38 protein-coding genes and 1 pseudogene are annotated in these 46,663 nt (G+C 70.1%); 20 read left to right on the plus strand and 19 right to left on the minus strand.

What is annotated here, in order from left to right; genetic code table 11:
* Positions 1-174 precede the first annotated feature (174 nt).
* On the minus strand, positions 175-1,794 hold the full coding sequence (locus E4P42_RS22415; protein ID WP_135128315.1) for an ABC-F family ATP-binding cassette domain-containing protein: 1,620 nt from the start codon (positions 1,792-1,794) through the stop codon (positions 175-177).
* 161 nt (positions 1,795-1,955) lie between these two features.
* The gene (gene dapE / locus E4P42_RS22420; RefSeq protein WP_135128316.1) at positions 1,956-3,023 is read right to left on the minus strand and encodes a succinyl-diaminopimelate desuccinylase; all 1,068 of its coding nucleotides are present in this window, start codon (positions 3,021-3,023) and stop codon (positions 1,956-1,958) included.
* Between dapE and dapD the strand changes: the two genes are divergently transcribed.
* Positions 3,022-4,002 carry a 2,3,4,5-tetrahydropyridine-2,6-dicarboxylate N-succinyltransferase gene (gene dapD, locus E4P42_RS22425; protein WP_167759578.1) on the plus strand — a complete coding sequence of 327 codons (981 nt, stop codon included), beginning with the start codon at positions 3,022-3,024 and terminating at the stop codon, positions 4,000-4,002. The two genes, dapE and dapD, sit on opposite strands and share 2 nt — an antisense overlap.
* A 3-nt stretch (positions 4,003-4,005) precedes the next feature.
* Here dapD and E4P42_RS22430 read toward each other — a convergent pair whose 3' ends face one another.
* Together E4P42_RS22430 and E4P42_RS22435 are read right to left on the minus strand one after the other, a co-directional pair.
* Positions 4,006-4,350 (minus strand): VOC family protein, encoded by a 345-nt coding sequence (locus E4P42_RS22430; RefSeq protein ID WP_135128318.1) that lies wholly within the window; start codon positions 4,348-4,350, stop codon positions 4,006-4,008.
* Positions 4,341-5,747, minus strand: a complete 1,407-nt coding sequence (locus E4P42_RS22435) for an acyl-CoA synthetase (protein WP_135128319.1) — start codon at positions 5,745-5,747, stop codon at positions 4,341-4,343. The genes E4P42_RS22430 and E4P42_RS22435 overlap by 10 nt, the downstream gene beginning before the upstream one ends.
* A 93-nt stretch (positions 5,748-5,840) precedes the next feature.
* On the opposite strand from E4P42_RS22435, the gene E4P42_RS22440 reads away from it, so the two are divergent.
* From E4P42_RS22440 to E4P42_RS22455, 4 genes are all read left to right on the plus strand, one after another.
* Positions 5,841-6,335: an NUDIX domain-containing protein gene (locus E4P42_RS22440; protein ID WP_371287068.1), complete on the plus strand. Its 495-nt coding sequence runs from the start codon at positions 5,841-5,843 to the stop codon at positions 6,333-6,335.
* Between the two features lie 45 nt (positions 6,336-6,380).
* Entirely contained in the window at positions 6,381-7,910 is a 1,530-nt protein-coding gene (locus E4P42_RS22445) for an HNH endonuclease signature motif containing protein (RefSeq protein WP_135128321.1), read from the plus strand.
* 39 nt (positions 7,911-7,949) lie between these two features.
* Positions 7,950-8,342, plus strand: coding sequence for a nuclear transport factor 2 family protein (locus tag E4P42_RS22450; RefSeq protein WP_135128322.1), 393 nt, complete (start codon positions 7,950-7,952; stop codon positions 8,340-8,342).
* A 114-nt stretch (positions 8,343-8,456) separates the two neighbouring features.
* Positions 8,457-8,969 carry a hypothetical protein gene (locus tag E4P42_RS22455; RefSeq protein WP_135128323.1) on the plus strand — a complete coding sequence of 171 codons (513 nt, stop codon included), beginning with the start codon at positions 8,457-8,459 and terminating at the stop codon, positions 8,967-8,969.
* A gap of 137 nt (positions 8,970-9,106) precedes the next feature.
* Here E4P42_RS22455 and E4P42_RS22460 read toward each other — a convergent pair whose 3' ends face one another.
* Entirely contained in the window at positions 9,107-10,066 is a 960-nt protein-coding gene (locus E4P42_RS22460) for a proline dehydrogenase family protein (protein ID WP_135128324.1), read from the minus strand.
* 1 nt (position 10,067) lies between these two features.
* On the minus strand, positions 10,068-11,696 hold the full coding sequence (gene pruA / locus E4P42_RS22465; protein WP_135128325.1) for an L-glutamate gamma-semialdehyde dehydrogenase: 1,629 nt from the start codon (positions 11,694-11,696) through the stop codon (positions 10,068-10,070).
* 84 nt (positions 11,697-11,780) lie between these two features.
* Between pruA and E4P42_RS22470 the strand changes: the two genes are divergently transcribed.
* On the plus strand, positions 11,781-13,460 hold the full coding sequence (locus E4P42_RS22470) for a CdaR family transcriptional regulator (protein WP_135128326.1): 1,680 nt from the start codon (positions 11,781-11,783) through the stop codon (positions 13,458-13,460).
* Here the strand turns inward: E4P42_RS22470 and E4P42_RS22475 are convergent.
* Entirely contained in the window at positions 13,361-15,133 is a 1,773-nt protein-coding gene (locus tag E4P42_RS22475; RefSeq protein ID WP_135128327.1) for an acyl-CoA dehydrogenase family protein, read from the minus strand. The genes E4P42_RS22470 and E4P42_RS22475 overlap by 100 nt on opposite strands.
* Before the next feature lie 31 nt (positions 15,134-15,164).
* Positions 15,165-16,304, minus strand: coding sequence for a multidrug effflux MFS transporter (locus tag E4P42_RS22480; protein WP_135128346.1), 1,140 nt, complete (start codon positions 16,302-16,304; stop codon positions 15,165-15,167).
* Positions 16,305-16,442: 138 nt separating this feature from the next.
* Between E4P42_RS22480 and E4P42_RS22485 the strand changes: the two genes are divergently transcribed.
* The gene (locus E4P42_RS22485; RefSeq protein WP_135128328.1) at positions 16,443-16,895 is read left to right on the plus strand and encodes a MarR family winged helix-turn-helix transcriptional regulator; all 453 of its coding nucleotides are present in this window, start codon (positions 16,443-16,445) and stop codon (positions 16,893-16,895) included.
* Here E4P42_RS22485 and dapC read toward each other — a convergent pair.
* The 3 genes from dapC to E4P42_RS22500 all read right to left on the minus strand — a co-directional run bounded on the left by dapC (position 16,892) and on the right by E4P42_RS22500 (position 19,176).
* Entirely contained in the window at positions 16,892-17,980 is a 1,089-nt protein-coding gene (dapC, locus tag E4P42_RS22490; RefSeq protein ID WP_167759580.1) for a succinyldiaminopimelate transaminase, read from the minus strand. The two genes, E4P42_RS22485 and dapC, sit on opposite strands and share 4 nt — an antisense overlap.
* 31 nt (positions 17,981-18,011) lie before the next feature.
* Positions 18,012-18,335 (minus strand): ferredoxin, encoded by a 324-nt coding sequence (gene fdxA / locus E4P42_RS22495; RefSeq protein ID WP_135128329.1) that lies wholly within the window; start codon positions 18,333-18,335, stop codon positions 18,012-18,014.
* 292 nt (positions 18,336-18,627) lie between these two features.
* Positions 18,628-19,176, minus strand: a complete 549-nt coding sequence (locus E4P42_RS22500) for a YceI family protein (RefSeq protein WP_135128330.1) — start codon at positions 19,174-19,176, stop codon at positions 18,628-18,630.
* A 166-nt stretch (positions 19,177-19,342) separates the two neighbouring features.
* On the opposite strand from E4P42_RS22500, the gene E4P42_RS22505 reads away from it, so the two are divergent.
* Positions 19,343-19,930, plus strand: coding sequence for an excalibur calcium-binding domain-containing protein (locus tag E4P42_RS22505; protein ID WP_135128331.1), 588 nt, complete (start codon positions 19,343-19,345; stop codon positions 19,928-19,930).
* A 105-nt stretch (positions 19,931-20,035) separates the two neighbouring features.
* Here E4P42_RS22505 and E4P42_RS22510 read toward each other — a convergent pair whose 3' ends face one another.
* The gene (locus E4P42_RS22510) at positions 20,036-22,615 is read right to left on the minus strand and encodes a bifunctional FO biosynthesis protein CofGH (protein WP_135128332.1); all 2,580 of its coding nucleotides are present in this window, start codon (positions 22,613-22,615) and stop codon (positions 20,036-20,038) included.
* A 192-nt stretch (positions 22,616-22,807) separates the two neighbouring features.
* Here E4P42_RS22510 and E4P42_RS22515 point away from each other — a divergent pair, with 192 nt between their 5' ends.
* The gene (locus E4P42_RS22515) at positions 22,808-23,803 is read left to right on the plus strand and encodes a hypothetical protein (RefSeq protein ID WP_135128333.1); all 996 of its coding nucleotides are present in this window, start codon (positions 22,808-22,810) and stop codon (positions 23,801-23,803) included.
* Here the strand turns inward: E4P42_RS22515 and E4P42_RS22520 are convergent, their stop codons facing one another.
* Together E4P42_RS22520 and mshB are read right to left on the minus strand one after the other, a co-directional pair.
* On the minus strand, positions 23,804-24,244 hold the full coding sequence (locus tag E4P42_RS22520) for a hypothetical protein (protein ID WP_135128334.1): 441 nt from the start codon (positions 24,242-24,244) through the stop codon (positions 23,804-23,806).
* Positions 24,245-24,356: 112 nt separating this feature from the next.
* Positions 24,357-25,214, minus strand: coding sequence for an N-acetyl-1-D-myo-inositol-2-amino-2-deoxy-alpha-D-glucopyranoside deacetylase (gene mshB / locus E4P42_RS22525; protein WP_135128335.1), 858 nt, complete (start codon positions 25,212-25,214; stop codon positions 24,357-24,359).
* Positions 25,215-26,050: 836 nt separating this feature from the next.
* Between mshB and E4P42_RS22530 the strand changes: the two genes are divergently transcribed.
* Both E4P42_RS22530 and E4P42_RS22535 read left to right on the plus strand, forming a co-directional pair.
* Positions 26,051-27,607 carry a hypothetical protein gene (locus E4P42_RS22530; protein WP_135128336.1) on the plus strand — a complete coding sequence of 519 codons (1,557 nt, stop codon included), beginning with the start codon at positions 26,051-26,053 and terminating at the stop codon, positions 27,605-27,607.
* Positions 27,608-27,798: 191 nt separating this feature from the next.
* Positions 27,799-28,389 (plus strand): hypothetical protein, encoded by a 591-nt coding sequence (locus tag E4P42_RS22535; RefSeq protein ID WP_371287067.1) that lies wholly within the window; start codon positions 27,799-27,801, stop codon positions 28,387-28,389.
* A 73-nt stretch (positions 28,390-28,462) separates the two neighbouring features.
* Here the strand turns inward: E4P42_RS22535 and E4P42_RS27630 are convergent, their stop codons facing one another.
* A complete protein-coding gene (locus E4P42_RS27630; protein WP_305801111.1) occupies positions 28,463-29,875 on the minus strand; it encodes a hypothetical protein in 1,413 nt (470 codons plus the stop codon).
* A 566-nt stretch (positions 29,876-30,441) separates the two neighbouring features.
* Between E4P42_RS27630 and E4P42_RS22545 the strand changes: the two genes are divergently transcribed.
* From E4P42_RS22545 to E4P42_RS22560, 4 genes are all read left to right on the plus strand, one after another.
* A complete protein-coding gene (locus tag E4P42_RS22545; RefSeq protein WP_135128337.1) occupies positions 30,442-31,647 on the plus strand; it encodes a hypothetical protein in 1,206 nt (401 codons plus the stop codon).
* A gap of 50 nt (positions 31,648-31,697) precedes the next feature.
* Positions 31,698-32,015, plus strand: a complete 318-nt coding sequence (locus E4P42_RS22550) for a hypothetical protein (RefSeq protein ID WP_209305850.1) — start codon at positions 31,698-31,700, stop codon at positions 32,013-32,015.
* Between the two features lie 1,171 nt (positions 32,016-33,186).
* Complete coding sequence (locus E4P42_RS22555; protein ID WP_245234173.1) at positions 33,187-37,161, plus strand: hypothetical protein; 3,975 nt, start codon at positions 33,187-33,189, stop codon at positions 37,159-37,161.
* 559 nt (positions 37,162-37,720) lie between these two features.
* Positions 37,721-39,052 carry a hypothetical protein gene (locus E4P42_RS22560; RefSeq protein WP_135128339.1) on the plus strand — a complete coding sequence of 444 codons (1,332 nt, stop codon included), beginning with the start codon at positions 37,721-37,723 and terminating at the stop codon, positions 39,050-39,052.
* 55 nt (positions 39,053-39,107) lie between these two features.
* Here the strand turns inward: E4P42_RS22560 and E4P42_RS22565 are convergent, their stop codons facing one another.
* Together E4P42_RS22565 and typA are read right to left on the minus strand one after the other, a co-directional pair.
* Positions 39,108-40,946: an ABC transporter family substrate-binding protein gene (locus E4P42_RS22565; RefSeq protein WP_135128350.1), complete on the minus strand. Its 1,839-nt coding sequence runs from the start codon at positions 40,944-40,946 to the stop codon at positions 39,108-39,110.
* Between the two features lie 86 nt (positions 40,947-41,032).
* The gene (gene typA / locus E4P42_RS22570) at positions 41,033-42,934 is read right to left on the minus strand and encodes a translational GTPase TypA (RefSeq protein ID WP_135128340.1); all 1,902 of its coding nucleotides are present in this window, start codon (positions 42,932-42,934) and stop codon (positions 41,033-41,035) included.
* 127 nt (positions 42,935-43,061) lie between these two features.
* Between typA and E4P42_RS27085 the strand changes: the two genes are divergently transcribed.
* Positions 43,062-43,229 (plus strand): hypothetical protein, encoded by a 168-nt coding sequence (locus E4P42_RS27085; RefSeq protein ID WP_167759579.1) that lies wholly within the window; start codon positions 43,062-43,064, stop codon positions 43,227-43,229.
* A gap of 89 nt (positions 43,230-43,318) precedes the next feature.
* Entirely contained in the window at positions 43,319-43,591 is a 273-nt protein-coding gene (locus E4P42_RS22575; protein WP_135128341.1) for a hypothetical protein, read from the plus strand.
* 7 nt (positions 43,592-43,598) lie between these two features.
* Here E4P42_RS22575 and E4P42_RS22580 read toward each other — a convergent pair whose 3' ends face one another.
* Entirely contained in the window at positions 43,599-44,021 is a 423-nt protein-coding gene (locus tag E4P42_RS22580; RefSeq protein WP_135128342.1) for a (deoxy)nucleoside triphosphate pyrophosphohydrolase, read from the minus strand.
* A 28-nt stretch (positions 44,022-44,049) separates the two neighbouring features.
* On the opposite strand from E4P42_RS22580, the gene E4P42_RS22585 reads away from it, so the two are divergent.
* A complete protein-coding gene (locus tag E4P42_RS22585) occupies positions 44,050-44,334 on the plus strand; it encodes a 4a-hydroxytetrahydrobiopterin dehydratase (RefSeq protein ID WP_135128343.1) in 285 nt (94 codons plus the stop codon).
* On the opposite strand, the gene E4P42_RS22590 is transcribed toward E4P42_RS22585, so the two are convergent.
* A complete protein-coding gene (locus E4P42_RS22590; RefSeq protein ID WP_135128344.1) occupies positions 44,279-45,586 on the minus strand; it encodes a mannosyltransferase in 1,308 nt (435 codons plus the stop codon). The genes E4P42_RS22585 and E4P42_RS22590 overlap by 56 nt on opposite strands.
* Before the next feature lie 102 nt (positions 45,587-45,688).
* On the opposite strand from E4P42_RS22590, the gene E4P42_RS22595 reads away from it, so the two are divergent.
* Positions 45,689-46,135, plus strand: coding sequence for a hypothetical protein (locus E4P42_RS22595; RefSeq protein WP_371287069.1), 447 nt, complete (start codon positions 45,689-45,691; stop codon positions 46,133-46,135).
* A 48-nt stretch (positions 46,136-46,183) separates the two neighbouring features.
* A pseudogene (locus tag E4P42_RS22600) lies at positions 46,184-46,663 on the plus strand (hypothetical protein); the annotation flags it as partial.

Genomic DNA, 46,663 nt, shown 5'->3' on the forward strand with positions numbered 1-46,663 from the left:
CGCCTCGGGTCCGGAACCCGAGCGGCCCGAGCAGCCGCCGTCCGCGCCGGCGGACGAGAAGTCCCGCGAGGATCAGGCGGCGCCCGGCAGCGACGCCGGGCCGGGCGCGGTTCCGGACGACGTCGTGGGCGAGCCGGCCGCACCGGCGCCCGCGCCGACGCGTCCGCAGTACATCTAGACCTCGGTCAACTCCCCCGCCGCCAACCGCAACCGGCGGTCCACGCCGATCTGGGCCAGGAACCGTGCGTCGTGGCTCACCACGACGAACGCGCCGCGGTACGCGTTCAGCGCCGCCTCGAGTTGCGCCACGCTGATCAGATCGAGGTTGTTGGTCGGCTCGTCGAGCAGCAGGAGCTGCGGTGCCGGTTCGGCGTAGAGCACGCACGCCAGCGTCGCCCGCAAGCGCTCACCGCCGGACAGCGCCGACACCGGCAGGCCGATCCGGTCGCCCCGGAACAGGAACTGCGACAACAGGTGCCGACGCCGGGTCACGGTCATCTCCGGCGCGAACGCCTGCAGATTCTCGGCCACCGAGGCGGCGTCCGCGAGCAGGTCGAGGCGCTGGGAGATGTAGGCGATGCGGCCGGCCGCGCGCTGCGGCTCGGGACCGTCGGACGCCACCTCTCCGGCGATGAGCCGCAGCAGCGTCGACTTACCCGCACCGTTGGGCCCGGTCAGCGCAATGCGTTCCGGCCCGCGAATCGACAGGTCGATCCCGTTGTCACCGAACAGCTCTCGGCCGCCACGTGACACCCGGACACCGGTCGCCGCGAACACGGTGCGCCCGGCGGGCACGGTGGTGTCGGGCAGGTCCAGCACGATCGCGTCGTCGTCACGTAGCGACCGCTCGGCATCGTCCACCCGGGCCCGCGCCTCCTCCACCCGCCGGCCGTGGACGTCGTCGGCTTTCCCCGCCGACTCCTGCGCCCGGCGCTTCATCGCACCCGCGACGATCTTCGGCAGCCCGGCGTCCTTGAGGTTGCGTGCGGCGGTGCTCTGCCGCTTGGCCGCCCGTTCCCGGGCCTGCTGCATCTGGCGTTTCTCGCGCCTGAGGTGCTGTTCGGCGCTGCGCAACTCGCCCTCGGCGGCCTGCTGGGCCTGGGCCACCGCCTCCTCGTAGGCGGTGAAATTCCCGCCGTAGGCGACGATCTCACCGCGGTGCAGCTCGGCGATCCGGTCCATCCGGTCCAGCAGCACCCGGTCGTGGCTGACGACCAGCAGGGTGCCGGTGAAGTCGTCGAGCGCGGTGTAGAGCGCGGCGCGGGCGTCGGCGTCGAGGTTGTTGGTCGGCTCGTCGAGCAGCAGCACGTCGGGCCGGGCGAGCAGCTGGGCGGCCAGCCCGAGTGAGATCACCTCACCGCCGGACAGGCTGGCGAGCGGACGGTCGAGTGCGACGTGGCCGAGCCCGAGCCGGTCGAGTTGGGCGCGGGTGCGCTCCTCGATGTCCCAGTCGTCCCCGATCGCGGCGAAGACGGCGTCGCTCGCGTCGCCGGCGGCCAGCGCGTTGAGCGCGGCGATCACCGGCGCGACGCCGAGCACCTCGGCGACCACGAGATCGCCGGCCAGCGGCAGCGTTTGCGGCAGGTAGCCGAGCGCGCCCTCGACCGTGACGGATCCGGCGGTCGGCGTCAGCTCGCCGGCGATCAGCTTGAGCAGGGTCGACTTGCCGGCGCCGTTGGGCGCCACCAGACCGGTGCGACCGACGCCCAGCGTGAAGGACAGGTCACCGAACAGGACGGTGTCGTCCGGCCAGGCGAACGACAACGAGGTGCAGACAATGGAGGCATCAGGCATGGCGGGATCTCCCGAGAGGCTGCGGGCGCAGAGCGCCGCAGAAAAGGGCAGGGACGAGTGTGCGAGCGGCTCCGGGATCACCCGGAGATCTCGTCGTCTCCCCACATGTCTTCAGCCCACCTCGATCGATTGACGTGCGCTGCCCATGTTAGTGAGGGCCGTCAAGCGGTTAAATATCCGCGCAGCATCCGCGTCACCGCGGTGATCTGCCCGACGTCCACGCGTTCGTCGACCTTGTGGGCAAGGTTGGGATCGCCGGGTCCGTAGTTCACCGCCGGGATACCCAGCGCGGCGAAGCGGGCGACGTCGGTCCAGCCGTACTTCGCGCGCACCTGCCCACCGGCCGCCTCCACCAAGGCGGCGGCGGCCGGCTTACTGAGCCCCGGCAGCGCGCCTGCGGCCGCGTCGGTCTGCTCGATCGTGACGTCGATGCCCTCGAACACCTCGTGCACATGCTCGAGCGCCTGGACGACGGTGCGGTCGGGCGCGAAGCGGAAGTTCACCGTCACCGAGGCGGCGTCGGGGATGACATTGCCCGCAATGCCGCCGTCGATGCGCACCGCCGACAGTCCTTCGCGATAGGTGCAGCCGTCGATGTCCACGCTGCGCGCCCGATAGGTGGTTAGCCGGTCCAGCACAGCGCCCAGCTTGTGAATGGCGTTGTCGCCCAACCACGACCGTGCGGAGTGCGCCCGGGTACCCGTCGCGCTGACCACCACGCGCAGCGTGCCCTGGCAGCCGGCTTCGATGTAGCCGCCGGACGGTTCGCCGAGAATCGCCACGTCGGCGCTCAGCCAGTCGGGCAGCTCGCGTTCGATGCGGCCCAGCCCGTTGGCGCTGGCCTCGATCTCCTCGCAGTCGTACATCACCAGCGTGATGTCGTGCGCCGGGTTCTCGACGGTGGCGGCGAGGTGCAGGAATACGGCGTCGCCGGATTTCATGTCCGAGGTGCCGCAGCCGTGCAGGACGTCTCCCTCGCGCCGGCTGGGGACGTTGTCGGCGGCCGGCACGGTGTCGATGTGCCCGGCCAGCAGCACCCGCGACGGCAGGCCGCGGTCGGTGCGGGCGAGCACGGCGTCGCCGTGGCGGACGACCTCGAAGCCGGTGGTCTGCTCACGCAGCGCGGCCTCGATCTCGTCGGCGATGCGCTGCTCGTGGCGGGACTCGCTGGGGATGTCGACCAGCGCTGCGGTCAGCTCCACGGGGTCACCGCGCAAGTTCAGGCCCATGGCCTCAACGGTAATCTCTACGACCGTGACTTCTGCCGCTGGAATCGGCCTGGCGACCATCGCCGCCGACGGAACCGTTCTCGACACGTGGTACCCCGCGCCCGAGACCGACGTCGATTTGATCAGTGACGACGAGATCGGCACGGTGCGCCTGTCGGCGGCCGAGGTGGCCGAACTCGGCGAGCTGACCGGCCGCGACGAGGACCGCGACGTCGACGTGGTGGCGGTGCGCACCGTGCTCAAGTCCCTGGAGGACAAGCCGGCCGACGCATACGACGCCTACCTGCGGCTGCACCTGCTCTCCCACCGGTTGATCCCGCCGCACGGCGCCAACATGGACGGCATCTTCGGCGTGCTGGCCAACGTCGTGTGGACCAACTACGGTCCGTGCCCGGTCGACGGTTTCGAGAGTGTGCGGTTGCGGCTGCGCCGGCGCGGTCCGGTGACGGTGTTCGGCATCGACAAGTTCCCGCGCATGGTCGACTACGTCGCGCCGAGCGGGGTGCGCATCGCCGACGCCGACCGGGTGCGCCTCGGCGCGCACCTGGCGTCGGGCACCACGGTGATGCACGAGGGATTCGTCAACTTCAACGCGGGCACGCTCGGCTCGTCGATGGTGGAGGGCCGCATCTCGGCGGGCGTGGTCGTCGGCGACGGCTCCGACGTCGGGGGCGGTGCGTCGATCATGGGCACCCTGTCCGGGGGCGGCAAAGAGGTGATCTCGGTCGGGAAGCGCTGCCTGCTCGGCGCCAACGCCGGGGTCGGCATCTCGCTGGGCGATGACTGCGTCGTCGAGGCCGGTCTGTACGTGACCGCGGGCACCAAGGTGCAGACCGCCGACGGGCAGACCGTCAAGGCCCGCGAGCTCTCCGGCGCCAACAACCTGCTGTTCCGGCGCAATTCGGTGTCCGGGGCGGTCGAGGTGGTCAAGCGCGACGGCACCGGCATCACGCTCAACGAGGCGCTGCACGCCAACTGACGCCTATTCGGGCGCCAGCACGCAGAATTCGTTGCCTTCGGGGTCGGCCAGCACCACCCAGGTCTGCTCGCCCTGACCGATGTCGACGTGCCGGGCACCCAGCGCGATCAGCCGGTCGACCTCGGCCTGTTGATCGTCCGGGGTGAGATCGACGTGCAGGCGGTTCTTGACCGTCTTGGCCTCGGGCACCGCGAGGAAAAGCCAGTTCGGTCCGCCGCCGGGTTGACGCAGTATCACGTCGCCGTCGTCGGTGAACTCCCGTGACCAGCCGAGCGCCTCGGCCCACCAGCTGCCCAGGGCGTGGGTGTCTGCGGCGTCGATGCACAGATCGGTGAACCTCAACGCCATTGCGCCAGCTCCTTCTTCAGGACCTTGCCCATCGCGTTGCGGGGCAGACTGTCGACCAGGCGCACTTCGCGGGGCCGCTTGTGCACCGAAAGCTGCTCGGCGACATAGTCGATGAGGGTCTCCGGCGCGGCGTCGCCGACGACGTACGCGACGATCCGCTGACCGAGGTCGTCGTCGGGCAGCCCCACCACGGCGGCCTCGCTGACACCGGCGTGGCCGAGCAGCACGGTCTCGATCTCGCCTGCGCCGACCCGGAATCCGCCGGTCTTGATCAGGTCGACGGACTCCCGCCCGACGATGCGGTGCATGCCGTCGCCGTCGATCACGGCGACGTCGCCGGTGCGGTACCAGCCGTCGGCGTCCAGCGCCGCGGCGGTGGCGTCGGGCCGGTTCAGATAGCCGTCGAACAGCATGGGACCGCGCAACTCCAGCCGGCCGATGGTGTCGCCGTCGTGCGGGACCGGCGCTCCCTCCTCGTCCACCAGCCGGGTGTGTACGCCGGCCAGCGGTAGGCCGACCCAGCCGGGACGGCGTTCCCCGTCCGCGCGGGTGCTCAGCGTGATGAGCGATTCGGTGCTGCCGTACCGTTCGATGGGCTGATGACCGGTCAACTCGGCGAGGCGGTCGAACACCGGAACGGGAAGCGGCGCACTGCCGGACACCAGCAGCCGGGCCGTCGACAGCGCGCGGGCGGCGTCGACGTCGGCGGCGATTCGTGACCACACCGTCGGCACCCCGAAGTACAGCGTGCCGTTCGCGGCGGCGTAGGCCTGCGGCTGGGGTCTGCCGGTGTGCACGAAACGGTTCCCGATGCGCAGTGATCCGAGCAGGCCGAGCACCAGACCGTGCACGTGATAGAGCGGCAGACCGTGCACCAGAACGTCTTCGGGCGTCCACTGCCACGCGTCGGCGAGTGCGTCGAGGTCGGCGGCGATGGCCCGCCGACTGAGCACAACGCCCTTGGGCAGCCCGGTGGTGCCGGACGTGTAGATGATCAGTGCCGGGGCGTCGGCGGGCGGTTCGGCGTAGCGGTGCCAGGAGCGGGCGTGCAGGCGCACCGGGATGTGCGGCAGGCCGTCATCGTCGGCCGGCCGGTCACCGAGCCAGGCCTGCGCGCCCGAATCGGTGAGCATGTGCCGGCGCTCGGTGACGCCGACGTCGGCGGGCACCGGCACGACCGGCACCCCGGCGATGAGGCAGCCGGTGATCGCCAGCACGGTGGCCGCGGTGGGCGTGGCCAGGACCGCGACCCGGTGGGCGCCCGCGACGCGTTCGGCCACCGAGGTGGCCGCCCCGACGAGGTCGCTGCGGCTCAGCGCGGTGCCGTCGATCGTCACGGCGTCGGAGAGGTCGGCGCCGCCGGCGACCGCGGCGGGGTTCAGCGATGCCAGCAACACGCCAGCGAGGCTACTCGCCGCGGTCTCCGCGATACTGGGCCTGTGGCCACGATTGAGCGGGTCTCCTCCCGGGAGGTCTACCGCAACAACTGGATGACGCTGCGCGAGGACGACATCCGCCGACCGGACGGTTCCGACGGCATCTACGCCGTCGTCGACAAGCCGACGTATGCGCTGGTGATCGCCTGCGCGGACGACCGCGTGCAGCTCGTCGAGCAGTTCCGATACCCGCTGGGGCTGCGGCGGTGGGAGTTCCCGCAGGGCACCGCGCCGGACCGGGCCGATCTGGAACCCGCGGAGCTGGCCGCCCGCGAACTGCGCGAGGAGACCGGGCTGCGCGCGGACACGATGACGCGGCTGGGCCTGCTCGACGTCGCGCCGGGAATGAGCAGCCAGCGCGGGTGGGTGTTCCTGGCCACCGGACTGACCGAGGGCCCGCACGACCGGGAGCACGAGGAGCAGGACATGCACAGCGCGTGGTTCGCGCGCGACGAGGTGGAACGCATGATCCGCGACGGTGACATCACCGATGCGCAGACCATCGCGGCGTACGGGCTGCTGCTGCTGTGGGAGCGTTCCCGCCGCTGAACTGGGGTTATCGGGTTGTCGGGGGGTGGATTTAAGATCGAAAGTATGTTCGGTCAGGGTCCTCTCGACTTGGGGTTCGAGCGGCGCTGCCCGGCGGTGACGCCGGAATCGGCGGCCCTGGTCGAGCAGATCGCCGCCGCCGCGCGGCGCGAGAATCGTGAGGCCGCGGCCCGGTTGACCGCGATCGCCGACCTGTTCGCCCTGCGCTCCGCCACCGCCGGGCCCGACGCCGAAGCGCATGTGGTGGACACGGTGAGCGCGGTGGCCGCCGAAGTCGCCGCCGCGTTGAACATCACCCACCTGGCCGCCTCGGCGCAGGCCGGGTTGGCCAAAGACCTGCGCGACCGCCTGCCGCTGGTGGCCGCGGTGTTCGCCGCCGGCGACATCATCGAGCGCGTGGTCGAGACGCTGGTGCATCGCACCGGGTTGGTGGTCGATCTGGGGGTGTTGGCCCGCATCGACGCCCAACTCGCCGCCGCGGCGGCCCGGTTGCCGGGGATGTCGTATCGGGCGCTACTCACCTACGTCGACCGGATCGTGGGCCGCCTGGATCCCGATGGGGTGCGGCGCCGCAAGAGTTACGCCGACAAACGCGAGGTGTGGGTCAGCGACCAGCTCGGCGGGATGAGCCTGTTCGGCGGCATGGTCGCCTCACCCACCGCCCATGCCTGGCTCGATCGGCTCACCGCGCTGGCGGGCACGGTGTGCGACCGCGATCCCCGCACCCTCGAGCAGCGCCGCGCTGATGCGATGGCGGCGATGACCCTCGGCGCCGATCGGATGGCCTGCCACTGCGGGCAACCTGCTTGCCCCGCCCGCGAGGCCACCGCCGCACCGGTGGTGCTGCACCTCATCACCGACACCATCGCCAGCACCGGCGGCGGTGGTGGTGACACCGCTGCCCCGCCTGCCGATCCGGCGGCGGGGATGGGGGTGCTGGTGGGGGCCGACGGGTTGTTGCCGCCGGAGGTGGTGGCCGACCTCGCCGCCCACGCCACCATCCGCCCGGTCGTGTTCCCCGACGACGCGCCGCCGGAAACCGGCTACACACCCAGTACCGCGCTGGCGGAGTATGTCCGCTGCCGCGACCTGACCTGCCGCTTCCCGGGCTGCGAGCAGCCCGCCGTGAGCGCCGATATCGACCACACCATCCCGCACGCCGCCGGGGGGCCCACCCAGGCCGCCAACCTGAAATGCCTGTGCCGGGCCCATCACCTGCTCAAAACGTTCGGCGGCTGGACCGACCAACAACTCCCCGACGGCACCGTCATCTGGACCTCTCCGGCCGGGGACACCTACCTCACCACCCCCGGCTCAGCCCTCATCTTCCCCACCCTGTGCGCGCCCACCGCCCCCGCGACCCGCCGTGCCTCAGCGGACAAGCGTGATCCCGGTGCTGACCGCATGGCCAAAGCACCGCAACGCCGCCGCACCCGCGCCGAACACCGCGCCGCGGCCATCGCCGCCGAACGCGCCCACAACCACCAGGCCCGCATCCAGCGCCGGCAACGCATCCACCCCTACTTCCAACCCACCCCGCCAGCCGATCCGGGCGACGACCCACCACCCTTCTGAGGCGATGACTTTCACCGCCGCGGGCGGTCTATATGGGACATGGACGACGACACAGCAATCCGTGACCTCATCACCGGCTGGGCGGCCGCCATCCGCACCGGCAACCTCGAATCCGTGGTGGCCGACCACGACAGCGACATCGTCATGTTCGACGTTCCGCCGCCCTATGACGGCGTGCGCGGCATGGCGGCCTACCGTGCATGCTGGCCGCCCTTCTTTGAGTTCCAGCGCAGTGGCGGCAGTTTCGACAATCTCGAACTGGACGTGACCGCGGGCGAAGACGTGGCCTTCGCGTGGGCTCTGCTGCGCTGCGCCACCGCCGAGGACGCCGCAGCCAACCCCGACAACAAGCTGCGCCTCACCATCGGGCTGCGCAAGGTCGACGGCCGCTGGGTCGTCACGCACGAGCACCACTCGTTCTGCCTGCCCTGACCCCGGGGGAACAGCACTCAATAACAAGATCGACAATTTCCCGTAACGACTTCCGGTTGGCCTGAAAATGGCTGTTACGCTGGCGCTTCCGGCCCGAGGAGTGCGAGGAAGGCGATGGCTACCCGACGTGCGTCAGTAGCGCTGTTGACCGCGGCCGTCGTGTTGGTCGCCATGGCCGGCGCGTCGGCCACCGCGAGCGCCGAGGCCACCGGCCAGATCTGGACGGGCCGGTTCTCGTTGGTGAGCTACGCCTCGCAGAAGGCCGGAACCAGCATCGCCGCCCGCCAACCCGAGGCGGACTTCACCGGTCAATACGTGTTCAGCACCGACTGCTCGAGCGGTGTCTGCATCGCCACGGTCGTCAGCGGTCCGCGGCCCACGAACCCGACGATCCCCCAGCCCTTGCGATACACCTGGGACGGCGCCCGCTGGGTGCAGTCCTACGACTGGCAGTGGGACTGCTTCCTGGGCGACGGCAAACCCAAGGAGTGGGCGCAGGCCCGCAGCTTCAGCTACTACGTCCCCCAACGCGACGGCTCACTGCAGGGCAGCTGGCGCACCGAGATCTACGGCGGCGCCTGCGCCGGTAACGTCACCATGGCCGTCGCCGCGGTCCCCGTCTGGTGACATAGGCGCCTGCGGCCTGACCGGACCCGTCGCGTTCCCCCGAACCCAGGACGACTCCACCCAGACCCGGCGCCGATCTTGATTCTGGCAGACACCCGGCCGAGAAATTGACTTTCCGGCCAATTCGTTAGGTCGGCTCAGCGTTGCGCGAGCGCACGCAGGAAGAACGTCACGTTGGCGGGCCGCTCGGCCAGCCGCCGGACGAAGTAGCCGTACCACTGGGTGCCGAACGGGATGTAGACCCGCATGCCGTGGCCGGCGTCGGCCAGGCGCTGCTGTTCGGCGTCGCGGATCCCGTAGAGCATCTGGTACTCCAGGTCGCCGGCGCGGCGCCCGTGCGTCGCGGCCAGGGCCGGCACCGCGTCGATGATCGCCGGATCGTGCGACGCCACCATCGGATAGCCCGAGCCCGCCATCAACGTCTGCAGGCAGCGCAGATACGAGTCGGTGACCGCGTCGGCCTCCCGGAACGCCACCGACGCCGGCTCGTCGTAGGCACCCTTGCAGAGCCGGATCCGCGCGCCTGACGCCGCGAACTCCGCGCAGTCCCCGGCGGTGCGCCGCAGATAGGCCTGCAGCACCGTGCCCAGCCAGTCGAAGTCGGCCCGCAACTCACGCACGATCGACAACGTCGACTCGGTGGTGGTGTGGTCCTCGGCGTCGACCGTCACCCAAACCCCGACGCGCTGCGCGTGCGCACAGATCGTGCGGGCGTTGTCCAGCGCGATCTGTTCACCGTCGCGCGGCAGCGCCTGTCCGAGCGCCGACAGCTTCAGCGACACCTCCAACGGCCGCACCGCGGCGTCCGCGGGCTCGGCGCGCCGGCCCAGCGCGTCGAGCAGTTTGACGTAGGCCTCGACCGTCGCGGTGGCGGCGTCCCGGTCGGTGACGTCCTCGCCGAGATAGTCGACGCTGACCATCCGCCCCGAACTGCGCAGCGCCGCAACGGTGGTCAGCGCGTCGTCGACGCTGTCCCCCGGCACGAAGCGATGCACGACATCGCGGGTGAGCGGCATTCGCTCGGCGGTCCTGCGCAGCCGCTCCGACCGGCCGGCGGCCAGGATCACCGGGCGGGCCAGCTGCTGGAAGGCGCCCATGTCAGGCCCCCATGTGGGGGTATTCGTGCGCGACGGGCGGCACGAAGTTCTCCTTGAGGCTGCGCGCCGACGTCCATCGCAGCAGGTTGAGCGCCGAACCGGCCTTGTCGTTGGTGCCCGACGCCCGGGACCCGCCGAACGGCTGCTGCCCGACGACGGCGCCGGTGGGTTTGTCGTTGACGTAGAAGTTGCCCGCGGTGTGCCGCAGCCGCTGCTGGGCGGTCAGGACGGCGCTGCGGTCGTCGGCGATCACCGCGCCGGTGAGCGCGTACTTCGCGCCGGTGTCGACGACGTCGAGGATCCGGTCGTAGTCGCCGTCGGGATACACGTGCACCGACAGGATCGGCCCGAAGTACTCGGTGCAGAACGACTCGTCGCCCGGATCGTCGGACAGCAGCACGGTCGGCCGCACGAAATACCCTTCGCTGTCGTCGTATTCGCCGCCTGCGGCCACGGTGACGCCCGGGGCGCTCTTGGCGCGTTCGATGGCCGTGACGTTCTTGGCAAACGACCGCTCGTCGATCAGCGCACCGCCGAAGTTGCCGAGGTCGGTCACGTCGCCGTAGGGCAGCGCGTCGGTGGCGCCGAGGAAGTCGTCGCCCATCTTCTGCCACACCGACCGCGGGACGAACGCCCGCGACGCGGCCGAGCACTTCTGCCCCTGGTAGTCGAACGCGCCGCGAATCAACGCCGTGCGCAACACCTCCGGGTGCGCGCTGGCGTGCGCGACCACGAAGTCCTTACCGCCGGTCTCCCCCACCAGCCGTGGGTAGCCGTTGTAGCGCTCGATGTGCGAACCCACCTCCCGCCACAGGTGCTGGAACGTCGCGGTGGACCCGGTGAAGTGGATGCCGGCCAGGTGCGGGTCGGCCAACGCCACCTCGGAGACGGCCAGCCCGTCGCCGGTGACCATGTTGATCACGCCGGGCGGCAGGCCCGCGGCCTCCAGCAGCTGCATGGTCAGGTAGGCCGCGAAGGTCTGGGTGGGCGAGGGCTTCCACACGACGGTATTGCCCATCAGCGCGGGTGCGGTCGGCAGGTTCCCCGCGATCGCGGTGAAGTTGAACGGGGTGATGGCGTAGACGAACCCCTCGAGCGGCCGGTAGTCGGTCCGGTTCCACACGCCGGGACTGCTCACCGGCTGCTGAGCCAGGATCTGACGGGCGAACGCGACGTTGAATCGCCAGAAGTCGACCAGCTCGCACGGGGCGTCGATCTCCGCCTGGTACGCCGTCTTCGACTGCCCGAGCATGGTGGCGGCGGCGATCTTCTCCCGCCACGGCCCGGCCAGCAGGTCGGCCGCACGCAGGAACACCGCGGCGCGCTCGTCGAACGGGGTGGCCTCCCAGTCCGCCTTGGCCGCGACGGCCGCCTCGACGGCGGCGGTGGCGTCGGCGTGGGAGGCGTTGGTCAGGGTGCCCAGCCGGGCCGCATGCCGGTGCGGTTGCACGACATCGATGCGGGTGCCATCGCCCATGCGGTGTCTGCCGCCGATCACGTGCGGCAGGTCGATCGGGGTGGCGGCGAGTGCGGTGAGCGCATCGGCCAGGCGGTGGCGCTCGGGTGAACCGGGTGCGTAGTCGTGGATCGGCTCGTTGGCCGGCAGGGGTACGTCGGTGATCGCGTCCATGACGTCGAGCATCCCGCAGACGAGACCTGCGTCACTTAGCCGATCCGCCAAAGTCCAGGTCGCCGGCCACTACAATCGGACAATATGCGCGCGGCCCGGATCCGGCTCGGCGAGCTGCTGTTGGCGCTGGACCGCACGATGGTCACGCTGCAGCGGGCCCCGCGCGGGCTGGACCTGCCCGTCGGCTCGGTGGCCTTGATCGACGCCGACGACGTGCAACTGGGCCTGGCGCCGTCGGCCGGAAACGCCGACCTGTTCTTCCTGGTCGGTGTCCCCGAGGACGCGGCGACGCGCTGGCTGGACGGGCAGCCACGCCGGCCGGTGGCGGTGTTCGTCAAGCATCCGTCCCCTGACCTGGTGGAGCGCGCCGCTGCGCTCGGCGTCGCGATGGTCGCCGTGGATCCGCGCGCCCGGTGGGAGCGGCTCTACCGGTTGGTGAACCAGTTCTTCGAGCACCGCGGCGCGCACGAGGAGCCGCCGCTGCCCGGCGGCACCGACCTGTTCGCACTCGCCCAGTCGATCGCCGACCGCACCCGCGGGATGGTCAGCATCGAAGACGCGCAGTCGCACGTGCTGGCCTACTCCGCGTCCAGCGAGGAGGCCGACGAACTGCGCCGGCTGTCGATCCTGGGCCGCGCCGGACCCCCCGAACACCTCGAGTGGATCGCCGGGTGGGGCATCTTCGACGCGCTGCGGCACGGCGACGACGTGGTGCCGGTGGCCGAGCGCCCCGAACTCGGGCTCCGGCCCCGCCTGGCGGTCGGCATCCACGTGCCGTCCGGTCCCCGCCGGCCGCCGGTGTTCGGCGGCGCGATCTGGCTGCAGCAGGGGTCGGCTCCGCTGGCCGACGACGCCGACGAGGTGTTGCGCGGCGGCGCCGTGCTGGCCGCCCGCATCCTGTCCCGGATGGCGTCGGCGCCGTCGACGCACACCGTGCGGGTGCAGGCACTGCTCGGCCTGGCCGAGGACGGCGACCGCGACATCGGCGCGGTCGCCCGCGAACTGGGTCTCGATCCGGAGCAACGCACCGCGCTGATCGGCTTCCGGTGCACCGCGGGAGCCGCGCCCGCGGATGTGATCGCGTTGAGCGCGAGCGCGTTTCGTGCCGACGCGCAGGTGGTGCCCGCGGGTGAGCGGGTGTACGTGCTGCTGCCGAAGATCGGTGCGGCGGCGTCGGTGACGTCGTGGGTGCGCGGTGTGGTCGCGATGGCGCACCGCGAGCTCGGCCTGACGCTGCGCGCCGTGGTGGCGGCACCGCTTCCGGGGCTGGCCGCGGCGCCCGGCGCCCGCGCCGAGGTGGACCGTGTATTCGACAGTGCCGCACGGCATCCGGACGCGATCGGGGAGGTCACCTCACTGGCCGAGGCGCGTGCGACCGTGGTGCTCGACGAGATCGTCGCGCACGTCGCCGCCTCGCCCCGGCTGATCGATCCGCGGGTGCACACGCTGCGCGCCCAGGATCCGATGCTGGCCGAGACCCTGCGCGCCTACCTCGACGGGTTCGGCGACATCGCCGCGGTGGCCAAGCGGCTGCACGTGCATCCCAACACGATCCGCTACCGCATCCGGCGTATCGAGACGCTGCTCGACACGTCACTGGCCGACAGCGACGACCGGCTGGTCCTGGCCCTGGGGTTGCGCGCCACCGAACCGATGACCCCGGCTCAGCCGGTGAAGGCGCCGCCGGCCAGTTCGTCGAACCGCTCCAGCGCCTCGTCACCGGGCTCGTCGATCCCGCGCAGCGGCCCGCGCTCGGCGAGGTAGCGCCGGGCATACAGGCGCGCCACCAACGCCTTTCGCTCACCGCCGCGTTCCGCCCGCTCCCAGGCGGCCTGCTCGGTCAGCAACGCGGCGGCGTACACGTCGCCCATGAACTGCGCCAAGCCGAACAGCCGCGCCTCGGCGACGGCGCCGTCGAGGGTGCGCCAGGCGGCCACCGCGGCGTCGAGGTCATCGATGCGCCGGGACACCAGCTCGGTGGTGGCGTCGTCGTCGGACACCGACACCGCGTCGCGCAACCGGTCCAGCAGGGGTTCGTGCGCGTCGGCGCGCACGATGCCGCGCGCGACATCGAGGCACAGGATGTTGTCCGGCCCCTCCCAGATCGTGTTCACCTGCGCGTCGCGCAGCAGCCGTGCCACCGGCCAATCCTCGATGTAGCCGTTGCCGCCGTGGATCTCGATGGCGTCCGACGCCGCGGTGATGCCCAGCCGGCACACCTTCAGCTTGGTGACCGGCACCGCGATGCGCTGGCGGATCCGCCGCGGCTGGCGGTGGTTGGCCAGACCGGTGCCGTCGAACACCAGCGCCTGGGCGGCCTCGACGTCGACGATCAGCTCGGCGAGCTTGCGGCGCATCAGCGGTTTGTCGATCAGTGCGGAGCCGAACGCGGTGCGGTGGCGTGCGTAGCACAGCGATTCGACCAGTGCCCGGCGCGCATTGCCGAGCGCGAACAGCGCGATGCCCAGCCGGGCCGCGTTGGTCAGCTCCATCATCCGCCCGAGTCCGCGGCCGTCGGACGGTCCGGCGTCCGCGGTCGGTTCGCCGGAGAGCAGGAACGCCTCGGCGTCGACGAACTCCACCTCACCGGACGCCACCGAGCGGGTGCCGAGCTTGTTCTTCAGCCGACGGATCCGCACCCCGTTGCGCGTCCCGTCGCGCCGCGTGCGGAGCACCAGGAAGCTCGCGACTCCACGGCTGTTGTCCGGCGCTCCTTCGGGTTTGGCCAGCACGACGAAGGCCTCACCGGCACAGTTGGACGCGAACCACTTGAACCCGTTGAGCCGCCACGCGTCGCCGGCGCGGGTCGCCGTGGTTTCCAGCGCCCCGAGATCGGAGCCGCCGGTGCGTTCGGTGAGCATCTGCGCGGTCTCCCCCGCCCACTCCCCGGACTCGAACTTCGCCAGCACGTGGTCGCGGATGTCGGCGGGTGCGTAGGCGGCGACCAGCGCCGCCACCATGCCGCCGCCGGTGCCCAGTGCGCAGCCCATCCCGATGTCGGCCTGGTTGAGCAGGTAGTTGGCGGCGAACATCGGCAGCGACGACCGGCCCCCGGCGGCGCGGACCCCGTCGCGTAGCGCCTGCTGACTGTCGAGCACCACCCGCTTGGCGTCGGTGAACGACGGCGGCATCTCGACCCGGCTGACGTCGTGACCCCACCGGTCGTACCGCTCGAGGCGGGGTGGGTTGCGGTCGGTCTCCTCGGCCCACCTGGCCACCGCACCGCCCATGAGCTCGCCGATGCGGACGAGGTGGTCCTCGGCCACCGGCAGCTGATCGGGCGGCAGGTAGTAGGCGAGCAGGAACTGCAGCGTGGGATCGGTGGTGTACCAGTTGAGCCCGGTCGCGCCGCCGAAGTCCGCGGTGCGGTACCGCGCCGCCTTCGCCTCGGTGCTGAACGGGAGCCGGTCCACGGTCTCGACGTCGTAGTCGCTCATCGTCAGCGACGGTATTACGCCTCGGCGGTGCTCAGGCGGCAACGCGCGAAGTGCGCGTCAGGACCACGAGTGCGGCGACGGCGATCAGCGCGCTGGCCACCATGCCGACGGCCATGGGAACCGCGGTGTGGTCCCCGCCGAGCGGGGAGGCCACCGCGGCCAGCCCGAACTGCAGCGCGCCGAGCACGGCCGATCCGGTGCCCGCGGCGTCGCGCGCCTCCTCCAGCGCGAGCGCGGTCGCGTTGGCGACGATCAGGCCCAGGCTGGCGACGACGCCGGCCAGCAGCGCCAGGGTGATCCACAGCACCGGTCCGATCACCGCGTCGACCAGCAGCGACACCGACAGCACCACCATGAACGTCACCCCGAGGGCGATCAGCCGGCGCTGACCGAACCGGCCGACGATCCGGGCGTTGACGACGTTCATCGCCACCAGGCCGACCGCGTTGGCGGCGAACGCAATCGAGTAGCCGACCGGCGACAGGCCGAGCACGTTCTGGAGCACGAACGGCGACGCGGAGATGTAGCAGAACATCACCGCGAAGCTGAAGCCGAACGCCAGCGTGTACCCGAGGTAGCGGCGGTTGGCCAGCACCGCGCGGGCGTCGCGCACCATCGTGGGTAGCCCGCCGGTGCTGCGCCGGTGCGGCGGGTGCGTCTCGGCCAGCACCACAGCGGCACCGATGAGCATCAGCACAGCCAGTCCGGCGAGCACCCAGAACACCCCGCGCCATCCGATGTGCGGGACCAGCGACCCGCCCAGCAGCGGCGCGGCGACGGGACCGACCCCGTTGATGATCATCATCAGGCTGAACGCCCGCGCCGCGGCGGCGCCACGCGCCCGGTCGGCGACCATGGCGCGGCTGAGCACCACACCGGCCGCCCCGCCGAACCCCTGCAGGAACCGGAACGCGATCAGCAGCCCGACATTCGGCGCCAGGGCGCAGGCGACGCTGGCCAGCACGCACACGAGGGTGCCGGCCAGCAGCAGCGGACGCCGGCCGTACCGGTCCGACAGCGGGCCGATGACCAGCTGTCCGAGCGCCAGACCCACCATGAACGTGGTCAACGTCAGCTGGATCGCCGATGCGGTGGTGCCGAACTCCACAGCCATCGCGGGGAACGCGGGCAGGTACATGTCGATCGACAGCGGCGCGACGGCGGTCAGCATGGCCAGCACGCCGAGCCAGGCCGGCGGAATCGGAAGTGCGCCGCGCTGGTTCTGCGGGGCGGCTTGATCGACGACAGTCACAGACAAAACCTCAATACGTATAGATTTATAGATATTTCTAGAGGTACAGTACCGGATATGACGCCTGCGGCAGAAGCGGTGCACCAGCGTGACGTCGACGACATCGCGGCTGCCGTCCGGACCGTGGTGTGGTCGCTGCGGCGGTTCGGCGAAAAGCAGGTCGGGCTGGAACCGCTGCCCCATTCGGAGTTCGAGGTGGTGCGCACGGTGTCGAACCACCCCGGCATCAGCGTCTCGGACGTGGCCCGAACGCTCGGCCTGCAGGCGAGCAACGTGAGCACCACCGTGCGGCGGCTCGTCGAACGGGGACTCCTCGAACGCGAACCCGATCCGCTGGATCGCCGCGCCACCCGACTGCGCCTGACGCCCAAGGCGGCCCAGCACAAGCGGTCGATCGACGCGGTGTGGGACGACGCCGTGCGCGATCAGCTCGGCCGGATGACCGACGACGAGGCCGATCTGCTGGTCCGCGCCGCCCCGCTGTTCGCGCGGCTCGCGTCGATGGGTTAGGCGGCGAGCCGTTGCACCGCGGCGGCGATGCGCTCGTCGCTCGCGGTCAGCGCGATGCGGACGTACTGCCCACCCTGCGGACCGTAGAACTCGCCGGGGGCGGCCAGGATGCCGCGTTCGGCCAGCCAGTCCAAAGTGGTGCGGCCCGGCTCCCCGCGGGTCGACCACAGGTAGAGCCCGGCTTCGGAGTGGTCGACGGTGAAGCCCGCGCTGCGCAGCGCGGGAAGGAGGCTGTTACGGCGGCGGGCGTAGCGCTCGCGCTGCTCGCGTTCGTGGGCGTCGTCGTCGAGGGCGGCGACCATCGCCGCCTGGATCGGGGTCGGCACCATCATCCCGGCGTGTTTGCGCACTGCGAGCAGTTCGGCCACGACGGCCGGATCACCCGCGACGAAACCGGCGCGATACCCGGCCAGCGAGGACGTCTTGGACAGCGAGTGCACCGCCAGCAGCCCGGTGTGGTCGCCGTCGCACACCGACGGATGCAGGACCGAGACCGGTTGGGCGTCCCACCCCAGGCCGAGGTAGCACTCGTCGGAGGCGATCAGCACACCGCGCTCACGGGCCCATTCGACGACCTTGCGCAGGTGGTCGACACCCAGCACCCGCCCGGTCGGGTTGCTCGGCGAGTTGAGGAAGATCAACGCGGGCGTGCGCGGACCGATCTGGGTCAGCGAATCCGCCAGCAGCACCTGGGCGCCGGCCAGCCGGGCACCGACGTCGTAGGTCGGATACGCCAGTTCCGGCACGACCACCACGTCGTCACGGCCGAGCCCGAGCAGCGTCGGCAGCCAGGCGATCAGCTCCTTGGTGCCGATGGCGGGCAGCACCGCGTCGGGCGCCAGATCCGTGATGCCGTAGCGCCGCTCGAGTGCCGCCTTCGCCGACGCGCGCAGAGCCGGGGTGCCCGCGGTGGTCGGGTACCCGGGCGCGGAACTGGCCGCCGCCAGCGCGTCGCGGATCACCGGCGCCACCGGATCGACCGGCGTGCCGACCGACAGGTCGACTATGCCGTCCGGATGCGACCGGGCCGTCGCGGTGGGTCCGGCCAGTGTGTCCCACGGGAACTCCGGCAGCTTCGCCGACACCGCCCGCCGGGTCACGTCAGGGGCGGGCGTGTCAGTCCTCACCCTGCGGCGGCAGGTCCTTGATCGCCTGCGGATCGTTGTCGGTCTGGCCGACCTTGGAGGCGCCGCCCGGCGAGCCGAGCTCGGTGAAGAAGTCCGCATTGGACTGCGTGTAGCTGCTCCACTGATCGGGGACGTCATCCTCGTAGTAGATGGCCTCGACCGGGCAGACCGGTTCGCAGGCGCCGCAGTCGACGCACTCGTCGGGGTGGATGTACAGCATGCGTGCGCCCTCGTAGATGCAGTCGACGGGGCATTCTTCGATGCATGCCTTGTCCTTGACGTCGACACAGGGTTCGGCAATGACGTACGTCACCGGTTCTCCTAGGTGTTCCTCGGTCTAACTGTCCAGTGGGCTGCCGGAGCGGGTCGGGCCGCCGAGACGGTGCCGCCGGTCGGATGCAGTATGCCCAGCCGATACCTGCACGATCGTCTCAGTGTGCCCTAACTTCGCGCGCCGCCCCGGTAAGGGTTGCGCGTGGTTACTGATACTAAACGTCGCACATACAGGTCGACCAGTCCGCACACCCCGCGTGTCAGCACAGACAGCAACGCCACGGCGGACCGGGGCACGATCGGTCGCCGTGGCGTTGCGCTGTCTGGCGGGATCAGGCCTGGCGGAGCGCCTCGATCTCGAGGGAAATGGTGACCTTGTCGCCGACGACGGTGCCGCCGGTCTCGAGCGGCATGTCGAGGTCGATGCCGAAGTCTTTGCGGTTGAGCACCACCGACGCCTCGAAGCCGGCGACCTCACCGTGGCCCATGCCGGGATTGACGCCATTGAACTCCAGGTCGAGCGTGATCGGCCTGGTGACGCCCTTGAGCGTGAACTCGCCGTCGAGGACGTACCGGTTGCCCTCGGTGCGTACGCCGGTCGAGGTGAAGGTGGCGGTCGGGTGGGTCGCGACGTCGAAGTAGTCGGCGGACGCCAGGTGGGCGTCGCGTTGCGCGTTGCGGGTGTTGAGCGAGGCGACCGAGATCTCGGCCGAGACCGACGCGGTGCCGTCCTCGGCGACGGTGATGGTGCCGGAGAAGTCGTCGAAGGTGCCGCGCACCTTGCTCACCATAAGGTGGCGGACGGAGAAGCCGATGGTCGAGTGCACCGGGTCGATCGCCCAGGTGCCGACGCTCAGCGCGGTGTCAGTTGCTGCGGTCATGGAGGTCTCCTTCGGTCGGGTGCCGGCGTTTCCGACGCCTATCCATCAAAACGGACCGTGGTCCGAATGCATTCCCGGGTGCCTGTAACGATCGTGATGGCGGTCACGACAGATCACGGGCGGCAGCGGCCGTTCATCTCATCTCGAGCGTTCCGGGGGGGAACCAATGAAGAAAACTCTTGTCGGATTCGTGTGCGCGGGCGTGGTCGCGCCGCTGTTCGCGGTGGCCAGCGCGCCGGTCGCCGGGGCCTACAGCAGTTGCGCCGATGCGCGGGCGGCGGGGGCCGCGCCGCTCTACGCCGGCCAGCCCGGCTACAGCCGCAAGCTCGACCGCGACGGCGACGGGGTGGCCTGCGAGACGGGCGGCGGCGGAGGCGGGCCGGTGTTCGTGCCGGCGGCCCCGGTCCCGGTGGCACCGGCGCAGCCGGCGCCGAGCAGCTCGCCGGCGCCTGTTCCCGCGTCCGGCGCGGCCGGGCCGAACGTCGTCGTCGACTGGACCGGCACCGACTGCATCGACATCACGGTGCCTGCGGCGGACTACCCGTCGCGAGTGGTCGTCAACCGGTGCGGTGGGCACGCGGAGTTCACGCAGGATCCCCCGGCCAAGCCGGAGTCGCTGATCGGCGCCGATCCCGCGATGGGGTCGGCCGCCACGGTGTCGTGCGAGATCCGCGAGGCCCGGCTGCTCGATTCCGGCGTGGCCGGCGACGGGCACGACGTCAACTGCCTCACCACGGTGGGACAGCTGAGCTAACCGGGGCGCACGGCAGGGCATGCGTCGAACGTGCGTCCACTGCGAGAAACCGGGCGGGATCTCGCAGTGGGCGCACGTTCGGCGCGGCCGCCGCCGGCCGCGGGGCTACGCCGCCAGCGGGGCGTAGGTGGTGGTGCGTTGGCGCGCCGGCCGGCCGATACCCTCGGCGATCGCGACGAGCTCGGCCACCGTCTTGGCCGACCCGTTCTCCGACCCCGCCATCCGGGAGATCGTCTCCTCCATCAGCGTGCCGCCCAGGTCGTTGGCGCCGCCCTGCAGCATCACCTGCGTGCGCTCGACGCCGAGCTTCACCCAACTGGTCTGGATGTGAGAGATCCTGCCATGCAACATGATCCGGGCCAGCGCGTGCACGGCCCGGTTGTCGCGGTGCGTCGGCCCCGGGCGCGCGCCGCCGGCGAGGTACAGCGGCGAGGACTGGTGGACGAACGGCAGCGGCACGAACTCGGTGAACCCACCGGTGCGGTCCTGGATATCCCTCAGGACGCGCAGGTGCCCCACCCAGTGGCGCGGCTGGTCGACGTGGCCGTACATCATCGTCGAACTCGACCGCAGCCCCACCTCGTGCGCGGTGGTGACGACGTCGATCCACTCCGAAGTCGGCAGCTTGCCCTTGGTCAGGATCCAGCGCACCTCGTCGTCGAGGATCTCCGCGGCCGTGCCCGGAATGGTGTCCAGCCCGGCCTCGCGCAACGCAATCAGCCATTCCCGCACCGACAGCCCGCTCTTGGTGACGCCGTTGGCGATCTCCATCGGCGAGAACGCGTGGACGTGCATCGACGGCACCCGGGCCTTGACCGCACGCACCAGGTCGGCGTACCCGGTGACCGGTAGTTCGGGGTCGATTCCGCCCTGCATGCACACTTCGGTCGCCCCCGCGACGTGCGCCTCCCAGGCCCGGTCGGCCACTTCCGAGGTGGACAGCGAGAAGGCGTCGGCGTCGCCCTTGCGCTGCGCGAACGCGCAGAACCGGCAGCCGGTGTAGCAGATGTTGGTGAAGTTGATGTTGCGGTTGACGACGAACGTCACGTCGTCACCGACCGTATCGCGCCGCAGCGAATCGGCAAGCGCAGCAACGGCATCGAGCGCCGGACCGTCAGCGGTGGCCAGCGCCAGATACGCGTCGTCGGACAATCCGGCGGGATCGCGTTCGGCCGCCCGCAGGGCCGCCAACACGTCGGTGTCGATGCGCTCCGGCGCCCGCGCGGCCAACTCCTCGACCTTCTCGCGGATCGACTCCCAGTCGCCGAATGCGCTGCCCAGGTCACTGCGGGTGACGGTCAGCCTGCCTTCGCTGTCGATCGCCTCGTGCAGGTCGATCCGTCCCAGTGACTGCGTTGCCTCGTCGGGCTCCTGCCACGGTCGTCCGACCGGATTGACGTCGAGCGCCAGGCCTGTCTGCGGATCGGCCAGCGCGTCGACGTGACCCCGCACGCGCGGATCGATCCACGCCGCGCCGCCCTGCACGTACTCTGGCTGGGCCGTCAGGCGCTGCACCAGGTCGAAACCCGCCTCGGCGGTGACGGCGGCCAGATCGTCGAGTGCCGGCCAGGGCCGCTCCGGGTTGACGTGGTCGGGCGTCAGCGGCGACACCCCGCCCCAGTCGTCCACACCGGCGCCGATCAGCGCCAGGCACTCCTCGCGCGACACCAGATTCGGCGGCGCCTGGATGCGCATCTTCGGTCCGAGGACCAGGCGGGTGACCGCGATGGTGGCGAGGAAGTCCTCGATCCCCGCGTCGGGCGACGAGGCCATCGCGGTGTGCCCCTTGGCACGGAAGTTCTGGACGATCACCTCTTGGACGTGACCGAACTCCTTGTGCGACTTGCGGATCGCGTGCATGGTGTCGGCCCGCTCGGCGAGGTTCTCCCCGATGCCGACGAGCAGTCCGGTGGTGAACGGGACGGACAGCCGCCCGGCGTCGTCGAGCGTGCGCAACCGCACCGCCGGATCCTTGTCCGGGCTGCCGTAGTGGGCCAGGCCCCGCGTCTCGAACAGGCGGCGCGAGGTGGTCTCGAGCATCATGCCCATCGACGGCGCAACGGGTTTGAGCCGCGACAGCTCCGACCAGCTCATCACGCCGGGGTTGAGGTGGGGCAGCAGACCGGTCTCCTCGAGCACCCGGATGGCCATCGCCCGGACGTAGTCGAGGGTGGAGTCGTAGCCGCGTTCGTCGAGCCACTGCCGGGCTTCGTCCCAGCGCGCCTCGGGGCGGTCACCGAGGGTGAACAACGCCTCTTTGCAACCGAGTTCGGCGCCGCGGCGGGCGACGTCGAGGATCTCGTCGGGCTCCATGTACATCCCGGCGCCGTCGGCGCGCAGCCGCCCGGGCACGGTGACGAAGGTGCAGTAGTGACAGGTGTCCCGGCACAGATGCGTGACGGGAACGAAGACCTTGCGTGAGTAGGTGACCGGCAGCCGACCGGTCGCACCTCGTCGGCCCGCAGACGTCAGCCCGGCGTCCCGCACACGCGCGGCGCTGGCGCACAGGTCCGCCAGATCGTCGCCGCGCGCGGTCATCGCGATCGCGGCTTCTTCCACGTTGAGCGCGACCCCGTCCCTGGCCCGTCGCAGTACGCGTCGCAGCGCCGCGGGGCTCGCAGAGGTGGACTTCGGGGGGACCACCGGGTGGGGCAGGTCAGCGCCGTTCTGGGGGTTCAGAGCCACTCCCGTGTAACGACGGCCTCGACGACATTCATCCGCGGGTCTCACATCCTGGAATCACTGCGTCCGGCATACCGGCCACAGTAGTCCCGCCCGCCCGCCGGGGTGTGGCCCCGTCGCGAAAGCCGGGCAACCGGCCCGCGCCCACGGTAGGTTGCTTCCGCGTCCGCGGACGCCGACGACCAAGGAGCCGCCATGCCCGCCGCTGCCCGTTCTCTCCTCGCCGCCGGTGTGGCCGCTGTCGGCGCCGCCGCCATCGTCGCCGCACCGGCGGTCACGCCGCTCCCCGAACCCTCCCTGACCAGCGAGATCCGGATGACCGCGGCGCACACCATCACCCCTGCGTTCCGCGACATCGTCGCAGAGGTGGCCCTGCGCGCGCTGCCCGCGCCGCCGTCGCCTCCCCCGGCCTCGGGGCCCAGCACCCAGAACGCGTTGAGCAACGCGATCATCCAGGCCTGGGACTTCGCGGTGCCGTGGATCGACTACGGCGTCGAACTGGCGGACTACGTGCTGGGCTTCATCCCGTTCGGCTACGCGATCTCCGATCAGATCACCATCTTCTACGACAGCCTCTTCCCGATCGCCGACACGTTCGTCAGGGACCTGGTGGCCCCGGTGGTCGACCAGCCGCTCAACCTCGCGGTGTGGGTCGAGGGGATCAGCGACCTCGTGGTGACCACGGTCGAGTCGGTGATCAACCTGGGCATCAACGAGTTCAACTACTTCTTCGGCTGGTTGATCCCGCCGTTGCCACCGATCGGGCTGCAGACGGCGGCCCTCGTGTCCGAGGACCCGGTGGAAGAGGTCGACGAGGTGAGCGCACCGCTGATGATCGAGGGGGACGCCGCGATCTCGGTCGAGACGGTCGCCGACGAGGAATTCCAGGTCGCGCAGGACGCGACGCTCGAGACCGGCGAGGGCGAGATCCCGGTCGTCGTCGAAGCCGCCGACGACGACACGGTGGTCACCGAGCCCGGTGACGAGCCGCTGACCGAAGAGCCGGAGAATGCGCCCGTCGTCGACGAGGAGCCGCTCACCGACGAGGAGCCGCCCGTCGACGACCAGCCGGTCACCACCGGCGGCGACGAACCGTCCGACGGCGCGCAGGAGAACGCCGAGTCCGAGGCCGCGCCGGCCGACGGCAGCGACAACGCAGTAGAAGGTGGCGCCGAGCCCGGCACCGAGTGATCAGCGGGCCGACCGGCGGAAGAGCAGCCACGCCGCCGGCCCCACTCCGACGGCGACGAAGATCAGCACGCCGAAGGCCATCACGCCGTGACCGCCGAACACCATGTCCCCGCCCGGTCCGCCGACCAGCAGGACCGCCACGGTGGCCAGCCACGTCCACAGCGGCAGCGCGGCGATCCGGCCGGATTCGGTGTGCTGCATCGCCGCCCACACGAGCGCGGCGTTGACCGCCCCGACGATCACCGCGCTGATCGGAAACGGCATCACGCCGAGGCGCAACGGCAGGAGCAGCGCGCCGGCGAACGCGGAGAGGACGCCGTCCAACGCGAGCAGCGCCAGGATCAGCGCACTGGCGGAAGAGGGTCCGGCGGGCGCGCCGCGAGCCGGCGCCGTCAGGTCGGGATGCTGTCGAGCAGCCCGACGAGCGACCCCACCACCCACTGGTAGTTGTCCAGCCGGTCCTGCCAGTGCTGCAGGTTCGGGTCGAGATCGGGATCCATGGATGCCCCTTCGAGGTCGCCGGATGGCGTGAGCTTACCGCGCGTCTTCTTCGCTAGGCCAGGGTCAGTCCAGCGAGCAGGTCCGTCTCCCAGCCGCGGCTGTCGCGCTCGCCGGCGGCACCGGCCACCAGCACGAAATGCTCCTCGGCTAAAACCGGCATGGCGATGTCGTTGGACAGCGCGAACGACTGTCCGTTCGGCGCGACCGACACCTGCGTGGCGTGCGCACGCAGCGCCGCGAGCTTCGCCTCCAGCGCCGCACCCGCGTCGACCACCGCGGTGATCGCGTCGTCGGCGTAGCCGAAGGGAACCTCGTCGATGGTGATGCGGGTCCACGCGCGCGGGACGTCGCGCATGGCCGTGAGGCCGTCCCGCATGGCGCTGGTCGCCTGCACGGTCCAGTAGAACTTGGGCACCCGCCAGTGTGCGGCATCGACGGCCGCGGTGGTGACGCGATGGGCCTGGATGTGATCCGGATGGCCGTATCCGCCGTTGGGGTCGTAGGTGACGACGACGTGCGGCCGGAAGTCGTCGATGGTCCGCACGAGCGTGCCGGTGGCCTCGGCCATGTCGGCGTCGACGAACCTCTGGTGCCGGCGCGGCGGCGTACCGGCCATCCCCGAGTCGCGCCAATGGCCCGGGCCGCCGAGGAACCGCGGCCGGCCGACACCGAGTGCGGCGAGTGCGGCGGTCAACTCGGAGATGCGGTACCCGCCCAGTTGATCGGCGTGATCGACGGCGAGTTGGGCGTAGCGCTCACCGATCACCTCGCCCTCCTCCCCGAGGGTGCAGGTGACGACGCGGACGTCGGCTCCCTGGGCGGCGTAGCGCGCGATCGTGCCGCCGGTGGTGAGCGTCTCGTCATCCGGGTGGGCGTGGACGAACAGCAGACGGGGCGTTTCGGGTGACATCGCGCGTGACGCTACGCGCCCACGCCGAAGCACCCCGTACGACTCGGACCGGCAAACTTTTGTCGGCCGAGAGCCCGGACGCCCGAGAGGCCCGCCTTAGCAAATTCTTACCTTGGTCAGAATCGGCCGCTGGTGCGCCCGCCTATCTCTCAAGGATCGTCGGGCGACGCCCCGCGACCGCGTTCTCACTTCTCATGATCGTATGGTTGCTGAAGCGGATCATAAGGCACCGCGGGCCGAGAAGTTGTCATATTCGTCAATAAGGCAATTCAGCGTTGCCTGAACGCCATGAGCGCGTGACTCGGCAACAAATGCAAGCGCCGACCCACCACCAGGCCGCTCGATCGCGTGCCCGCGCGCAGGCGTGCGACCTGCAGATTCCTTTCGTTTGGCGAGCCAGCTGTTCGCAAGCAACGAGTCAGAGTGCCCGGTGGCGCACCTCTGGCACCGTCCGCAACACGCGTCCGGTGGTTGCTCAACGGAAATCTCGCCGACCTGCCCCAGCGTTTGACGTGTGCGTCAGTTACGAGAAGAAGATCGCCACCGAGCGGAACCGGTTCTTTGCCTCAGGCAACAACTGCAATACGGAATGTGCTGGCCTAAGGCACATACGGGCCACTCGTGCCGCCGTGGGGCAGGAGTCCGAGTTCGCCAAGATCAGTGTTCGACGACATATCACGGCCACGGCGGTTAATTTCCTTTGCTAACGACGGCACTTTCGTCTGCAAAGAGGTCCACAGGGACCCCAAAATGACCTGAGAAAAAAATGAGTACGAAACCAAATCGTGATCTAGATTGAGCGCTGCTCACCTTCACCTCGCCAGAGAGGCAAACTCATGATCGCTTCACTCAAGCCTTACGTCACCACCGGCGTAGCAATCGTCGGCGCGAGCGTCATCGCCGTCGCGCCTCTCAGTCCGGTCACCGACGACATCAGGATCCACGCCAGCACGGTGTCCATGGACGTCCAGCAGGCCGGCCTGGTCGAAGATCTGCTGACCGGTATCAGCACGGTGTCTTCGGTCACCGGCAATGTCATCGAGACCCTCATCGACGAGGTGGGTGACCTCCCGCTCAACGTGGTGACCGCGATCGCGGCCGCCATCGAGAATCCGGAACTGCTCCCTGAACTGCTGAGCGCGCTGACGTACCGCATCCTCAGCCCGACCACACCCGGCTCGTTCGCGGGGCAATTGGCTCAGGCGATCGTGCCGCTGACCAGTCTCCTGCCCCCGGATGCGCAGGCGGCCGCCCTGGAAGCGCTCGGCGACCTCAACGCCGCCATCGGGGAGCTCCTCGACGTGCTCCCCAATCCCACCGCGGGATTCATCGCGCTGCAGACCGCTTTGATGGATCTGCCGGAGTTCATCTATGCCGTCCCGGCCGGCATCGGAAGCGTCGTCAGTGGCTTCGGCGCGTCGATCTCCGGTGCGTTCGACTACTTCGGCGGGCTCCCGGGCCTCGGAGCCCTGCTGGTGCAGGCCGCCATCGAAAACCCCGGGGACATCCCCAACCTGTTCAGCGCCGCCATCTACAGCGTGTTCAACCCGTTCGCCCCCTCGCTCTACTCGCTGACCGTCTCCCCGATCGTCAACGGCTTCGCCAATGCGTTCGGCGGTCCCATCGGCGGGCTGATCGACGTGGGCCAGGACTTCGTGAACGACGTCATCGCCGAGGCGTTGAGCATTCTGCCCATTCCCTACTTCCCGTCGATGAACCTGCGACAGATGAGCACGCTCGCGGCCGGCGCGGCGCCCGCTGTGCCGGACGCCGACCTGGAGCAGGTCGTCGAGGCATTCGGCACCGCCGCGGAGGCCTTCCTCGCCGGGGCGGTCAACGCTCCCGAGCGGGTCATCAACCTGGTCCGCGCGATCGCTGAGGACCCGGCGTCGTTCGCATCGCAGATCGTGGCGTTCGTCAACGAATCGATCGACTTCGCGCGGGCGACCATCGCACCGGTCGGCCGTGCGGTCATCGGCACGCTGCCGGAGGCGGCCCGCGGCCCGATCATCGAGGTGGGCACCGCGGTCGACAAGGCCACCAAGGATCTGCAGAACGCCGCTTCCGGGCTGGTGAACGGTGACGACGACGCCGATGAGACCGACCGTTCCGGCAGCAGCGGGCTCGACGACGAAGATCCGGACACCACCACGCAGCGGTCCTCGGTCACCTCCTCCGACGACGAAAGCCTCGAGGGCGGTGACGACGCCGACGACGGGGCCCTGTCCGAGGACGATGCCGACGACAGCGGATCGTCGGGTTCGGGCGCCGGCGAGGAGTCGCAGGGAGACGAGAGCCCCTCGCAGAGCCAGTCCGGCGGCGAGGAAAGCAACGGCGGACAAGAAGGCGCCGACAACGAGAACGCCGGCGGTGCGGACCAGGCCGCTGCCTGACAGTCGAACACGACAACCGACGGCCCTGCTCTCCCGGCGCAACCTCGCCCCGGGGAGCAGGGCCTCGGTGTTTCTCCCGACAGCCGTGGCTATCTCGAATTGACGGCGTCGATAGTTGCGGATTCATATTTTCGCCGCGGCTTTTCGGAGTGACCGCCGCTGTGTGATTCGCGGCCGTTACGATTCGGACCATGCCGGAACCGACCGCCGACGACGCGGCTTCAACCCAGCCTGACACCCCCAACCGCCCAGGGCCGACGGGGACCCGCCACAGTAACGCCGCGCCGCCACAACGAAATTCGGTCATCCCGATCGCGGCGCTGGTTCTCGCGGTGATCGCGGTGTGTCTCGCCGCCTACGCCGCGTTGAAGCCGGCGGAATCGGCACCGACCGACACCGCGGATGCGGCGGAATCCACCGACACTTCCGCCTCACCGGACGAGGCGAAGGCGACGATCTGTACGGCCGTGGAGACGGTCCGCAAAGGCGTGACCTTGAATACCAATCTCAGCGTTCCCGGCGGCCCGACCGACGTCGCCGGGAATCTCGCCGTCGCCGCGAACGCCCGGCTGTCGCTGTCCGAGGGTGGGCAGTATCTGCTCGCCCGCCTGGACCCGTCCACGCCAGGCGAATTGCACGATGCGGTGGAGCGTTTCGCGAACGTGCTGATGGACATCGGCGCGAATGCCACTGCGGGGCTTCCCATCTCGGAGCCGGCGCAAGCCGCACGACTGCGTGATGCGGACTCGATCAGCCGATCCATCGACCCGCTCTGCGCCTGACGCGCGAACAAGGAAAGTCCCCGGGGCCGTACGGCTCCCGGGGACTTTCGTTACTGCCGGTCAGCGTGCCGGGTCAGACGGCCGGCTCGTTCCCGTCCGTACCGCTGTCGCCGCTCGCACCGCCGAAGCCGCCGGCACCACCAGCGCCGCCGGAGCCCGGATTCTCCCGAGCGTCGGCGGGAGCGTCGGCATCGCCGCCATCGCCACCGTCACCGCCATCGCTGCCGAGCCAGCCGCCCATGCCCCCGTCGCCACCGTCGCCGCCGTTGGCCACGTCGGCGGCGTCAGTGCCATTGGTGTCGGCATCACCGCCATCGGCACCGTTGCCGCCAGGCCCACTGATGATCGTCCGGCCGCCGGCTCCACCGTCACCGGCGGTCGCGGTGTTGTCATCGGAGTTCGCATCGCCACCAACACCGCCGTCACCGGCGGTACCGACGTCGGATGTGCCACCGTCAGCGCCGTCTCCGGCCGTCGCGGTTCCGCCATCGGCTGTGGCCGCGCCGCCGGCCCCGCCGTCGCCGCCATCACCGACGATGCCCTGTCCACCGGCGCCACCGGCACCGCCGACGGCATTGTCGGTCGCATCATCTCCGTCGGTGGTTGCGCTGCCGCCGTCACCGCCGTCGGCGGCATTCCCGACCAGAGCCGCATCTCCGCCGACGCCGCCCCTGCCACCGGTGGCCGTGCCGTCGATCGATGACGCCGCGCCGCCATCGCCGCCGGCACCACCGTCGCCGAAGAAGATGCCGCCGCGCCCACCGTTGGCACCTGCGCCGGCGGTCGCGTTCCCGACCAGGTCCGTCTCGCCCTCGTCATCGCCGCGCAGGTCGTCACCGCCCGCCCCACCGGCACCACCGTTGCCGACGAAGAACCCGCCGTCACCGCCGCGCGCACCGGCGGTCGCCGCCAGAAAGTCGTCATCGTCGCCATCGTTGTCGGTGTCGTAGTAACCGGCGTCCAGGCCGGCGCCGCCGGCGCCACCGTTACCGAAGAGCAGGCCGCCGTTCCCGCCGGGAGTCGCCGGGTGGAAGACGCCGTCCTCGTCGACGTAGGCGTTCTGACCCGGAAGACCGTCGCCGATGAGCAGGCCGCCGGGGCCGATGAGACCCAGGAACGCGCCGCCTGACGGGTTGAACGTGAAAGCCGCCGCGTTGAGGACGTTGCCGCCACCGCTGAAGTCGAAGACATCGCAGTCGTCACCCTCCGGGCAGATGGGCGCCTGCGGAAGGACGCTGCCCGTCGAGGTCAGCGTGTATTCGATGGTCTTGGTCTCGATAGTCGACTCGGAATCGAAAGCGGCGAGTGGCGACGGTCCCCCCGGCTGGCTGAGCAGAACCGCGGCACCACCCGCAACTGCGAAGCCACCCATCATGAACGGCATGACCGGCCACCGCCGACCTCGCCCTTTGGATGCGTCATTCCGATGCTTGGACATAGAAATCCCCCTTGGATCAGCCGGCCTGAAAGGCGTGAGCTTCAGCAACGTAACATTGCGCGCGCAAAATCAGACCTCATCGTGAATATTACGGTGGCGTAAACCGTGCACTTACAAGAAGTGCCGCGATCCACCAGTTTGCAATCGCACCGGAATTCACAGCTTTTGTCGAAACACGGCGAACTGCCCGGAAATTGCCATCCTGAGCAACACTGCAGTTCGGAGCCCGATCTCAGTAAGCCACCTGAGATTCAGACAAAGAAACCCGTGTGTGATCAAGTGGTTTCTCAGGTGCAACTCAAGTCAATCCTCGCCGCGCGAATCCACGGCCCGCACGGATGAGCGAGCGATTCCGCGCGCGCCGAATCGCCGTGCGGCCGCCGGCCCGCAAACTGATTTCCGTCTCTGCAAATTGACGTCCGCGCGCATCTCCCGTCGCGCGCGACGAATCACGAGACCGCGCACAGGCGCGGCGGAGTGGGTGTGCAGACGGTCGGTGAGTTCAAACCTGGCGCTCGAGATTCTCAGGGAAGTCCTGGCTCGACCTCGTGTATTCTCAGGGCAATCTCAGCTACGATCGAGCGATTACACGCGTGCAGACCGGGGAGGGCGCCATGCGTCGGGCCATCGCCCCTTTTCTGGCCACTGGCGTGGTGCTGTCCGGCGCTGCCGTCGTCGTGGCCAACCCGGTCGTTCCGATGCCGTCCGACATTCGCGTGTCCGCCTCCGACTTCGCCGCCGACGGTGAGCGACTCGACGTCCTCGATCCCGGATTTCTGGATTCGATCGGCGCCATCCGGCAGGACTGGCTGAGTTCGATCGAGGTGCTGCAGCGGTTGTTCACCGATGTCGCCAACACCAACAGGGAATCGACGGTGGCCGCCTTCGGCGAGGCGCTGGTCATCCCGCCACCCGCGTTGACACCGACCGTGACCCTGCCCGACACCACTCACGAGCGCGCTCTGGTCGCCGCTCCGACGGGTCCGGTGCCGGATCCGAACCCGGTCGTCGAGGGCTTCGTCGGCGCGCTGAACGACATCGGACACAGCTTCGGCGAGGCCGGCATCAATTTCGTCCGGCAGGTCAGCATGGCCCCTGCGGTCGCCTTCGTGCTGGTGCAGCAGGTGGCCGGGCAGTTGTTCACCGGTCAGATCGGTCCGGAGGAGGCGCTGCGCCGGCTCGTCGTCGAACCGCTCAGCGCACTCCTCGTCGGCCACCCGCATCTCACCGGCATCGACGAGATCGACCGCGCCTTCCACGAGAGCGCGCTCAAGCCGCTGATCAGGGCGCTGATCCGCAACCTGCCCAAGCCGATCGGCCAGCCCGGCGGGTTGATCGACGATGTCGACCACACCGTCGATGGCGTGGTGGTGGAGATTCGCGACGGCCTCACCCCGGCTCAGAAGCCACAGCAGGCCGCGTCGGGCGTCACCGCCGAGACTCCCCCGGTGTCCGGCGACATCGAGGAACTCGAGCCCGCGACGTCCGGGACCGTCGGCGAGCAGCAGTCCGTCGGGGATCCGGACAAGAAGGCGCCCGCGACCCTCGAACCCGGCGCCGTGGCGCAGCGGATCGGCAAGGAGATCAACCGGGCGCTCGACGACTTCCGCGCGACGGTCAAGCGTTTCAGCGCCGGGAACCGGAAAGACGCGCCGACCAGCGGCAGTGGCAAGTCCGATGACCCAGGACAGGTCGAGGGCGACGAGCCCGCAAACGGGTCGGCCGGTGACGCGCCCGACGCGGACAAGCCCGACAACGCGCCGTCCGACGACGGCAAGCCGGCCGACGGCAGCGAGAGCGCCAGCGCATCCGAGAAGTGATGACCGCCGAATCGTCACGGTGACGATTTCGGCGCCGCGGATGGCCCGCGGTGAGTCGGCGTGAGCTGGAGTACGCGTCCTCGGTCGTCGTCATCGGCCTTCCCGCCGGCGTGGCCGGTATCGCCATCACCCTGCTGTGGCACACGGTCGAGCACCTGACCTACCACTATTCGTCCGGCGCACTGCGCGACGGGGTCGGCAGCAGCAGTCCGCTGCGCCGGGCGCTCGGGCCGATGGTGGGCGGAGCGGTGGCCGGCCTCGGTTGGTGGCTGCTGGTCGGCGCGGGCGCCGTCAACGCAGCGCAAGGTCACCGATCTGCGCCGCCGACGTCCTTGCGAGCACCGGTGTGGGCGGCACTGTTCGTCTGAGGACTCGCCTGGCCGCCGATCTTCCCGATTGCCGCGGTCGGCGCGGACCGGTTTGCGCCGGGTTGGCCACGCACGTACGCGCTGGGGTAACGCGCAGGACATGTTCATGCGATATCAAAGAGAATGGCCGACCGCAGATCGGTGGTGCGGGCGCCCGGCGCGCGACACGGCGGCAGCCGCGAGTTCGCTGAGCCCCCTGAGCGGAAGTTAACTGAACGGCTCAGGGAGCTCTCAGCTTCTGCCATAGAGCGGGCCTTCGGCTAATCCCGAAGTGCGGTTCGAGAGGCGCTCGCAGCAACTCTTTGAGGAAAGGTGCATAAAGCACCGCCACAAGCGGTACTCGTTCTACCGGATCGGCAGACGACACGCGACCATAAGAATAGGCCTCCCGGGACGACTCGGCAGCACGGCAACTGGTGCTGCAGTCGGTACCCATTTTCGTTCGCGTCAAAACACCCGAGGTCCAACGTGCCATGGATCACAGTCCAAGGTCGTTCCGCGGACGAACAGACGGTGCGTTCGGGCAGCCGTCAACCTCCGGTCGCCGGCTCCCGGCGGTCGAGACTCGCCGGAAAACTCCCATCGACACCGTGTAACAGGCCGTCACCGAGAGCGAAGACCTGCGAGGACACCCATTTGGGCCTCGATCCTTGCTGTGTCAACAAGGCCGGTGACACTCAACGGCTCGACCGTCACATCGCCCCGAGACCTTGCACGCGCGACTGTTGAAGAAGCAAATTAAGATCACTCCGAACAGTCGGTCTCCACTGGGAAAACCGGCTCCGCAGACGAACACAGCTAATCTCGAGCCGCGGCTCCGATCGCGCTGCGACTTGCCCTTCATCACCAGGTGAGAACTCGGCCACCTTTGCCACCAAGCCACCGCAACGCACCCCGTCGTAACGTCGGCTAATTTCGGGTCGCCGGCGTCAAGCAAACCCCGAACCGCGCCTTAGAAAAGCGTCAGAGAAAATCGCCGACATTGCTTTGTTACTTAGGTGGCTCTCAGGTATGTTTTGCTCCGTCGGGCTATCTGAGACCTTGAGGGGAAGTCATGGAAGTTGCTGTTCGGTCGTACCTGACCGCCGGTGTGGCTGTCGTAGGCGCCACAGCGATTGCGTTAGCACCAGTCGAGGTTCTGCCGCCGGACTTCCAGATCCGGGGTGACCGCATGGTCGCCGTGCTCGAGGACGTCTCGCTGTCCTCGCTGGCTGACCTCATCGCCGCCGCCGAGGCCGCATGGCGGCCGATCGGTGGCGCGCTCGACAGTGCCTCGGCCGCCGCGCAGGCCGCCATCGTAGGGCTCGGGGGCGCCCTGCAGGAGGCGCTCGTCAGCGCTGTCGAGGAGGGCAACAGCGCCTTCCAGGCCGTCGTCGAAGGACTGCTCGACGGCAGCAGCGTCCTCGCCACCGCAATCGACAACGCCATCGCGAACTTCCCGTCGCCGCAGGCCTTCATCGACGCGGTCGTGTCGGCGTTCGCGTCGATCAACCTGGACCTGGCCGGCGCGATCGAGGTCGCGCTGCAGGCCGTCGTCGACCTCGGCATCGAGCTGGATGCCGGCGCCATCGCCGACGCCTTCATCGAGGCGGGTGCCGCACTGGCCGCCGCGTTCGACGCTGCGCTGGCGGGCTTCCCCTCCCCTGAAGAGTTCGTCGCCGCCTTCGAGGCCGCGCTCGGCGGAGTGATCCCCGGCTTCAACGCCGTGGCGACCGCCGCCGCCGAGGCGCTGACCGAGCTCTCCGGTGAGCTGGCCGCCGCCATCGAGGCCGGTCTGGCGACGGGCCTGGGCGCCTTCGAGGCGATCATCGCGGGCCTGCAGGACGCCGGTGGCGAGCTCGCCGCCGCGTTCGCCGCCGCCCTCGAGGCCTTCCCCACGCCCGAGGCCTTCCTCGACGCGCTGGTCTCGGCCTTCGGCGCCATCGATCTGGACTTCGCGGCCGCGCTCGACGCCGCCCTCGACGTCCTGGTCGACATCGGCATCGACATCGACGCTGCCGCGATCGTCGACGCGCTGCTCGAGGCAGGCGTCGAACTGGGTGCCGCCTTCGACGACATCTTCGCGGGCTTCCCGACGCCGGCCGACTTCTTCGCGGCCTTCAACGCCGCGCTGGCCGGGGTCATCCCGGGCATCAACGCCTTCGCCGCCGCTGCCGGTGAGGCGCTGACCGACCTGTCGGGTGCGCTGGCCGCCGCGATCGAAGCGGGTGCGGAAGCCGGCATCGGCGTCTTCGACGCCATCGTGGCCGGACTGGTCGACGCCGGAAGCGATCTGGCCGCCGCGTTCGCCGCCGCCATCGAGGCATTCCCGACGCCCGAGGCCTTCCTCGACGCCCTCACCGACGCGTTCGCCGCGATCGATGTGGACCTCGCCGCGGCGCTGGATGCCGCACTCGAGGTGATCGTCGATCTCGGTGTCGATCTGGACGTCACCGCGATCGCCGAGGCCCTGATCGAGGCGGGCACCGACCTGGCCGCCGCGTTCGCCGCCGCCTTCGACGGATTCCCGTCCCCGGCGGACTTCTTCGAGGCGTTCAACGCCGCGATCACCGGTCTGATCCCGGGCTTCAATGTGCTCGCGGAGGCCGCTGCCGAGGCGATCACCGACCTGTCCGGCGCCCTGGCCGGGGCGCTGGAGGGCGGCTTCGCCGCCGGTCTGGACGCTTTCGAGGCCGTCGTGGCCGCACTGCAGGATGCGGGCGGCGAACTGGCCGCGGCGTTCGCCGCCGCGATCGAGGCGTTCCCCACCCCGGAGGCGTTCCTCGAGGCTCTGACCGCCGCGTTCGGCGCTATCGACATCGACCTGGGCGCCGCGCTGGATGCCGCGCTCGAGGTCATCGTCGACCTGGGCATCGAGCTCGACGCCGGCGCCATCGCCGATGCGCTTCTCGAGGCGGGTGCTGAGCTGGCCGCCCTGTTCAACGGCGTGCTCGGCGAGTTCCCGACGCCGGAGGAGTTCATCGCGGCCTTCAACGCCGCCCTCGAGGGTGTCGTGCCGGGCTTCAACGCCCTGGCCGCCGCCACCGCCGAGGCGATTGCGGACCTCTCCGGTGCGCTCGCGGGTGCGCTGGAGGCCGGGTTCGCCGCGGGTGTCGACGCATTCGACGCCGTCGTCACGGGCCTGCTCGACGCCGGTGGCGAGCTCGCCGCCGCGTTCAACGAGGTCATCGCCGCGTTCCCGACGCCGGAGGCCTTCGTCGAGGCCCTGGTCACCGCCTTCGGTGCGATCGATGTCGACCTCGCCGCCGCCATCGACGCGGCGCTCGAGGTCATCGTCGACCTGGGCATCGATCTCGACGCCGGCGCCATCGGCGAGGCGCTCCTGGAGGCCGGAGCCGAGCTGGGCGCAATCTTCGAAGCGGCGCTCGAGGGCTTCCCGTCACCGGCCGAGTTCGTCGCGGCATTCGAGGGTGCGCTGGAAGCAGTCATCCCCGGGCTCACGGCGCTGGCCGAGGCTGCGGAGACCGCCATCGGCAACTTCTCCGGCGCACTGGCCACGGCGATCGAAGCCGGCTTGGCGGCTGGCGAGACCGCGTTCGAGGCGTTCATCACCGCCCTGCAGGATGCCGGCGGGCAGCTTGCGGCGGCGTTCGAGGCGGCGCTTGACGCCTTCCCGACGCCCGAGGCCTTCATCGAGGCCGTGGTCGAGGCGTTCGGTGCGATCGACGTCGACCTCGGTGCCGCGCTCGATGCGGCGCTCGAGCTCATCGTCGAGCTGGGGATCGACCTGGACGCCGGCGTCGTCGCCGACGCCCTGCTCGACGCGGGTGCCGAGCTGGCCGCGGCCTTCAACGCCGCCCTGGCCGACCTGCCGACTCCCGAGGAGTTCGCCGCCGAGTTCGCCGCCGCCATCGAGGCTTTCGCGCCGGGCTTCAACGCGATCGCCGACGCGACCGCCGATGCCCTCGGCAACCTGTCGGCCGCGCTGACCGCCGCGATCGAGAGCGGTATCGACATCGGCAGCGCCGCTTTCGAGGGCTTCCTCGAGGCGTTCGTCGAGGCCGGTGGCAGCCTCTCGGCGGCGTTCGAGGCCGCGCTGGAGAACCTGCCTTCGCCGGAGGTCTTCATCAACGCCCTGATCGAGGCGTCCGCTTCGCTCGGACCGGTGCTGGCCGACCTCGGCGCGTCGCTCGAGGCGGGCCTCGAGGCCGGCCTGGACCTCGGCGCCGCAGCGCTGGAGGGCTTCGCCGAGATCAGTGGCGAGATTTCCGCGGCCATCGGCGCCTCGCTCGAGGGCCTGCCCACCCCGGCCGAGTTCGTCGCCTCCTTCGAGGAGGCCGGCGAGCAGTTCGGCGCGGCCGCCGACGCCATCACCGAGATCGGTGTCGACGCGGCGAACAACTTCGCCGCCGCCGCCGAAGCGGTCGTCGAGGCCTTCCGGGCCACGGCGGTCTCGGCCCTGGAGAACGGCAACGACGCCCTGCAGGCGATCGGTGCCGGCATCTACGCCGCGGTATCGGCCCTCGCCGAAGCCGCCAGCGACATCAACATCGGCGGGGCGATCAGCGCCGCGATCGGTGGCGCGCTGGGTGGTGGCTTCGGGGGCGGCTTCGGCTTCAACGCCGGGGCCGAGGCGGACGCCGAGGTGGGCGCCGCCCTCGATGCGGATGCCGCGGAGACCGGCTTGGTGCAGTCGCGGGCCGCTTCCGACGCCACGGTGCCCTCCGAGTCGCAGACGTTCGCGGTGACCACCGAAGAGGCTCAGGCTCCGGTCCAGGAGTCGGCCGTCGACGGCATGGCCATCAACCCGGTGTTGCCTGCGGCTCCGAAGCCGGTGGCCGATCTGCAGGACCGGGTCGAGGATGCGCAGAGCCAGCTGCGGACCGCCGGCGAGCAGATCGAGGACGGGCTCAACCAGACCCGCAAGAACCTCGAAGGTGCGGCCAACCAGACCCGCAAGAACGTCGAGGGCGCGATGAACCAGACCCGCAAGAATCTCGAGGGGGCGGCGGATCAGACCCGCAAGAACCTCGACGGGGTCCGGAAGTCCATCGAGCGGGCGGTCACCGGCGGCAGCAGCAGCAAGCCGAGCAGCGGCAGCTCGTCGAAGTCCGATTCGAACAGCAGCTCTTCGAAGAGCGAGTCGGGCAGCAGCAACTCCGGTTCGGACAGCAAGAAGAGCAGCAGCGACTCCGACGCGGCGTAAGTGCCGGATCCGTCCCGCGAGGGGCGGACGCAGCTGAGACGAAGCGGCCCCGGGTCATCAATGACCCGGGGCCGTTTCGTGTTCGTTGACAAAGTGGCAGCACGTGTCAATAGGTTGCGCGCGCGCCCGGTCGGCGAACAGTCCCTGATCTGCCGCACGGTCCGCGTGCGTACCGCTCGAGCAACCGCACGGGTCCTCGAGCAATCAGCAACCGTGTTCATCCATATAACGAAACGTCGCCCGCCCCTCGTTTCTCGCGATCGGGGCCTCGGCGTTACCGCTGGCACTGTCGATTTACTTGACTTCGATATGACCTGACCGGATCCGGCGAACGGCAGTGTGCGACATCTTGCGCCGACCCGCGAATCTTTTCACAGTGGCCAATCAACCCGCTCAAGGCGGCCTGAACAGCAACATTCATGCGATTCTCAACGCCTTTGCCGATGCCAGAGTTCAAGATCGGACAGGACTCTCACTTTTTACAAATCAAGCGGTTCTGTACTTACTCTCGGGTAGGTTTCGGCGACGTCAAGGTTTGACGTCAACGTAAGGAGATTCCATGCAGGTTGCAGCCCGCTCATACCTGGCAACGGGTGTCGCACTTGTCGGGGCCGGTGCGATTGCGGTCAGTCCGGTGGCGCCGCCGGTCCCCGACCTCCCGGATATCACGGTGCCGGCGATCTCGTCGGCCGCGGTCGACCTGAGCGCTCTGGGCAACCCGATCACGGTATGGGCGGATGTGATCGCCGCGGCCATCGAGAACTCGGCGTCGCTGGGCGGGGCGATCCTCGACGACCCCGCACCCATCCTCCGCCAGATCTTCGCCAACCAGCTCGGCTACGCCGAGACCCTGGTCGGCGCGGGCCGGGATGTCATCGAGGCGGTGGTGTCCTACTACACGCCCGGAAACCCCACCGGCCTGTCGGGAGAACTGGAGAGGGTGTTCGACCAGCTCGAAGCGGGTGACATCGCCACGGCCTTCGCCACGCTCGCCGAAGCGCTCGTGCTCGCGCCGATCCTCGGCGCCGGGATCCCGCTCCTGCTCTCGGGAGCCCTGGACATTCCCAAGGCCATCGCGCAGAACTTCGCCGATGCGGTCGCCGCCCTGACCAATCCCGCCAATGCACTCGGCCTGATCACCGGTGGCGTCGGCCCGATCATGGGCGCCATCAACGCCTTCGGCGGCACGGCGCAGGAGGTGGCAGACGCAGTCGGAGAAGGAGAACTGGTCGCGGCCGCCACCGCGCTGATCAACCTCCCCGCAGTCCTCACCGGTGCGGTGCTCAACGGCTACGAGAACGAGGCAGGGACGTTCTTCCCCGGACTCCTGTCCTTCGACCCGAGCCAGTTCTCGCTGAACGGCGGCATCCTCCAAGCGGTGCTGGTGAACATCCCTCGGGCCATCGCCGCGGCCCTGGGCGCCACCACGGCGACGGCGACGGCGAAGGTGGCCACCGACGAGGTGTCGTCCACCAGCACCGAGCCCGCGTCGATCGTGACCATGGACATCACCGACGCCGCGGCCAAGACCACCGCACCGGCCGGTGAGGGTGCGGGCACGGATTCCGGCGGCGGGGCTCCCACCGACCCCGCGCCGGTGAGCGACGGTGCCGCCGACGAGCAGCCCGCCGAGGAGCCGGCCGACGAGGCACCGACCGGGGACGAGACCCCGGCCGAGGACCCGGCCGACGAGGCCCCGGCCGAGGACGCGGCCGAGGACACGGCCGAGGAGGCCCCGGCCGAGGAGGACTCGACCGAGGGCGACGAGGGCGAGGAGAGCGGCGACGAGTCGAACGATGACGAACAGGCCGGCGACGACAACGACGGCGCGGACACCGACAACGGCGGCAACGACAACGCAGGCAACGACAACGAGGGCGCCGTGGCGTAACCGCATCCACAGTGCGTGACGGAGGCCCCCTTCTTCGGGAGGGGGCCTTCTCGCGTCACGGCGGGGACTTCACCCATCGTCCGGCATCGCCGACGATGCCGACCGGTACCGCCCCGGTGAGGCTGACGTTGCGGACACTCGGCCCCGCCGCGACGATCGTGGTGTCCTGCAGGATCGGCAGCACCGTCCACATGTTCCACAGTCGCGGTTCCACCGCGTCGATCACCGCACCGATGTCGTCGCGGCCGGCGAGCGCGGCGTCGATCCTCGGCTGGATGGCCGGGTCGCACACCCCGGTGATGTTGCTCGGCGCCTGCACCAGTTGTCCCGACTCGGGCGCCGGGCTCGGCGTCGCGGGCGGTGCAGGAGCGGGCGAGGGCACGTCGCCGGGCGCCGGGGCTGGTGCGGGCCGAGGCGCCCCGCTGGTCGGCGCGGTGGCCACGGGCCTGGCCTCCAGGGCCGGGCAGCTGTAACGCGAGGCCAGCGCGGTGGCCAGGTCTCCCCCGGCCTGCCGCCAGCCCACCACCGCGTCGACCCGGTTCTCCGCCAGGGCCTCGCCGTAGAGCGCAACCGGGTCCAGCGCCAGCACCGAGGCTTCGATACCGACATTGCGCAGCTGGTCGGCGGCCGTGTTCGCCACCGCGACCGACGTCGGGTCGTTGGCCGCGACCCCGATGCGAAGTGCCAGCGGCACACCGTCTTTGGAGATGCGGCCCCGTGCGATGTCCGCGGCCGGGGTGCCCGGGGCAGGCGGCGCGGCGTCCGTGGCGGGCACCACCTCATAGCCGGCGTCCGCGAGCAATTCCAGCGCCGACGCCGTCCCGAGCGCGGGCGGCGCCGTCGGCACATAGCCGGGATCCGACGGCGAACGCACCTGCGCCTGCGCCAGCGTGACGGTGTTGTCGTCGCCCGCGCCGACCGCGGCCAACAGGTCCACGTCGAGCAGACCGAGGATCGCCTGGCGCACCGACGGATCGGTCAACTGCGGTTGCTGACCGCGCAGCGTCACCTGCATCACCCGCGGGGTGACGATCCGGGCGGTCCGCACGTCCGGGATCGCGCTCAACTGCGCGAAGGTCGCCGCACCGCCGTGGACCTGTGCGACCTGGGTGTCGCCGTTGCGGATCGAATCGGCAAGGGCCGCGGGGGCACCGCCCCGACGGAACAGCACCAGGTCCGGCCGCGCCGGGGCGCTCCAGTACCGGTCGTTGCGCGCCAGCAGGATCTCATCGCGCTGCGGGTCGATGCTCTCCACCCGGAACTGGCCGCCGGTCACCGGCATCGCCTCGGCCAGGCCGGCCGGGAATCCGCCGGGGATGTCCTTGACGATGTGGGCGGGCAGGATGTTGTTGAACAGTTCGCGCCAGGCCGGGTACGGCTGGGAGAACGTGACCACCACCTGTTTGGCGCCCTCCACCGACTGCACGCCGGTGATGAGGTCGTAGCCCGCCGGGTCGACGACGCCGGGTTGGCTCACCATCTGCCGCCACAGATACCAGTAGTCGTCGGCGCCGATCGGGGCGTTGTCGGTCCACTGCGCCTCGGGCCGGATCTTGTAGGTGATGGTGAACGGGTTCTGGTTGGTCACCTCGGCCGATTCGAGCAGCGTCGGGTCGAGTTCCCAGCGCGATCCGGTGGGCACCGTCGGGTCCGGGATCGGCCGGAACGAGCTCGGCAGCACCAAGGCGGCGATGGCGGCATTCACCGGGGACTGGTCGGACAGGAGGTGCGGGTTGAAGCCCGGCCCGATCGAGTCGATCGCCACGATGATCTGTGTCGCCTTGGGCGCGGGCGGCGGCGTGGTCTCCGTCGTGTTGGTGCTCTGCGGCGCGGGTGGCGGGCTGACCGTGCACCCCGCCAGCAGCAGTACCGGAACCGACACCACTGCCCCCATCAACACGCGGAGACGGCGGGGGCGGGTCGGCACGCTACCCAGGGTATCGGCCGCTGTTGTCCGCTCCCGCCCTCCTCGGCGCGGGCTCAGCCCCGCGCCTTGGCCCGCGCCTTCGCCCGGGCCCGCAGACTCGCCGCGAGTTCGACCTTGCGCACCCGCACCACCTCGGGCGTGACCTCGACGCACTCGTCCTCGGCGCAGAACTCCATCGCCTGTTCCAGACCGAGCTCGAGCGGACGGGCCAGCGTCTCGATGACGTCGGCGGTCGACGACCGCATGTTGGTCAGCTTCTTCTCGCGGGTCACGTTGACGTCGAGATCCTCGGCGCGCGGGTTGATCCCGACGACCTGGCCCTCGTAGGTGTCCTGGCCCGGTTCGACGAAGAACTGCCCGCGGTCGGCGAGCTGGATCATCGCGAACGGGGTGATCTGGCCGCTACGGTCGGAGACCAGCGATCCGGTGTGGCGGGCGCGGATCTCGCCGGCCCACGGACGGTAGCCGTCGAACACGGCGTTGGCGATGCCGGTGCCGCGGGTGATGGTCAGGAAGTCGGTGCGGAAGCCGATCAGCCCGCGGCTGGGCACGATGAAGTCCATCCGGACCCACCCGGCGGCGTGGTTGGTCATGTCCTCCATGCGGCCCTTGCGGGCGGCCATCAGCTGCGTGATCGCGCCGACGAACTCCTCGGGGCAGTCAATGGTCATCGCCTCGAACGGCTCGTGCAGCTTGCCGTCGATGGTGCGGGTGACCACCTGCGGCTTGCCGACGGTCAGCTCGAAACCCTCGCGGCGCATCTGCTCGACGAGCACGGCCAGCGCGAGCTCACCGCGGCCCTGCACCTCCCAGGCGTCGGGGCGACCGATGTCGACGACGCGGATCGACACGTTGCCGATGAGTTCCTGGTCGAGTCGGTTGCGGACCATGCGCGCGGTCAGCTTGTGGCCGGACACCTTGCCCGCCAGCGGGGAGGTGTTGGTGCCGATGGTGACCGAGATGGCCGGCTCGTCGACGGTGATCCGGGGCAGCGCGTGCGCGTGTTCGGTGTCGGCGAGCGTGTCGCCGATCATGATCTCGGGCATGCCCGCCACCGCGACGATGTCGCCGGCGACGGCCTCGTCGGTGGCGCTGCGCTCGACGCCGACGGTGGCCAGCAGCTCGGTGACCTTGGCATTGGTGACGACGGGCACGCCGTCGACCTCACGCATCCACGCGACCTGCTGCCCCTTGCGGAGCTTGCCGTTGTAGATGCGGATCAACGCGAGACGGCCGAGGAACGCCGACGCGTCGAGGTTGGTCACCAGCGCCTGCAGCGGGGCCTCGGGATCGCCGCTGGGCGGCGGGATGTGGTTCATCAGCACGTCGAACAGCGGGTCGAGGTTCTCCCCGTCCGGGTTCTCGCCGTTGGCCGGTTCGGTGGTGCTGGCGATGCCCGCGCGGCCCGACGCGTACAGCGTGGGCAGACCGAGCGCGTCCTCGGCGGCTTTCTGCGCCTCCTCGTCGAGGTCGGAGGCGACGTCGAGCAGCAGGTCGTGGCTCTCGGAGACCACTTCGGCGATGCGGGCGTCGGGGCGGTCGGTCTTGTTCACGACCAGGATCACGGGAAGGTGAGCGGCCAGCGCCTTACGCAGCACGAAGCGGGTCTGCGGCAGCGGGCCCTCGGAGGCGTCGACCAGCAGCAGCACACCGTCGACCATCGACAGGCCGCGCTCGACCTCACCGCCGAAGTCGGCGTGGCCGGGGGTGTCGATGACGTTGATCACCGTCATGCCGCCGTCGGCGTGGTGCCGGTGCACGGCGGTGTTCTTGGCCAGGATCGTGATGCCCTTTTCCTTCTCCAGGTCACCGGAGTCCATCAGCCGCTCGATGGTGTCGTCACCGCGGTGGGTGAGCGCCCCGGACTGGCGCAGCATCGCGTCGACCAGGGTCGTCTTGCCGTGGTCGACATGGGCGACGATGGCGACGTTGCGGAAATCGGGGCGCGCGTTCACGCCGGTGATTCTCGCAGTGTGGCCGGGTGATCGCGAAATGCGCGCGAGGCAGGTCACAGTCGCCGACTCGGGGCGTGGCACTCTGGGGAGCTCACCGACCCCCTGCCGTCAGGAATCCACCCGCCCCGTGAAGTCCACGAAGTTCGCCGAGATGAAACCGAAGAAGAAGTGCTGCCGCAGCAAGCCGAGGTGCAAGCGCTGCCCGCTGGTGGTGCACAAGGTGCTCAAGGCCGAACACATGGGCATCCGCGGCAAGGAGCTCGAGAAGATCTACAAGCGCGCGCGGCGGGCCTGACCTCGCCGAACGGCTGCCACGACGGGGACCTGGCGCGTACCGTTTGTGGTATCCGTCAAGGTCCTTCGTGTGGTTTGGAGGTAGCGATCATGACGGTCTACGAAGCGCTCACTGTCGCCCTGATCATGGTGCTGGCGGCGGCCACGATCGTCGCGATCTACCTCGGGTTGATGAACTGGATCGGCGCCGCGCACGTCGTGCGGTGCTCGTCCTGCCATCACCTCACGGTGGGTGGGACGAACCAGCCGCAGCAGTCGTGCCCGCACTGTCGGCATCCGGTGCTGACCCACCCGCTCTACGCGGCGCACCACCCGCGCAGCGTCCACGAGGTGCGGGTGGTCGGCGACCGTCTGCGGTACTGAGCGCAGGTCAGGCGTCCCCGGCGCTGCCTGCGCCCGGGGCGTCACTCGACATGGCGTCGCCCAGCGCACCGAGCCACGCCCGGTCCGCGGGCACCCACGGCAGCGTGTCGAGCTCGGCGACGGTGACCCACCGCAGCGCGCGGTGGTCGAGCGCCCGCACCTCGCCACCGGTCCGGGTGACCAGATAGGCGCGCAGCACGGTGGCCGGGCGCAGCGCCACGTCGTGGCCCAGCCGGGCGCCGACCGCGACGTCGACCCCGAGTTCCTCGCGCAATTCACGCGCCAGCGCCGCCTCGTCGCTTTCGCCGGGCGTCACCTTGCCGCCCGGAAGTTCCCACAGCCCAGCGAGTTCGGGCGGGCGTGCCCGCTGCGCCACCAACAGGGCCGAGCGCACGATCAGCACACCGGCCACGACGATCTGTGTTGCCATCAGCGGCGACGGTATACGGTCGGAAGGTATGGCTGTGTTGACCGACGATCAGGTGGACGCCGCACTGTCCGGCCTCAACGGCTGGGAACGCGCCGACGGCGCGTTGCGGCGCTCGATCAAGTTCCCCGCCTTCCTCGACGGGATCGAGGCGGTGCGCCGCGTGGCCGAGCACGCGGAGCGCGAGGACCACCACCCCGACATCGACATCCGCTGGCGGACAGTGACGTTCGCGCTTGTCACCCATTCCGAGGGCGGCATCACGGACAAGGACGTGCAGATGGCACGCGAGATCGACGGAATGCTGGACCGGTAGCGGCCACCCATCCCAGCGTCGCGAGCGTCGCGACGATGTAGATCAACCCGGCCCAGGCGAGGTACCAGGGCCGGCCGATCTGCCAGATGGTCGGCTGGGCGAAGCTGAGCAGCCACGGCACGCCGACCAGGGTCAGCGCCAGCCACGCCCACCGCAGCACCCGCGCACCCGCATGCGCGCGCAGCGGCCCGTGCCACAGCCAGATCATCAGCGGCAGCACCCACACCCAGTGGTGCGTCCACGAGATCGGGGACAGCAGAAGGCCGAACAGCTGGACGATCACGATGGCGCCCAGCCGGTCGGAGCTGCCGCCGATCGCCCGCCACGCCAGCACCGCGAGCGCGGCGGTCACCACGATGCCGGCGAGCACGACCGGTCCGTATCCCGCGTCGTGACCCAGGATCCGGGAGACGCCGCCGCGCCAGGACTGGTTGAACGATGTGCCGATCGGGCCCACCCGTCCGGCGTCGCCGAGCAGTTCGGTGAAGTAGCGCCGCGCCTGATCGCCGACGACGACCGCCGACAGCGCCACCGTCGCGAAGAACACCGCCGCCGAGAACACCGCCGCACCCCATCGGCGGGCGCCCACGAAATACAGCCCGGACACCGCCGGCGTCAGCTTGATCCCGGCGGCCAGCCCGACCAGCAGACCCGACCACCACCACCGGGTGCTGTGCACGGCGGCCAGCACCGCGAGCACCAGCGCCACGTTGACCTGTCCGTAGTCGAACGTGCTGCGCAGCGGTTCGAGCCAGATGCCCACCGCGGTCCACACCATCGCGGTCCGGCGCTCCCCGCCGGCGTCGTCGAGTAATCGCTGACTGAGCCGCACGACGCCGTAGAGCGCGGCGATGATGCCCAACTGCCAGGCCAACGCCACCAGGCCGAAGGGCAGCAGGTGCAGCGGATAGAACACCACCGCGGCGAACGGCGGATAGGTGAACGGCAGCGGGAAGTCCGGCGTCTGGTCGGCGTAGACGAAGTCGTAGAGGGTGCCGGGTTCGTCGAGTGCGGCAGCCCCCCCGACGTAGACGTGCAGGTCGACGAAGTTCGCGCCGTTGGGCACCAGATAGGTCCACGCCAGGCGGGCCGCGACGCTGAGCACGAGCAGCACGGGCGCCGCCGCAACCAGTCGGCTCGGCAGTCGGGCGGCAGGCGCGGCGGCGTCGGTGGAGGTGTCTATCCGCCCGACTCTACTGACCGGGTCACCGAATCCCGTCGAGTCCGTCACGGTTGAGTAAATGCCACACATGTCACTTGAGTAACACCAGTAACTGCGTAGCGTCGGTCGCAGACGTGCCGTCGACGGATTGGGAGATCCATGAAATTCATCAAGAAAGCACTCGTGACCAGCATGTTCGCCGCCATCGGCGCGGTTCCGCTCGCGGTGGGGCTCAGCGGGACCGCCGCCGCCCAGCCGGCGGCGCCCGCGCCGCCCGCCCCGGCCATTCCGTTCCTGGATCAACTCGGCGGCGCGCCGCAGTTGCTGCAGACCGTGGCCACCGCGCTGACCGGGATGGCGCCCTCGCCGAGCGCGGTCACACCGGCCGCGCCCGCCGCTGCGGCCCCGGGTGCGACGGCGTCGATCACCCTGCCGCAGACACCGGCCGCCGTGCCGGCGCCGGCTGCGGGTGCGTCGGCCCTGCCGGGCCTGGCCTCGCTGATGCCGGCGGGCAACGCGCTGACCAGCCTGCTGCCCGCCGCGACCCCGGCTGCACCGCCGGTCGGTGCGCCGCCGGCGTCGGCACCTGCAGCGGGTGCCGGGATGGGGCCGCTGTTCCCCGTCTCCGCTCTGCCCTGATCACCGCGCCTGATCACTCGAACCTGATCGAACCTCGCAAGGAGTGAGATGTCTCCGATCCGAACTGTGCTGACGACCGCGGCGGGCCTCGGCGCGTCGGTCGCGCTGCTGTTGGGCAGCGCGACCGCGCACGCCGAACCCGTCGCGACGCCGGCGCCGATCGACGCGCTGCAGGCGCCCGGTCTGCCGGCCGTGGAAAGCCTCGGCCCCGTCATCCAGCAGGCCGCGGCGGATCCGAACAACGCCGCGTCGATGCTGATGGCGGCGGCCGCGGTGTTCGCCGGTGACGCGGCGGCGCCCGCGTCGTCGCGCAACGTGGCGTCGGCGGTCAACCAGTTCGTGACCGATCCGGCCGCACATGTTCCTGCCCCGGGCGCCGTGCCCGGCACGCAGGCGCATCTGCCGCCGGGGATCGACCCGTCCCGCGCGCTCGGACCGGTCCCGGAGGCAGATCTGCACGCGGTCCCGGCGCCGGCCGCACCGCCGGCGCCGGGTCCCGCGGGTGCGCCCGCCCCGGCCGCCGCGGTG

Origin of the sequence: Mycobacterium sp. PS03-16 (assembly GCF_004570325.1) — a bacterium.
Taxonomy (GTDB): domain Bacteria; phylum Actinomycetota; class Actinomycetes; order Mycobacteriales; family Mycobacteriaceae; genus Mycobacterium.

Bases quoted from the DNA above. Each gene is read 5' to 3' on its own strand.
- dapD (WP_167759578.1), top strand. From the start codon at position 3,022: ATGGCCTCAACGGTAATCTCTACGACCGTGACTTCTGCCGCTGGAATC.
- E4P42_RS22555 (WP_245234173.1), top strand. From the start codon at position 33,187: ATGGTCGCCGTGCTCGAGGACGTCTCGCTGTCCTCGCTGGCTGACCTC.
- E4P42_RS22440 (WP_371287068.1), top strand. From the start codon at position 5,841: ATGACGCTGCGCGAGGACGACATCCGCCGACCGGACGGTTCCGACGGC.
- E4P42_RS22530 (WP_135128336.1), top strand. From the start codon at position 26,051: ATGATCGCTTCACTCAAGCCTTACGTCACCACCGGCGTAGCAATCGTC.
- E4P42_RS22460 (WP_135128324.1), bottom strand. From the start codon at position 10,066: ATGGGCGCCTTCCAGCAGCTGGCCCGCCCGGTGATCCTGGCCGCCGGC.
- E4P42_RS22535 (WP_371287067.1), top strand. From the start codon at position 27,799: ATGCCGGAACCGACCGCCGACGACGCGGCTTCAACCCAGCCTGACACC.
- E4P42_RS22595 (WP_371287069.1), top strand. From the start codon at position 45,689: ATGTTCGCCGCCATCGGCGCGGTTCCGCTCGCGGTGGGGCTCAGCGGG.
- E4P42_RS22565 (WP_135128350.1), bottom strand. From the start codon at position 40,946: ATGGGGGCAGTGGTGTCGGTTCCGGTACTGCTGCTGGCGGGGTGCACG.
- E4P42_RS22580 (WP_135128342.1), bottom strand. From the start codon at position 44,021: ATGGCAACACAGATCGTCGTGGCCGGTGTGCTGATCGTGCGCTCGGCC.
- E4P42_RS22485 (WP_135128328.1), top strand. From the start codon at position 16,443: ATGACGCCTGCGGCAGAAGCGGTGCACCAGCGTGACGTCGACGACATC.
- E4P42_RS22575 (WP_135128341.1), top strand. From the start codon at position 43,319: ATGACGGTCTACGAAGCGCTCACTGTCGCCCTGATCATGGTGCTGGCG.
- E4P42_RS22500 (WP_135128330.1), bottom strand. From the start codon at position 19,176: ATGACCGCAGCAACTGACACCGCGCTGAGCGTCGGCACCTGGGCGATC.
- E4P42_RS22445 (WP_135128321.1), top strand. From the start codon at position 6,381: ATGTTCGGTCAGGGTCCTCTCGACTTGGGGTTCGAGCGGCGCTGCCCG.
- mshB (WP_135128335.1), bottom strand. From the start codon at position 25,214: ATGTCACCCGAAACGCCCCGTCTGCTGTTCGTCCACGCCCACCCGGAT.
- E4P42_RS22455 (WP_135128323.1), top strand. From the start codon at position 8,457: ATGGCTACCCGACGTGCGTCAGTAGCGCTGTTGACCGCGGCCGTCGTG.
- E4P42_RS22505 (WP_135128331.1), top strand. From the start codon at position 19,343: ATGAAGAAAACTCTTGTCGGATTCGTGTGCGCGGGCGTGGTCGCGCCG.
- E4P42_RS22545 (WP_135128337.1), top strand. From the start codon at position 30,442: ATGCGTCGGGCCATCGCCCCTTTTCTGGCCACTGGCGTGGTGCTGTCC.
- dapE (WP_135128316.1), bottom strand. From the start codon at position 3,023: ATGGGCCTGAACTTGCGCGGTGACCCCGTGGAGCTGACCGCAGCGCTG.
- E4P42_RS22415 (WP_135128315.1), bottom strand. From the start codon at position 1,794: ATGCCTGATGCCTCCATTGTCTGCACCTCGTTGTCGTTCGCCTGGCCG.
- E4P42_RS22480 (WP_135128346.1), bottom strand. From the start codon at position 16,304: ATGCTGACCGCCGTCGCGCCGCTGTCGATCGACATGTACCTGCCCGCG.
- E4P42_RS22585 (WP_135128343.1), top strand. From the start codon at position 44,050: ATGGCTGTGTTGACCGACGATCAGGTGGACGCCGCACTGTCCGGCCTC.
- E4P42_RS22430 (WP_135128318.1), bottom strand. From the start codon at position 4,350: ATGGCGTTGAGGTTCACCGATCTGTGCATCGACGCCGCAGACACCCAC.
- E4P42_RS22475 (WP_135128327.1), bottom strand. From the start codon at position 15,133: ATGAGCGACTACGACGTCGAGACCGTGGACCGGCTCCCGTTCAGCACC.
- E4P42_RS22470 (WP_135128326.1), top strand. From the start codon at position 11,781: ATGCGCGCGGCCCGGATCCGGCTCGGCGAGCTGCTGTTGGCGCTGGAC.
- E4P42_RS22560 (WP_135128339.1), top strand. From the start codon at position 37,721: ATGCAGGTTGCAGCCCGCTCATACCTGGCAACGGGTGTCGCACTTGTC.
- E4P42_RS22590 (WP_135128344.1), bottom strand. From the start codon at position 45,586: ATGTGTGGCATTTACTCAACCGTGACGGACTCGACGGGATTCGGTGAC.
- pruA (WP_135128325.1), bottom strand. From the start codon at position 11,696: ATGGACGCGATCACCGACGTACCCCTGCCGGCCAACGAGCCGATCCAC.
- E4P42_RS22515 (WP_135128333.1), top strand. From the start codon at position 22,808: ATGCCCGCCGCTGCCCGTTCTCTCCTCGCCGCCGGTGTGGCCGCTGTC.
- E4P42_RS22450 (WP_135128322.1), top strand. From the start codon at position 7,950: ATGGACGACGACACAGCAATCCGTGACCTCATCACCGGCTGGGCGGCC.